The 55,751-nt window shown below is 71.4% G+C and carries 56 protein-coding genes and 1 pseudogene (2 of these 57 only partly in view); 25 read left to right on the top strand and 32 right to left on the bottom strand.

What is annotated here, in order from left to right; genetic code table 11:
* The 6 genes in view from AC5L36_RS03410 to AC5L36_RS03385 are tightly spaced (at most 60 nt apart) and all read right to left on the bottom strand, a layout consistent with a single transcriptional unit that may run on beyond the window.
* Positions 1 to 12, bottom strand: the beginning of a protein-coding gene (locus AC5L36_RS03410; protein ID WP_441220186.1) for a hypothetical protein. 504 nt of this gene lie to the left of the window's left edge; 12 of the gene's 516 nt are visible here — the first part of the coding sequence; the start codon lies at positions 10 to 12; the stop codon falls past the left edge of the window.
* On the bottom strand, positions 9 to 512 hold the full coding sequence (locus tag AC5L36_RS03405; protein WP_441220185.1) for a helix-turn-helix domain-containing protein: 504 nt from the start codon (positions 510 to 512) through the stop codon (positions 9 to 11). Before AC5L36_RS03405 ends, AC5L36_RS03410 begins: the two co-directional genes overlap by 4 nt.
* Before the next feature lie 60 nt (positions 513 to 572).
* Entirely contained in the window at positions 573 to 1,511 is a 939-nt protein-coding gene (locus AC5L36_RS03400; RefSeq protein WP_441220184.1) for an asparaginase, read from the bottom strand.
* Positions 1,508 to 2,350, bottom strand: coding sequence for a beta-keto acid cleavage family enzyme (locus AC5L36_RS03395; RefSeq protein ID WP_441220183.1), 843 nt, complete (start codon positions 2,348 to 2,350; stop codon positions 1,508 to 1,510). The genes AC5L36_RS03400 and AC5L36_RS03395 overlap by 4 nt, the downstream gene beginning before the upstream one ends.
* A 4-nt stretch (positions 2,351 to 2,354) precedes the next feature.
* Entirely contained in the window at positions 2,355 to 3,413 is a 1,059-nt protein-coding gene (gene ygfZ, locus AC5L36_RS03390; RefSeq protein ID WP_441220182.1) for a CAF17-like 4Fe-4S cluster assembly/insertion protein YgfZ, read from the bottom strand.
* Positions 3,410 to 3,832, bottom strand: a complete 423-nt coding sequence (locus AC5L36_RS03385; protein WP_441220181.1) for a Fur family transcriptional regulator — start codon at positions 3,830 to 3,832, stop codon at positions 3,410 to 3,412. The genes ygfZ and AC5L36_RS03385 overlap by 4 nt, the downstream gene beginning before the upstream one ends.
* 17 nt (positions 3,833 to 3,849) lie before the next feature.
* Between AC5L36_RS03385 and AC5L36_RS03380 the strand changes: the two genes are divergently transcribed.
* The gene (locus AC5L36_RS03380; protein WP_441220180.1) at positions 3,850 to 4,608 is read left to right on the top strand and encodes an aminotransferase class IV; all 759 of its coding nucleotides are present in this window, start codon (positions 3,850 to 3,852) and stop codon (positions 4,606 to 4,608) included.
* 13 nt (positions 4,609 to 4,621) lie between these two features.
* On the opposite strand, the gene AC5L36_RS03375 is transcribed toward AC5L36_RS03380, so the two are convergent.
* Positions 4,622 to 5,215, bottom strand: a complete 594-nt coding sequence (locus tag AC5L36_RS03375) for a heme-binding beta-barrel domain-containing protein (RefSeq protein ID WP_441220227.1) — start codon at positions 5,213 to 5,215, stop codon at positions 4,622 to 4,624.
* The gene (mtfM, locus tag AC5L36_RS03370; protein WP_269476287.1) at positions 5,209 to 5,313 is read right to left on the bottom strand and encodes a small membrane protein MtfM; all 105 of its coding nucleotides are present in this window, start codon (positions 5,311 to 5,313) and stop codon (positions 5,209 to 5,211) included. The genes AC5L36_RS03375 and mtfM overlap by 7 nt, the downstream gene beginning before the upstream one ends.
* 25 nt (positions 5,314 to 5,338) lie before the next feature.
* On the opposite strand from mtfM, the gene AC5L36_RS03365 reads away from it, so the two are divergent.
* Positions 5,339 to 5,701, top strand: coding sequence for a DsrE family protein (locus tag AC5L36_RS03365; protein WP_441220179.1), 363 nt, complete (start codon positions 5,339 to 5,341; stop codon positions 5,699 to 5,701).
* Here AC5L36_RS03365 and AC5L36_RS03360 read toward each other — a convergent pair.
* A complete protein-coding gene (locus tag AC5L36_RS03360; protein ID WP_441220178.1) occupies positions 5,698 to 6,570 on the bottom strand; it encodes a hypothetical protein in 873 nt (290 codons plus the stop codon). The two genes, AC5L36_RS03365 and AC5L36_RS03360, sit on opposite strands and share 4 nt — an antisense overlap.
* Before the next feature lie 58 nt (positions 6,571 to 6,628).
* Positions 6,629 to 7,114: a winged helix-turn-helix domain-containing protein gene (locus tag AC5L36_RS03355; RefSeq protein WP_441220177.1), complete on the bottom strand. Its 486-nt coding sequence runs from the start codon at positions 7,112 to 7,114 to the stop codon at positions 6,629 to 6,631.
* 190 nt (positions 7,115 to 7,304) lie between these two features.
* Here AC5L36_RS03355 and AC5L36_RS03350 point away from each other — a divergent pair, with 190 nt between their 5' ends.
* From AC5L36_RS03350 to AC5L36_RS03340, 3 genes are all read left to right on the top strand, one after another.
* On the top strand, positions 7,305 to 11,651 hold the full coding sequence (locus tag AC5L36_RS03350; RefSeq protein ID WP_441220176.1) for a S8 family serine peptidase: 4,347 nt from the start codon (positions 7,305 to 7,307) through the stop codon (positions 11,649 to 11,651).
* Between the two features lie 89 nt (positions 11,652 to 11,740).
* Positions 11,741 to 12,589 (top strand): inositol monophosphatase family protein, encoded by an 849-nt coding sequence (locus tag AC5L36_RS03345; RefSeq protein ID WP_441220175.1) that lies wholly within the window; start codon positions 11,741 to 11,743, stop codon positions 12,587 to 12,589.
* Complete coding sequence (locus AC5L36_RS03340) at positions 12,568 to 13,854, top strand: hypothetical protein (RefSeq protein ID WP_441220174.1); 1,287 nt, start codon at positions 12,568 to 12,570, stop codon at positions 13,852 to 13,854. The genes AC5L36_RS03345 and AC5L36_RS03340 overlap by 22 nt, the downstream gene beginning before the upstream one ends.
* A gap of 91 nt (positions 13,855 to 13,945) precedes the next feature.
* On the opposite strand, the gene AC5L36_RS03335 is transcribed toward AC5L36_RS03340, so the two are convergent.
* The 5 genes from AC5L36_RS03335 to AC5L36_RS03315 form a co-directional block, all read right to left on the bottom strand.
* A complete protein-coding gene (locus AC5L36_RS03335) occupies positions 13,946 to 14,278 on the bottom strand; it encodes a DUF1416 domain-containing protein (RefSeq protein WP_441220173.1) in 333 nt (110 codons plus the stop codon).
* A 2-nt stretch (positions 14,279 to 14,280) separates the two neighbouring features.
* The gene (locus AC5L36_RS03330) at positions 14,281 to 15,129 is read right to left on the bottom strand and encodes a sulfurtransferase (protein WP_441220172.1); all 849 of its coding nucleotides are present in this window, start codon (positions 15,127 to 15,129) and stop codon (positions 14,281 to 14,283) included.
* A 158-nt stretch (positions 15,130 to 15,287) separates the two neighbouring features.
* Positions 15,288 to 15,365 (bottom strand): Ms5788A family Cys-rich leader peptide, encoded by a 78-nt coding sequence (locus tag AC5L36_RS03325; RefSeq protein WP_334619740.1) that lies wholly within the window; start codon positions 15,363 to 15,365, stop codon positions 15,288 to 15,290.
* Positions 15,366 to 15,432: 67 nt separating this feature from the next.
* Positions 15,433 to 16,221 (bottom strand): LmeA family phospholipid-binding protein, encoded by a 789-nt coding sequence (locus AC5L36_RS03320; protein WP_441220171.1) that lies wholly within the window; start codon positions 16,219 to 16,221, stop codon positions 15,433 to 15,435.
* 41 nt (positions 16,222 to 16,262) lie between these two features.
* On the bottom strand, positions 16,263 to 17,174 hold the full coding sequence (locus tag AC5L36_RS03315; protein ID WP_441220170.1) for a hypothetical protein: 912 nt from the start codon (positions 17,172 to 17,174) through the stop codon (positions 16,263 to 16,265).
* Between the two features lie 259 nt (positions 17,175 to 17,433).
* Between AC5L36_RS03315 and AC5L36_RS03310 the strand changes: the two genes are divergently transcribed.
* From AC5L36_RS03310 to pstB, 7 genes are all read left to right on the top strand, one after another.
* Positions 17,434 to 18,147, top strand: a complete 714-nt coding sequence (locus AC5L36_RS03310; protein ID WP_173057698.1) for a winged helix-turn-helix transcriptional regulator — start codon at positions 17,434 to 17,436, stop codon at positions 18,145 to 18,147.
* Positions 18,148 to 18,321: 174 nt separating this feature from the next.
* Positions 18,322 to 19,221, top strand: a complete 900-nt coding sequence (locus tag AC5L36_RS03305; RefSeq protein ID WP_441220226.1) for a polysaccharide deacetylase family protein — start codon at positions 18,322 to 18,324, stop codon at positions 19,219 to 19,221.
* A 20-nt stretch (positions 19,222 to 19,241) separates the two neighbouring features.
* Complete coding sequence (gene mshD / locus AC5L36_RS03300) at positions 19,242 to 20,204, top strand: mycothiol synthase (protein ID WP_441220169.1); 963 nt, start codon at positions 19,242 to 19,244, stop codon at positions 20,202 to 20,204.
* Positions 20,205 to 20,429: 225 nt separating this feature from the next.
* A complete protein-coding gene (gene pstS / locus AC5L36_RS03295; protein WP_441220168.1) occupies positions 20,430 to 21,515 on the top strand; it encodes a phosphate ABC transporter substrate-binding protein PstS in 1,086 nt (361 codons plus the stop codon).
* A 149-nt stretch (positions 21,516 to 21,664) separates the two neighbouring features.
* Positions 21,665 to 22,552, top strand: a complete 888-nt coding sequence (gene pstC, locus AC5L36_RS03290) for a phosphate ABC transporter permease subunit PstC (protein ID WP_441220167.1) — start codon at positions 21,665 to 21,667, stop codon at positions 22,550 to 22,552.
* A complete protein-coding gene (pstA, locus tag AC5L36_RS03285; RefSeq protein ID WP_441220166.1) occupies positions 22,552 to 23,466 on the top strand; it encodes a phosphate ABC transporter permease PstA in 915 nt (304 codons plus the stop codon). The genes pstC and pstA overlap by 1 nt, the downstream gene beginning before the upstream one ends.
* A gap of 2 nt (positions 23,467 to 23,468) precedes the next feature.
* Entirely contained in the window at positions 23,469 to 24,362 is an 894-nt protein-coding gene (pstB, locus tag AC5L36_RS03280) for a phosphate ABC transporter ATP-binding protein PstB (protein ID WP_441220165.1), read from the top strand.
* A 54-nt stretch (positions 24,363 to 24,416) separates the two neighbouring features.
* Here the strand turns inward: pstB and AC5L36_RS03275 are convergent, their stop codons facing one another.
* Entirely contained in the window at positions 24,417 to 25,229 is an 813-nt protein-coding gene (locus AC5L36_RS03275) for an NUDIX hydrolase (RefSeq protein ID WP_441220164.1), read from the bottom strand.
* 31 nt (positions 25,230 to 25,260) lie between these two features.
* On the opposite strand from AC5L36_RS03275, the gene AC5L36_RS03270 reads away from it, so the two are divergent.
* A complete protein-coding gene (locus AC5L36_RS03270; RefSeq protein WP_441220163.1) occupies positions 25,261 to 26,235 on the top strand; it encodes a Gfo/Idh/MocA family protein in 975 nt (324 codons plus the stop codon).
* Positions 26,236 to 26,732: 497 nt separating this feature from the next.
* Here the strand turns inward: AC5L36_RS03270 and AC5L36_RS03265 are convergent, their stop codons facing one another.
* Genes AC5L36_RS03265 through AC5L36_RS03255 form a run of 3 tightly spaced genes read right to left on the bottom strand, consistent with a single transcriptional unit; the run spans position 26,733 to position 29,239 of the window.
* Positions 26,733 to 27,734: an inorganic phosphate transporter gene (locus AC5L36_RS03265; RefSeq protein WP_441220162.1), complete on the bottom strand. Its 1,002-nt coding sequence runs from the start codon at positions 27,732 to 27,734 to the stop codon at positions 26,733 to 26,735.
* A 3-nt stretch (positions 27,735 to 27,737) separates the two neighbouring features.
* Complete coding sequence (locus AC5L36_RS03260) at positions 27,738 to 28,364, bottom strand: DUF47 domain-containing protein (RefSeq protein ID WP_441220161.1); 627 nt, start codon at positions 28,362 to 28,364, stop codon at positions 27,738 to 27,740.
* Positions 28,361 to 29,239 (bottom strand): PPK2 family polyphosphate kinase, encoded by an 879-nt coding sequence (locus tag AC5L36_RS03255; RefSeq protein ID WP_441220160.1) that lies wholly within the window; start codon positions 29,237 to 29,239, stop codon positions 28,361 to 28,363. The genes AC5L36_RS03260 and AC5L36_RS03255 overlap by 4 nt, the downstream gene beginning before the upstream one ends.
* A 179-nt stretch (positions 29,240 to 29,418) precedes the next feature.
* Between AC5L36_RS03255 and sigJ the strand changes: the two genes are divergently transcribed.
* Entirely contained in the window at positions 29,419 to 30,369 is a 951-nt protein-coding gene (gene sigJ, locus AC5L36_RS03250; RefSeq protein WP_441220159.1) for an RNA polymerase sigma factor SigJ, read from the top strand.
* Positions 30,370 to 30,516: 147 nt separating this feature from the next.
* Here sigJ and AC5L36_RS03245 read toward each other — a convergent pair whose 3' ends face one another.
* Positions 30,517 to 31,020, bottom strand: coding sequence for a DUF402 domain-containing protein (locus AC5L36_RS03245; protein ID WP_441220158.1), 504 nt, complete (start codon positions 31,018 to 31,020; stop codon positions 30,517 to 30,519).
* Positions 31,021 to 31,167: 147 nt separating this feature from the next.
* Here AC5L36_RS03245 and AC5L36_RS03240 point away from each other — a divergent pair, with 147 nt between their 5' ends.
* Complete coding sequence (locus AC5L36_RS03240; protein ID WP_441220157.1) at positions 31,168 to 31,881, top strand: hypothetical protein; 714 nt, start codon at positions 31,168 to 31,170, stop codon at positions 31,879 to 31,881.
* 260 nt (positions 31,882 to 32,141) lie between these two features.
* Positions 32,142 to 34,031, top strand: a complete 1,890-nt coding sequence (locus AC5L36_RS03235) for an ATP-dependent DNA helicase (RefSeq protein ID WP_441220225.1) — start codon at positions 32,142 to 32,144, stop codon at positions 34,029 to 34,031.
* Positions 34,032 to 34,035: 4 nt separating this feature from the next.
* On the opposite strand, the gene AC5L36_RS03230 is transcribed toward AC5L36_RS03235, so the two are convergent.
* Entirely contained in the window at positions 34,036 to 35,334 is a 1,299-nt protein-coding gene (locus tag AC5L36_RS03230; RefSeq protein WP_441220156.1) for an AI-2E family transporter, read from the bottom strand.
* Positions 35,335 to 35,424: 90 nt separating this feature from the next.
* On the opposite strand from AC5L36_RS03230, the gene AC5L36_RS03225 reads away from it, so the two are divergent.
* Positions 35,425 to 35,763 (top strand): GroES family chaperonin, encoded by a 339-nt coding sequence (locus AC5L36_RS03225; RefSeq protein ID WP_441220155.1) that lies wholly within the window; start codon positions 35,425 to 35,427, stop codon positions 35,761 to 35,763.
* On the opposite strand, the pseudogene AC5L36_RS03220 reads toward AC5L36_RS03225, so the two are convergent.
* Positions 35,754 to 37,103 (bottom strand): annotated as a pseudogene (locus AC5L36_RS03220) (PrsW family intramembrane metalloprotease); the annotation flags it as partial. The gene AC5L36_RS03225 and the pseudogene AC5L36_RS03220 sit on opposite strands and share 10 nt — an antisense overlap.
* Positions 37,104 to 37,136: 33 nt before the next feature.
* Entirely contained in the window at positions 37,137 to 38,267 is a 1,131-nt protein-coding gene (locus AC5L36_RS03215; RefSeq protein WP_441220154.1) for an FUSC family protein, read from the bottom strand.
* A 102-nt stretch (positions 38,268 to 38,369) separates the two neighbouring features.
* Between AC5L36_RS03215 and AC5L36_RS03210 the strand changes: the two genes are divergently transcribed.
* Positions 38,370 to 38,993 carry an HD domain-containing protein gene (locus AC5L36_RS03210; protein WP_441220153.1) on the top strand — a complete coding sequence of 208 codons (624 nt, stop codon included), beginning with the start codon at positions 38,370 to 38,372 and terminating at the stop codon, positions 38,991 to 38,993.
* On the opposite strand, the gene AC5L36_RS03205 is transcribed toward AC5L36_RS03210, so the two are convergent.
* Positions 38,976 to 39,245 carry a DUF4031 domain-containing protein gene (locus AC5L36_RS03205; RefSeq protein ID WP_441220152.1) on the bottom strand — a complete coding sequence of 90 codons (270 nt, stop codon included), beginning with the start codon at positions 39,243 to 39,245 and terminating at the stop codon, positions 38,976 to 38,978. The genes AC5L36_RS03210 and AC5L36_RS03205 overlap by 18 nt on opposite strands.
* Positions 39,246 to 39,281: 36 nt before the next feature.
* Between AC5L36_RS03205 and AC5L36_RS03200 the strand changes: the two genes are divergently transcribed.
* Complete coding sequence (locus AC5L36_RS03200) at positions 39,282 to 40,676, top strand: FAD-binding oxidoreductase (protein ID WP_441220151.1); 1,395 nt, start codon at positions 39,282 to 39,284, stop codon at positions 40,674 to 40,676.
* Positions 40,677 to 41,075: 399 nt separating this feature from the next.
* On the opposite strand, the gene AC5L36_RS03195 is transcribed toward AC5L36_RS03200, so the two are convergent.
* Both AC5L36_RS03195 and AC5L36_RS03190 read right to left on the bottom strand, forming a co-directional pair.
* On the bottom strand, positions 41,076 to 41,585 hold the full coding sequence (locus AC5L36_RS03195) for a hypothetical protein (protein ID WP_494907381.1): 510 nt from the start codon (positions 41,583 to 41,585) through the stop codon (positions 41,076 to 41,078).
* A gap of 30 nt (positions 41,586 to 41,615) precedes the next feature.
* Positions 41,616 to 43,397: a glycerol-3-phosphate dehydrogenase/oxidase gene (locus AC5L36_RS03190; RefSeq protein WP_441220149.1), complete on the bottom strand. Its 1,782-nt coding sequence runs from the start codon at positions 43,395 to 43,397 to the stop codon at positions 41,616 to 41,618.
* Between the two features lie 33 nt (positions 43,398 to 43,430).
* Here AC5L36_RS03190 and AC5L36_RS03185 point away from each other — a divergent pair, with 33 nt between their 5' ends.
* Positions 43,431 to 45,776 carry a S8 family serine peptidase gene (locus AC5L36_RS03185; protein WP_441220148.1) on the top strand — a complete coding sequence of 782 codons (2,346 nt, stop codon included), beginning with the start codon at positions 43,431 to 43,433 and terminating at the stop codon, positions 45,774 to 45,776.
* A 22-nt stretch (positions 45,777 to 45,798) separates the two neighbouring features.
* On the top strand, positions 45,799 to 46,689 hold the full coding sequence (locus AC5L36_RS03180) for a GNAT family N-acetyltransferase (RefSeq protein ID WP_441220147.1): 891 nt from the start codon (positions 45,799 to 45,801) through the stop codon (positions 46,687 to 46,689).
* On the opposite strand, the gene AC5L36_RS03175 is transcribed toward AC5L36_RS03180, so the two are convergent.
* The gene (locus AC5L36_RS03175; protein WP_441220146.1) at positions 46,684 to 47,295 is read right to left on the bottom strand and encodes a dihydrofolate reductase family protein; all 612 of its coding nucleotides are present in this window, start codon (positions 47,293 to 47,295) and stop codon (positions 46,684 to 46,686) included. The two genes, AC5L36_RS03180 and AC5L36_RS03175, sit on opposite strands and share 6 nt — an antisense overlap.
* 414 nt (positions 47,296 to 47,709) lie before the next feature.
* Between AC5L36_RS03175 and AC5L36_RS03170 the strand changes: the two genes are divergently transcribed.
* Entirely contained in the window at positions 47,710 to 48,027 is a 318-nt protein-coding gene (locus tag AC5L36_RS03170) for a hypothetical protein (RefSeq protein WP_441220145.1), read from the top strand.
* Positions 48,028 to 48,166: 139 nt separating this feature from the next.
* On the opposite strand, the gene groL is transcribed toward AC5L36_RS03170, so the two are convergent.
* Both groL and AC5L36_RS03160 read right to left on the bottom strand, forming a co-directional pair.
* Positions 48,167 to 49,789: a chaperonin GroEL gene (groL, locus tag AC5L36_RS03165; RefSeq protein ID WP_441220144.1), complete on the bottom strand. Its 1,623-nt coding sequence runs from the start codon at positions 49,787 to 49,789 to the stop codon at positions 48,167 to 48,169.
* Positions 49,790 to 50,114: 325 nt separating this feature from the next.
* The gene (locus AC5L36_RS03160; protein ID WP_033342363.1) at positions 50,115 to 50,318 is read right to left on the bottom strand and encodes a cold-shock protein; all 204 of its coding nucleotides are present in this window, start codon (positions 50,316 to 50,318) and stop codon (positions 50,115 to 50,117) included.
* 339 nt (positions 50,319 to 50,657) lie between these two features.
* Between AC5L36_RS03160 and AC5L36_RS03155 the strand changes: the two genes are divergently transcribed.
* Positions 50,658 to 51,410, top strand: a complete 753-nt coding sequence (locus tag AC5L36_RS03155) for a serine hydrolase (protein ID WP_441220143.1) — start codon at positions 50,658 to 50,660, stop codon at positions 51,408 to 51,410.
* Between the two features lie 9 nt (positions 51,411 to 51,419).
* The gene (locus AC5L36_RS03150) at positions 51,420 to 51,914 is read left to right on the top strand and encodes a GNAT family N-acetyltransferase (protein WP_441220142.1); all 495 of its coding nucleotides are present in this window, start codon (positions 51,420 to 51,422) and stop codon (positions 51,912 to 51,914) included.
* Here AC5L36_RS03150 and paaN read toward each other — a convergent pair.
* Positions 51,911 to 53,587: a phenylacetic acid degradation protein PaaN gene (paaN, locus tag AC5L36_RS03145; protein WP_441220141.1), complete on the bottom strand. Its 1,677-nt coding sequence runs from the start codon at positions 53,585 to 53,587 to the stop codon at positions 51,911 to 51,913. The two genes, AC5L36_RS03150 and paaN, sit on opposite strands and share 4 nt — an antisense overlap.
* A 58-nt stretch (positions 53,588 to 53,645) precedes the next feature.
* On the opposite strand from paaN, the gene AC5L36_RS03140 reads away from it, so the two are divergent.
* The gene (locus AC5L36_RS03140; RefSeq protein WP_441220140.1) at positions 53,646 to 54,125 is read left to right on the top strand and encodes a hypothetical protein; all 480 of its coding nucleotides are present in this window, start codon (positions 53,646 to 53,648) and stop codon (positions 54,123 to 54,125) included.
* Here the strand turns inward: AC5L36_RS03140 and AC5L36_RS03135 are convergent.
* Positions 54,064 to 55,083: a GNAT family N-acetyltransferase gene (locus tag AC5L36_RS03135; RefSeq protein ID WP_441220139.1), complete on the bottom strand. Its 1,020-nt coding sequence runs from the start codon at positions 55,081 to 55,083 to the stop codon at positions 54,064 to 54,066. The two genes, AC5L36_RS03140 and AC5L36_RS03135, sit on opposite strands and share 62 nt — an antisense overlap.
* Before the next feature lie 304 nt (positions 55,084 to 55,387).
* A protein-coding gene (thrC, locus tag AC5L36_RS03130; RefSeq protein WP_441220138.1) for a threonine synthase crosses the window boundary here: on the bottom strand, positions 55,388 to 55,751 show its end. 941 nt of this gene lie beyond the right edge of the window; 364 of the gene's 1,305 nt are visible here — the last part of the coding sequence; its start codon lies beyond the right edge, outside the window; its stop codon occupies positions 55,388 to 55,390.

Here is a 55,751-nt window from a genome sequence, read left to right as displayed (position 1 = left end):
CTGCTCGGTCATTGGTTCTCCTCCTCGGCCGCGGGTGCGACCGTCTTCTTGACCGCCTTCTTCACGGTCTTCTTCGCGGGCTGGGGGGTGGTGGTCTGCGAATCCGCCTCGTCCGGGTCGACGGAATCGGCGTCGGTGGCCGGGGCCTCCGCGGCGATGCGGGCGTTTTCCCGGCGGAACGTCTCGTAGATCTGGCTCAGCGACTGCTTTTGGGAAACCGTCAGGTCCGGGTCGGCCGCGATCGCGGCGAGCACGCCCTGCCCCTCTTTGGCGTCCAGCGCGTCGAGCAGCCCGGCCCGTAGGTACATCACCGGGGTCGAGACGCGCAGCGCGCTGGCCAGCTGCTGGAGCACCTCGGCGCTCGGCTTGCGCAGGCCGCGCTCGACCTGGCTCAGGTACGGATTGCTGACCCCGGCCTGGTCGGCCAGCTGCCGCAGCGAAATCTTGGCATTGCGCCGCAGGTCACGGATGAACCCGCCGATGTCGCGGGGCAGATCCTTCGGGGTGGCCATGCACTCGACCGTACGCCGGGGCGCTTGCTCTTGCAAGCAAACTGCTAACTGTGGGCTAACTCACCAGACGGCTTGGACGGCCCCCACGATCTCGCCGCCGCCTAGAATCGGCACTTCAGCCAGCTCTGACGCGTCCACTCCCAGCCTTCGCAGCGCCGAGACGACCACCGGCATACGCGCCCGCATCTGGCCGTCTTCGATCTTCAGGGCCACCGCACCCACGTCCGGGACCGCGACGGCCATCACGCCCTCGGCGCCGCCCTTCGACAGCAGCCCCGGCACGGCCCGCATGATCAGCGTGTCTTCGGCACCCGAACCGGCGACCACCTCGGGGTAGGCCCGCATCGCGTCGGCGACGGTGCGCTCGACCGAGCCGGGCGCACCCGACACCAGGCGCAGGAACGCCGAGGCGAGCCCGGCCAGCGACGCCGCGAGCACCGGCGCTCCGCACCCGTCGACGCCAACCGCCGCGGCCGGCTCGCCGGTGAACTCCTCCACCGCCGCCCGCAGCCGTACCTGGAGCGGGTGTTCGGGCAGCCAGTACTCCTCCAGCGACCAGCCGGACGCAAGGCAGGTGAGGAGCATGCCGGCGTGCTTGCCGGAGCAGTTCATCTGCACGCGGGAGGGCCCGCCGCCGGCCCGCAGCACCGCCTCGGCGGTCGCCTTGTGGAGCGGCAGGTCGGGCGGGCAGCGCAGCGCGCTCTCGTCAAGCCCAGCGCTGCGCAGCAGGGCACGTACCCGGGCCACGTGATGGTCTTCGCCGAAGTGGCTGGCGCAGACCAGCGCGAGATCGGCCGGGTCGACCAGGCGCAGCCCGGAGCGGAGCATGCCGATGGCCTGGAGCGGCTTGTTGGACGAGCGCGGAAACATCGGCGACTTCACGTCACCGGCCGAGTCGATCACCGCGCCGCTCGCGTCGAGCACCACCACCGAGCCGCGGTGCAGACCCTCCACGAATCCAGATCGGACGACCTCGGCCAGCGGGACCCCGCCGGTCATGGTGCCTCCGGCGCGGGCACGCCGAGGAGGGCGCGAGCCTGCGTGGGGGTCAGCGGCGGGCGCTGTGCCAGCTGGGCGAACCCGACCGCGCGGGCCACGAGCTGCATGTTGGACTCGACGGGGCTGCCCTTCGCGTACGTGATCGTGTCTTCCATGCCGACCCGCAGGTGCCCGCCGGCGGACAGCGACGCCAGCATGACGGGGATCGTCGAGCGCCCGATGCCGGTGGCGGAGAACGTCGTGCCCTCGGGCAGGTCGCGCATCGCCTGCCGGCACGCGACGAGCGCCTCGGTCGTGCCGGGCATCCCGCCGGGCACGCCCATCACCAGGTCGACGTGCACGTGCTCGCCGGCCGGCAGCCCGTGCTTGTCGAGCAGCCGCTGGAGCGCGGTGAGGTGGCCGAGGTCGAAGATCTCGTACTCCGGCACGATGCCCCGCTCGCGCATGCGGGTGTGCAGCTCGACGACGAACTCCCAGCGGTTCATGAAGACGTCGTCGCCGAAGTTGACGGTGCCCATCGTGCACGAGGCCATGTCCGGGCCGGCGTCGAGCACGGCGAGCCGGTCGGCCTCCGGGTCGGTCACGGCACCGCCCGACGACAGCTGCACGATCAGGTCGGTGGCGCCACGCAGCGCCGCGACGGTGGCCCGCAGCCGCCCGAGGTCGAGCGTCGGGCGCGCCTCGTCGTCGCGGATGTGCACGTGGATCACGCTGGCGCCGAGCGCCTCGCACTCTTTGGCCGTGACGACAAGCTCTTCCGGCGTCACCGGCAGGGCCGGCACGTCCGCCTTCGACGACTCCGCGCCGGTGGGCGCGACCGTGATCAACGTACCCGTCATCCGGTCAGCCTAAATCTATCGCGGCGACCGACTCACCGATCCGCAGGACAGCGTCGTCGGGCAGGTTTCGCTTTAACACCGCGAGGGCGACCATGCCCAGCTCGTAGTGGCGCAGCGCGGTGCCGACAAAACCGACAGCGCGCCCCTCCTCGCTGGTCACTGCCGTGCCCGGCGCCGGCGGCAGGTCGGTGGCCACGCCGTCGAGATGGAGGAGTACGAGCCGGCGCGGCGGCCGCCCCAGGTTGTGCACCCGGGCGACCGTCTCCTGTCCCCGGTAGCAGCCCTTGTCGAGGTGTACCGCGGGCGCGATCAGGTCGATCTCCGCCGGGATCGTGCGGTGGTCGGTCTCCAGGCCCAGCCGGGGTACCCGGGCCGCGACGCGCATCGCCTCGTAGGCCCACAGCCCGGCGAGCGGGACGCCCAGCCGCTCGACGACGTCGCCGACCGACTCGCGCGGCACGAGCAGGTCGATGCCCAGGTGGCCACGGCGGGCGAGCCCACCCTCCGGCAGGACTTTCACGTCGTACACCGTCGTGGGTGTCGCCGGCACGGAGCCGGCGGCGAACTTGGCGCCTGGCACCGCGCGGACCTCCGGCTCCTTGAGGTCGGGGACGACCTCGGCGGCGCGCGGGCCGACGAGCGTGAGCACGGCCAGCTCGCCGGTGGCGTCGCGCGGCTCGACCCGGGTGAGGAAGCGCATCTTCTCCAGGAACGTGAGCAGCTCGGCCGCCGCGCCCGGCTCGGTGTCGAGCCAGGTGGTGGTGCCGTCTTCGGCGACCTGGGCGTGGTGCTCGACGTGCCCGTGTGGGGAGAGCACGAGCAGCTCGGTGCCCTGGCCGGCCCGGAGGTCGGCGAGGTGCTGGGTGGTGATGCTGTGCAGCCAGCTGGCCCGCTCCGGGCCGGGCACGGCCACCACGCCCCGGTGCGAACGGTCGACCAGGCCCACGTCAGTGGCGAGCGTGCGCTGCTCCCGCATCGGGTCGCCGTAGTGCGCCGCCACACCGGCGTCTCGCGACTCCGGCTCCAGCGCCTCGACAGCCACCGCACCGTCCCGGTCGATCATTTCGCTCCCCCACATTCCTCGCAGGTGCCGAACAGCGCCACGTGACCGATGTCGAGCTGGAACCCGCGCTCCTTGGCCAGCCCGCCGGCCAGCGGCGCGAGCACCTCCGGCTCGATCTCGCTCACCGCACCGCAGCCCCGGCACACCAGGTGGGCATGCTGGTCCTCACCCACCGGGTGGTACGTCGGTGACCCGTGCGACAGGTGCGTATGGGTAACCAGCCCGAGGTCCTCGAGTAATTCCAAGGTGCGGTAGATGGTGGTGATATTCACGCCGGCGGCCACCCCGCGCACCGCCGTGTGCAGCTGCTCGGGCGTGGCGTGGCCCAGCTCGTGTACGGCCTCCAGCACCAGCTGCCGCTGGGCGGTCAGCCGCAGTCCACGGGCCCGCAGGATATCCGGGAGGGACGTTTCCGACACCGCCCGATAATAGTTCGGTGCGGGCTTCGATCGTCGCGGTGCTTGGTCGGGGGGTGGTGCCCACCGGCACCCCGGTCATGCGCGCCGACGACCCAGGGGTGCTCGGCGAGGGGCTCTTCGAGACGATGCTCGTCCGCGACGGGCGCCCGTGGCTGCTCGACGAGCACCTGGCCCGCCTCGCCGCCGTGGCACCCTCGCTCGGGCTCGCGGTGCCCACGAGCCTGAGCGACTTCGTGCTGGACGCGTGCGCCGAGTGGCCGGCCGACGTCGAAGGCGCGCTCCGGCTCGTGTGCACGCCGATGACCGCGTTCTGCACGATCGCGCCGGTGCCGCCCCGCGTGCTCTCGCTGCGGGTGCGCACGCTGCCGGCGGCGTCCGGGCTGCCGGTCAAGTCGCTGTCGTACGGCCCGAGCCTCGCCGCCCGCCGCTGGGCCGCGTCGCACGGGGTGGATGATGCGCTGTGGGTCTCCCCGGACGGATACGCGCTGGAGGGCCCGACCGCCAGCCTCGTGTGGCTGGACGGCGACGCCCTGTGCACGGTGCCGCCGTCGGCCGGCGTCCTCCCGGGGGTGACCGCCGCGTGGCTGCTCGCTCAGGCCGCGTCGCAGGGCTGGCGCCCCGAACACCGGATGATCAAGCCGGCCGAGCTGCTCACGGTCGACGGCGTGTGGCTGGCCTCGTCGGTACGCGGCCTCGCGGAGGTGTGCGCTCTCGACGGTAACGACCTGCCGGGGTCCACCCACACCGAACGCCTCCGCGCGCTTCTCGGCTCCTGACTGCGGGTTGGTGCTAGCCGCCCACGCGGATGAGGCGGGCGGACAGGTGTGGGGAGAGGCCGTGGCCGACGGCGGCCATGTCCTGGGCGTAGAGCAGCGCGCCCTCGACGATGCCGTAGAGCCGGTGGCCGGCCGTGACCTCCTTGGCCGTCGACGTACGCAGCACCGCGTCGGTCGCCATCTCCAGCTGGGTGCCGTTGACCCGGCCCAGGTACAGCTCCATGATCCCGGTGGGGTTGGTGAGCAGGGCCTCGACCTCGTCGGTCGCGCGGCCGTCCTGCATCACCGGGCGCAGCCAGCCGACCTCGCGCATCGCCGGGCGCACCGGCTGGCTCTGCCCGTCGAGGATCCACGCCCGTGACTCGTAGTGCAGGAACGGCCGGCCGTCGTGGCTGATCCGGATCTCCTGCGCGTAGTCGAAGTCTTCGATCGTGGGGAAGCCGCCCTTGCCGCGCCCGCGCCACTCCCCGATGTACGGCAGCAGGGCCAGCAGCGCGTGGTGGAGGTCGGGCCCCTTGCGAAGGTCGTACGTGTCTTCGAACGGGTAGGGGTCGACCGGCGGCGCGTTGAGCCAGGGCGGGGGTCCGAGCGGGTTGTCAGTCACCAGCGTCCTCTTGATATGCGCACGGCCAGATAGACCAGGCCACCGGCGAGCAGGCCAAAGCCCGCGACCAGCAGGCTGACGAACCCGATCTCGGTAACCATGACCGAGCAATCTTATGCTTTCCGCATGGCTCGTTCCCTCGTCGTCAAGGTAACCGCAGGGTCGGACGCGCCGGAGCGGTGCGCCCAGGCCTTTACGGTGGCCGCTACCGCCGTGGCCAGCGGCGTCGACGTGTCGCTGTGGCTGACCGGCGAGTCGGCGTGGTTCGCGCTGCCCGGGCGCGCCGCGGAGTTCTCGCTGCCACACTCGGCACCGCTGCCGGATCTGCTCGACGCCGTGCTGGCCGGCGGCCGGGTCACGCTGTGCACCCAGTGCGCCGCCCGCCGCGAGATCACCGAGGCCGACCTGCTCAAGGGTGTACGGATCGCCGGCGCCGCCGTGTTCGTGGAGGAAGCGCTGGCCGACGGCGCACAGGCGCTGGTGTATTAGCAGGGCGTGGTGAGCGTGGCGTCGAGCGCGCTGTCCTCGCCGGCGACGACAGCGACCATCGCCTCGTCGCTGCGGTAGGCGTACCGCTCGGCCGTGTCCACGAGGGCGGGGCCGGCCTGGGCCGAGCCGAAGAGCGGCACCAGCACGTCGCGCAGCGGCTTGCCGGCGCCGGTGCGGGAGCCGGCCGCGGCGACGGTGCGGACCGTGCCGCCGGCCGGGCAGGGCGCTTCGGCCACGGTGACCTCGTCGAGCGTGCCGCCCAGCGCCACCAGCATCCGGTCGGCGATGCGGCGGTCTTCGTCGCCGGGTGCCGGCGCCTGCGCGCCGAGCGACGCGGTCGGGCGGCAGCCGGTGCCGACGGTGAGGATCACGACGCCGGGAGCGGTGGCGCCGCCCCGCACCGAGACGAACTCGCCCGCGTCCGCGCGCAGCGTGTCGTGCTCCTTGCCGTGGTGGACCCCCGCTTGGTACGAGCGCGGGAGCCGCTCCGCGATCCGGTCGAGCAGGGCCGGCGCGTCGGTCTCGCCGGTGTAGACGGTGACGTCCCGCTCCAGCGTCTCCCCCGAGCGGAACGGGGTGATGCGGCAGCCGCCCGTCACCTCGTACCCGGAGATGGAGAGCACCGCGTCGGAGCCGGCGGCGACGGCCAGCTCGCCCACCGCGCGGTCGACGAGCGGTCTCGCCTCGCCGATGGTCCGCTGGTCGCGAACGGTCGGCGGGTCGTTTCGCACCGAGACGTAGGCCAGAACGCCGAGCGCCGCCGCCCAGGCCACCACGATCCCCACCAGCCAGCGCCCGCGGCGGCGCGGCGGGGTGCGCGGGGCGGGGCGGCTCCGTCCAGACGCCGCCGCGCCAACTCGCTCGCTCACCCGGTCATGGTGCCAGGCGGCGGCCAGCCGGCGGCTGCGGGGCCGAAGGCGGGCGGTCTCAGACGGCGGCCAGCCGGTAGCCCACCCCGCGGACCGTCTCCACCGACGGGCCGTCCGGGGCGGCACGCAGCTTGCGGCGCAGTCGCTTTACCGCCGAGTGGAGGATCGAGGTGTCGCCCAGGTAGGCGCCGCCCCACACGGTGTCGAACAGCCGCTCGTACGTCCACACGCCCACCGGCGGGCTGGCCAGCCGGGCCAGCAGCTCCCGCTCGAGCCGGGTCAGCGCCAGCGGCTTTTCCCGCCAGGTGACCAGATGGCCGGTGGTGTCGACGACGAGCTCGCCGAAACGCACCGGACCGTTGGTTGGCACGCCCGCCGGCAACGTGACCGCCGGAACCCCGGCCGGAAAGAGCATCGCCCGCAGCTCGGAAAGATCGGCGCAGAGCACGACCGCCCCGCAGTCGTCCAGCCGCCGCACCACCCGCTCCCGGACCGCGACGTCCGACGACACGCAGACGACGAACGGCACCTCTCCGCTGGCCACCGCATCCCCTCCCCAGGCCCACAGTGTCGCGTGAAGGACAGCCAACGCCGCAGAATTGACGAAGTCAACTGGATGTCGCCGAAACGTCGCAATCCGCAGGCAATTAAGGGCCAGTTGACAGGCTTCTGACCGACAACTGCCCGCCGGAATCCATTGATCACCGCCACTGCGCCGCAACAGCATGGCTGCAATGCGAGCACGGGGAGGGGCCATGTCGCGGTTACTGGTGCTGGGCTTGGTGACGACGCTGGCGGTGACATCGGGACCGGCGGTCGCGACCGCGGCGGCGCCCGGTGCGGAGGTCAGCAAGGAGGTCGTCGCCACCCTGGAGGCGAAAGGCACGGCCAGCTTCATGGTCTACCTCCGCGAAAAGGCCGACCTCGGCCCCATCGCCAAGCAACGCGGGTCGACCAAGGCCACGCAGGTGTACGGGAAGCTGACCGGCACCGCCGAGCGCACCCAGAGCGGCATCCGGGACCTGCTCGACTCCCGCAAGGCCGGCTACCGCCCGTTCTGGATCGCGAACGCGCTCCGGGTCACCGCCGACCGCTCCACATTGGACGCGCTCGCCGCGCGCGGTGAGGTGGAGCGGATCGAGCCGGTACGCGTACTCCCGCTGCTGGCACCCACCCGGGCGGCCGAGCCGATCGCACCGGCGGCGACCGAGTGGAACGTCGGCGCGGTCGGCGCGCCACGGGTGTGGAGCGAGTACGGCGTGCGCGGCGAGGGCATCGTCGTGGCGACCATCGACGGCGGCGCGCAGTTCGACCACCCGGCGCTGGTCAACCAGTACCGCGGCAACCTCGGCAACGGCTCCTTCGACCACAACTACAACTGGTACGACCCGGCCGAGGTGTGCGCCAACCCGCTCGTGCCGTGCGACGACGATGACGGCCACGGCACGCACGTGGCGGGCACCGCGGTCGGTGACGACGGCGGCGCCAACCAGATCGGCGTGGCGCCCGGCGCCAAGTGGATCGCCGCCAAGGGCTGCGACCCGCGCGGCTGCCCGACCGACGCGCTGCTGGCCGCCGGCGAGTGGGTGCTCGCGCCGACCGACCTCAACGGCGCCAACCCGCGTCCCGACCTGCACGCCGACGTGGTCAACAACTCGTGGGGCGGCGAGCAGGACGACCCGTTCTTCAACCAGATCCTCGCCGCCTGGACCGCGGCCGGCATTTTCCCCTCGTTCGCGATCGGCAACGACGGCCCGGCCTGCGGCACCGCCAACTCGCCCGGCGACGAGCCGCTCGCCTACGGGGTTGGCGGCCACGACGTCGACAACGCGATCTACACCAGCTCCGGCCGCGGTGCGTCCGCTGTGGACGGTGGAATCAAGCCGGACATCAGCGCGCCCGCGGTCAACGTGCGCTCCAGCCTGCCGGGCGGCCAGTACGGCGCGTTCAACGGCACCTCGATGGCGGCGCCGCACGTGACCGGCACGGTCGCGCTCATCTGGTCGGCCGCGCCGAGCCTGCGTGGCGACGTGGCCGCCACCCGCGACCTGCTCGACCGCACCGCGATCGACGTCGACTCGACAGGGTGCGGCGGCACCGCGGCGAACAACAACAACTTCGGCGAGGGCCGGCTCGACGCGTACCAGGCGGTCACCGCCGCGCCCCGCGGCGCGGTCGGGCGGATCGCCGGGCTGGTGACCACCGGCGGCGCGCCGCTGGCCGGCGCCACCGTGAGCGCCGCCGGGCGCAGCACCACCACCGGCCCGGACGGGCGCTACGCGCTGACCGTGGCGGCCGGCGAGCAGGAGGTCACCGCCTCGAAGTACGGCTACCAGGCGCAGACCGCCACCGTGACCGTGCCCGAGGGCGGCGCCGCGGCGCATGACTTCGCCCTCGTCACCGCACCGCTGGTCACCGTGAGCGGGCGGGTCACCGACGGGTCCGGCCACGGCTGGCCGCTCGCCGCCACCGTCGAGGTGGCCGGGCGACCGGGCGGTCCGGTGCGGACCGACCCGGTGACCGGGCGCTACTCGCTCGAGGTCCCGGGCGGTGCCACGTACCGGTTCACGGTCACCACGCGGTACACCGGATATCGCGTCGTGACCCGGGACGTGGCGGTCGGCGACGCGGACCAGACCGTCGACTTCGCCGTGATCGTCGAACCGGGCTGCACAGCGGCCGGCTACGCGCCGGTGCTCCGGGATCCGATCCTCAGCGAGTCCTTCGACGGCACCACCGCGCCGCCGGGCTGGTCCGTCGTCAACCGCACGGCGAGCGGCGGGTGGGTCTTCCAGGACGTGCGCAACCGCGGCAACCTGACCGGCGGCTCAGGCGGCTTCGCCATCGTCGACAGCGACGCGCTCGGCAGCGGCAACAGCCAGGACACCGACCTCGTCACACCGCCGCTGGACTTCTCCGCGATCGCCTCGCCGTTCCTGCGGTTCAACAGCGACTGGCGCGCGGTCGAGACCACCGACTCCGCCGACATCGACGTCTCCAGCGACGGCGGGGCGACCTGGACGAACGTGTGGCACCAGACCGCCAACCGCCGCGGGCCCCGCGTCGAGGAGGTGCCGCTCTACCCGGCCGGCGGCTTCGCGAACGTGCTCGTGCGGTTCCGCTTCCGCGGCACGTTCGCCTGGTGGTGGGAGGTGGACAACGTCCAGGTCCACAACCGCGCCTGCACGCCGATCCCGGGGGGCCTGGTGGTCGGCGACGCCACCGACGGCAACACCGGCGCGCCACTGCCCGGTGTCAAGGTGTCCAGTGTGGACGCTCCGGGCGACGCCGGCACCTCCGCCGCGGACGGCTTCTACTGGCTCTTCTCCTCGCTGGCCGGCGCGCAGCAGTTCACCGCCACCAAGTCGGATTACCAGAACCAGACGAAGCTCGTGCAGGTCGTCGCGGACTCCGCGACCAGGGCCGACTTCGCGCTCGCCGCGGGGCGCCTCGCGCTGTCGGCCACCTCCATCGAGGCGACCCAGGGGTACGGCAGCACGCGCAACGCCAACGTGCGGATCACCAACACCGGCAACGCACCGGCCACTGTGGACCTTCTGGAGATGGGCGGCGGCTTCGACCTCTTCGGGCGGCAGGGCGCCCCGCTCGCCGAACGGACGGTGCCCGGCGGCGCCCGGCGGGAGCGCGTGAGCGACGGCAAGGTGCCGCTCGGCGACGGCACGATGCGGGCGGCCCCGCTGGTCGAGGACGCCTGGAACACGGTGGCCGGCTACCCGGTCGACGTCTTCGACAACTCCGCCGCCGTGCTGGACGGCAAGGTGTACTCGGTCGGCGGCGGCGCACCCGGCACCGAGCGCCTCGCCTTCCGGTACGACCCGGCCGCGAACACCTGGACCCGCCTGCCCGACCTGCCGGTGGCCCGCAGCAGTCCCGCCGTGGCCGCGGTGGGCGGCAAGGTCTACGTGCTCGGCGGCTGGGAGGGCCCGGGCGAACCGGTCACCTCGGTCGACGTCTTCGATCCGGCCGTCGGCGTGTGGCGCACCGTGCCCGGCGCGGTAAACCCGGCACCCCGTGCCGCGCAGGCCGTCGCCGTGGCGGGCGGCCGCGTGTACCTGGTCGGCGGCTGCGTCGACGGCAACTGCACCGACTCCGCCGACCTGGTGGTGTTCAACCCGGCCACCGGCACGTTCGCGACCCGGCAGCCCTATCCGCACCTGTCGTCGTACATGTCCTGCGGCGGCATCCGCGGCAAGATCTACTGCGCCGGCGGCTCGACCAGCCAGGCACACCGCGACGCGCACGTGTACGACCCGGCCACCAACGCCTGGACCCGCCTGCCGGACATGCCGTTCGCCCTCTGGGGTTCGCAGTACTCCGCGGCGAGCGGGACACTCGTCATCGCCGGCGGCATCATCAACGGGCTGACCACGATCACCAACCGGGTCGTCGCGTTCGACCCCGCGGCCAACGCCTGGCGGGAGCTGCCCAACACCCGCTTCAGCCGGTACCGGGGCGCGGGCGCCTGCGGCGTGTACGCCATCGGCGGCGCACCGACACCCTTCGTCGGCTCCTCGGAGACCGAACACCTCCGCGGCCTCGACCTCTGCGACGAGCTCGGCGACGTGCCGTGGCTGACAGCCGAGCCGACGGCATTCACGCTCGCGCCGGGCGCCTCCCGCATGGTCCGCGTGTCACTGACGGCCACAGCCGCCGCCGGGATCGCACAGCCCGGCACGTACACGGCACGGCTGGGCATCCGCTCGGACACGCCGTACCAGGTGCCGCAGATCCCAGTCCGCACGACGGTGACGCCGCCGGCGAGCTGGGGCAAGGTCCAGGGCACCGTCCTCGGCACGACGTGCGGCGGCAACCAGGTCGGCGTACCCGTGACGATCCGCGTCAACCCGGTCGCCGACCCGTCCGCCGGCTACACGGTCCTGGCCGACTCGTCCGGCCACTACGCGTACTGGGTGCCACAGGGGCGGTACGACGTGGTGGTCGCGAAGGACGGCTGGCTGCCGGAGAGCCAACGCGTCCGCGTCCAGGCCGGCTTCACCCAGACCGCCGACTTCGCCCTCGCCCCGTCCGAACCCTGCCCACCCCCACCCAGCGGCCACTGACCTCATCCGATCGGGCGCTCGCCGGCTGGCTTGGCGAGCGCCCTGGGCATGGGACACTTCCGGGTGGCTCATGTCAGAGAGGGCTCGCGATGGAACTCGGCAGTTTGTGGGACACCCTCGAAGTCGATCTCCTCGAAGCCTTCCGCCATTACCGAGCACGCCTAGACACCCTCGATGTAGGCAAAAAGCCGGACGACACACTGCTCACCGAGGCCGACGTCGCGGTCGAAAAACTGATCGTCCAGCGAATTCGCGAGGTTGATCGCAATGCCGTTGTCGTCGCCGAGGAGGACAAACGGACGACCATACGCGGCGATGTGCTCGCGTCGCCCGAGCTGATCTGGGTCATCGATCCGATCGACGGCACGGCAGAGTTCGTCCGACACGATCGAGTCGAATTTTGCTCGGTTGTGTGCCTTCTCCGCGACCGTAAGCCTGTCGCGGCCTTTGTATTCGCGCCCGAACTGGGCAAGGGCCGGCAGCCGATCACCGTCACGACCGATGTCGCCACACCGGCCATATCGGTCAACCGTGTTCCGGCCGGACCTCGTACTGATCACCGGAAGTCGGCGTCGGTGACACGCAGCTCCGGGGTTACCCCTCGACCGTTCGAAGAGCCGATGCTCCAAGCGGGCTACCGACTCAAGACAAGGACCACCTCGCAAACCCTCGACATGGTCCGCACCGCCGTGGACCTCACTGAGGTGACCGACGGGCAGTTGTTTCCTTTCGACGTCTTTCACCGCAGACGCCAGAAGGTGTGGGACGGGTTGGCGGGCCTGTGCATGGGAGCGGCCGCCGGACTGTTGGCGGTGGACGCCAAAGGGCACAATCGAACTCCGGTGGACATCGAAACACTCAGTCAACCCGAGCCGACCTTCGATGCGACCACCATGGGGACGCCCGAGGAGGTCCGGTGGTTCCTGGGGATCACGTAACTCATCCGCTGAGTGGGAGCAGCGTCCTCGTCGACGTAACCTCACTCATCGGCGCCGAGGAATACATCGTGTCCCAAAACAGGCGGACACGGCCGCAGGATCCATTCGCTCGCCAATGCTTCGTCGAGATCGTGCAATCGCTCATATTCGTGCCGCAGGTCCACGTCGTTCACCCCACGCTGCCGGCGCCCACACCCGACGATTTCGGGGAGCAGCCGCAGCTTCTACGCGAGTTGATCCAGGCCGATCTCGTAAGCCCACTCGTCCTTCAGCCCGATGGGTGGGCGAGCGCCACCACCGCTCAAGCGCGGGCTCTGGACGACCTGACGACGACTCTCGGCACGACGAGCGTCATTCAGTTCGTCGACCAGGCTCTCGCCTGCGACAGCGCTCGCCCAGGCCGCGATTCGTTGTCTGCGAGGCTGGTCGATTGGGCTCGCTTCCAGCAAGCCAACGTGCGGGTGACCGGGCACCACAACGTCCGTATCGACAGCCACGACGGCATCGAGTCGGACGAGTTCGGCGACTGGGCCCGCTCGGCCGCGGTCGTGCTGCACCGCGCGCTGGCGCCGGTAGCGCCACCTGGTGAGGGCAAGTACCTGATGGCCACTCTGGCGCGGGGCCTCAAGTACCAGGCACGTGCGGACGCGGCGGCGATGTGCTACCAGCCGCATCCGATGCGACGGGACTTCCTGCTGACCTTCGACCTCAACCGGCAAGGTGCCGAAGACGTCCTCGTCCTGGACGTCATCAAGACCATTCGCGGCATTCCTGGTTCCATCGCCGAAGCCGCCGGTCACGCCGCGGCGCTCCGGCTGCGGCTGATGGAGTTCGAGCTGCCCCTGCTTGGCGGCCGGCTCTGGTCGGACGCGGAGACGGGCAAGGTGACCGACGGCGCGTGGATTCGTCACGTCGCCGACCGGATCAAGCGGTACCGAGCGGAGGCAACCGATCTCCGGGAAGCCATCGCCGCATGCGTCACCGACGAGGACCACCTGCTCCTGGCCCGCGACATCGAGGCGGTGCGGACCCGGCTGCTGGAGACGCTCGGCATTCGCCGCGCCGAGCCGTCACCTCTCGAACGCGACCTCGTGGAGGGGGTGGCGTCGGTCACGCAGACCGCTACCGGCCTGCCGATCGTAAGCGCGCTCTACTTCGGATCCCGAGGCATCGGACGAAGCGTCGTTCGGCGGCTCCGAAGCCGGCCCTTCCAGCAGTTTCTCTACCGGGAGTTCATCCGTGCCTGGAAGCTGTCCGGGTCCTGACGGCGGCGGTCGTGAGTCTGGGCGCTGCCACGAGTGCCAACCGAAAGAGCGGCCCGCACCGGGGTGCGGGCCGCTCTGCTGTCGACGGGGGTCAGGCGACCGTGACGCCGACCTGGTTGATGCCCTGGCTGGCGGTCACCGTGGCGTCGCCGTTGCCGTGGCGGGACAGGGCGCGCAGGGTCCAGGTGCCCGGTGCCGCGAAGAAGCGGAACAGGCCCTCCGGCGAGGTGACGACCTCGGCGGTGAACTCGCCGGTCGAGTCGAGCAGGCGCACGTAGGCACCGGCCACCGCCTCGCCCGAGTCGGCGAGGACGGTGCCCGTGATCACGGTCTCCTTCTCCAGGTCGACGCTGGCCGGGAGTGGAGCCGACTGGTCGGGCGCCGCGCAGCCGGCGGCGGTGTTGGCGGAGGTAACGGCAGTCATCGTCACGCCTTCCCCGGCTCGTCGCCGAGCGCGACCGGCACGCCCACGAGCGAGCCGTACTCGGTCCACGAACCGTCGTAGTTCTTTACGTCCTGGTGGCCGAGCAGCTCCTTCAGCACGAACCAGGTGTGCGAGGAGCGCTCGCCGATGCGGCAGTACGCGATGGTGGCCTTGCCGTCGTCGAGCCCGGCCTCGCCGTAGATCTGGCGCAGGTCGTCGTCGGACTTGAAGGTGCCGTCTTCGTTGGCGGCCTTGCTCCACGGCACGCTGAGTGCGGTCGGGATGTGGCCGGCCCGCTGCGCCTGCTCCTGCGGCAGATGGGCGGGGGCGAGGAGGCGACCGGCGTACTCGTCGGGAGAGCGGACGTCGACGAGGTTCTTCGTGCCGATCGCGGAGACCACCTCGTCGCGGAAGGCGCGGATGGAGACGTCGGGCTCCTGCGCCGTGTACTGGGTGGCGGGGCGGCTCACCGGGTCTTTGGTGAGCGTGCGGGCGTCGAGCTCCCACTTCTTGCGGCCGCCGTCGAGCAGCTTGACGTCGCGGTGGCCGTAGAGCTTGAAGTACCAGTACGCGTAGGCCGCGAACCAGTTGTTGTTGCCGCCGTACAGGATCACGGTGTCGTCGTTGCCGATGCCGCGCTCGGACAGCAGCGCCTCGAACTGCTGCTTGTTGACGAAGTCTCGGCGCACCGGGTCTTGCAGGTCGGTCTTCCAGTCGAGCTTGATGGCGCCCGGGATGTGGCCCGCGTCATACGCGGCCGTGTCTTCGTCGACCTCGACGAAGACCACACCGGCTGCTTCCAGGTTCTTTTCGGCCCAGTCGGCTGATACGAGTGCAGTGTCGCGACTCATCGAATGAACTCCTCTTGAGGATTGATTCGAGGTCGGCGCGCGGGCGCTCAATCTTCGCCGTAGCGCGCGACCCATGGGTTGGGACGGATCACGGGTACGTGCGACGGCGCCACTGCCGGGCGTAATGGATCAGAGGGTACGCAGAACCGGCCCCGCCGTCAGATGACGGGGCGACACAGGCAGGCGGCCACGCGGCACAGGTCGACCGCGCGCCGTTTGGTGAGGAGCGTCCCCATGGGGAGGGAGCTTACCAGCCGTTCTTCGAGTCGTGACAGAACCGACTCACCATCCGGGATGAGGTAGTTACCACTGGTTGAGTGCGACGTTGAGCGCCTGGGCGTCCACGGCGAGCCCATCCGGGCGTGCCTCGACGCCCTTGACGTCCAATTTGAACGGCAGCTCGGGCAGCGCCATGCTGATCGAGATCTGCTGGGCGTACTGGTTGAGGACCGCATCCGCGCCGGGCAGCTGGGGCAGCCCGTCGGCGGTCAGGTCGCGGAACCGGATCTGCACCCGCCCGTTCGTCACGCTCAGCTCGGCGGTGCCGCTGACCGTGACGCGCTGACCCACGACGTCGAGCGGGGCGGTGACGCGAAGCTGGCCGTCGCGCTCGGACAGCCGCAGGCCGGGCTGGTCCATCAGGGCGACGACGCTCGCGTACGCGATGGTGGCGGTGCCGTTGACGGTCTGCGCGACAACGTCGCCCTGGCCGTTGCGGATCGTCTCGAGCGGCGCGGAGACGTCGCGGGCGTCGACGTCGAGCCGAGGCACCCGCACGCCCTCGCCCTCGATGTTGCCCTCCAGGTCGCGGAGGCCGATCGTGATCGACTCGTACTTGCCCGAGAGCACCTGGGTGAGGAACGGGAACCCGCCGACCCCGACGTCCGGCGGAGACGACTTGACGTCCTGCGCGACGAGTTCCTTGGCGATCTCGTCGCTGATCGCGCGCTCGGCCACGCTCGCGGCCACCCGGTCGGCGACGACGAGCAGCCCGCCGAGCACCACCAGCAGCACGATGAAGACGATCAGCAGGCGCCGGCCCCAGCGCCGCCGGGGGCGCGCCGGTGCCGGTTCATAGGTGTACGTCGTCACGGCGGCCGTTATACCCCGCTCTCCTGGATGCGAGTCGTGCCTCAGGTCAGGAACAAGACGCACATGGCGTACGCGGCGGGCGCGGCGAGCGCGAACCCGCCGAGCGGCCCCTGCATGTGCCGGGCGATCCACATGGTCGGCGGCTCGCCGGCCATCTGCCGCCCCGCCTCCGCGTAGCCGACCGCGAGGTCGGCGAGCGCGCCGAGGCTGGCGGCCACAAGACCCGCGATGGCGGCGCTCGTGGGCGTGAAGCCGACCACGTAGCTGCCGATCACGGCGGCGACCAGCGTGCCGGCCATGGCGCCGAAGACCACGCCGGCGGCGCCGCGGGGCACCTGTGGGGCGAGCCGTGGCCAGGCGAGCACCGCGTCGGTAAGCCGCGCCACGATCAGCGACACACCGGTCGCGGTCAGGCACACGAAGATCGTCTGGGTGCCGAGCGGCTCGCGGCCCAGCACGATCAGCGACGCGAACGCCACCACGCCGAGCACGATGAGCAGCGTGGAGCCGAGCGAGTCTTTCGCCCGGGCCCGGTCGACGGCGCGGATCAGCTGGCTCACCACGGCGGCCACGAAGCCACCGATCGACACGTACACGAGTGGGACGACCGTCGCGCTCTGCGGCAACACGGCGCCCATGTCGGCGAGGAGCGCCGCCACCCCGCAGACCCCGGCCACGGCGGGCAGCGCCGGGGGGCGGATGGCCATCGTCCAGGCCAAGATGAAGAGGAGCTGCACCCCGAAGATCACGATCGCGTACGGGACGCGGGCACTGCCCGGGCCGGCCGTCTGCGCACCGAAGACCAGCCCGATGGCCAGCAGCGCGGCGAACCCGGCGATGGCTACCGAGAGGCTCGGCCGGACCGGGACGACCTCGACCTCCTCCACCTCGTCCTCGTCGCCCGCGGCGGTGGCCACGGCGCGCGGGGCGGTGTCGGAGGCGGAGGGGAACACGCCCCCGATACTAGGGCCCTGGCGCGCATCCGGCCGACCGGCGAAACAGAGATCGATGCTGGCCAATCTATGGCCGATCACACAAATGAACGGCCGGACACCGGAGTGTTTACAGCTGACCATCGGTTAAGCTCTTCCGAAGTCAACAGCACCCGCCCGTCAGCGACGCCGGGACCGACACAGAGTCACACCGGTAAGCCGGTCGTCCGGATTACCGCCGGTCACCGCGCGGCCCAGCGCCGCGAGGACGGAGGTCAGAGTGGAAATCCTGTTGCTGGTGACAGCCCGCGCCGGTGAGCCGTCAGCCGTGCTTCCCGCGCTCGACCTGCTCCCTCACTCGGTGCGCACCGCGCCGCGCGACGTGCGCACCCTGGTCTCCGGCCCAAGCCCTGACGCGGTCATGGTCGACGCCCGTTCCGAGCTGGCCGAGGCCCGCGCGACCTGCCGCATGCTCCACGCCACCGGCCTGGGCGTGCCGCTGGTCGCCGTGGTCACCGAGGCTGGCCTGATCGCGCTCAACGCCGACTGGGGCGTCGACGACGTGATCCTGGCCAGCGCCGGTCCCGCCGAGGTCGAGGCCCGCCTCCGCCTGGCGGTCGGTCGCCTCACCAACGCGACCTCCGGCGCCGGCGGCCTGATCCGGGCCGGCGAGCTGAGCATCGACCCGGACACCTACGCGGCCAAGCTCAAGGGCCGCCCGCTCGACTTGACCTACAAGGAGTTCGAGCTGCTGAAGTTCCTGGCCCAGCACCCGGGCCGGGTGTTCACCCGCGACCAGCTGCTGCGCGAGGTCTGGGGCTACGACTACTTCGGCGGCACCCGCACGGTCGACGTGCACGTGCGGCGGCTGCGGGCCAAGCTCGGCTCGGAGTACGAGTCGATGATCGGCACGGTCCGCCAGGTCGGCTACAAGTTCGTCGTGCCGCCGAGCCGCCCGCTGCCCGACAGCGAGCCGGCTCCGCTGCCCGTCTGACACCCGGCTACCCCGAAGCGCCATCCAGCGAAGGCTGGGTGGCGCTTCCTTATATGTAATGCATTTGGGCGTTTTTGGCCTTAAGTTTCTTAAGAGCGATTTATCCTCAAGGTCGTGCCTGTTACCCAGGAGGCCACCGAGGCCGGTGAGACCGACGAGCGCACCGGTACCGCTCTGTCCAACGTGCGCACGGTGGCGATCGTCGCGGGTGTGATAGCCGCGATCGTGGCGAGCGCCTACCTGGTGGGGCACCATCTCGCGCCCGACACCGCCCGGGAGCGCACGGCGCGCACCGTCGCGCCGGCCACCGGCGCGGCCCGACCCGTCGCCGCCGCGCCGAAGCCGCCCATCGCACCGGCCCCGCCGATGGCCGCGCAGCCGATCACCGGGCCCGGCCGCCCGCCGCTGCCCGCCGAGCGGGGCGGTCCGTTCGGCAGCCGCCGCACCACGGGTACGACCGGGGTGGCGCTGACCTTCGACGACGGTCCCGACCCGTCGCAGACCCCGCAGGCGCTCGCGATGCTGCGACGGTACGGCGTGAAGGCGACGTTCTGCCTGGTCGGCGTCAACGTCAGGGCGTTTCCCGGGCTGGTGCGGCAGATCGCCGCCGACGGCCACACCCTGTGCAACCACTCGTGGGAGCACGACGTGCGGCTCGGCGTGCGCACCAGGGCCGGCATCCGCACCGATCTCCTACGCACCAACCAGGCGATCCGCGACGCCGCGCCCGGTGCCCGGGTGTCCTACTACCGCCAGCCCGGCGGTGCGTGGACGGCGTCGATCGTGGCGGTATCCCGCGAGCTGGGCATGACGCCGCTGCACTGGACGGTGGACCCGCAGGACTGGCGCAAGCCCGGCGCGGGCAGCATCGCCAGCACGGTCAACTCCGGCACGACCCGCGGGGCGATCGTCCTGCTGCACGACGCGGGTGGCGACCGCCACGGCACGATCTCGGCGCTCCGCTCGATCCTGCCCAACCTGGGCCGCCGCTTTCAGCTCTGCGCGCTCCCGCCCGGCATCGACCCGCCCCGCATGCACGGCCGGGAGTGGCCGCTCAAGCTCGGCCAGATCTGAACCTGGCATACCGTGACGTGGTGACCTCCGTACATCCCGTCGCGGCCCGGACCGATCAGCTGACCGCGGAGGAGGTGCGGGAGGTGCTCGCTCTCGCCCAGGCCGCCGGCGACACGGACGGGGCGTACCCCCTCTCCGAGCACGTGGTGCTCCACCTGCGGCACGGCGGCGACGTACCGGCCGTTCACCTGCTGGCGCGGGACCACGACGGCGCGCTCGCCGGATATGCCCACCTGGACACCACCGACAAGGTCGAGGGCGCGTCCGCGGAGCTGGCGGTGCACCCGCTGCGCCGGCGGCACGGGCTCGGGCGGGCGCTCGTGCGGGCGGCGATGGACGTCACCGACAAGACCGACCCGCGCGGGCGGCTGCGTCTGTGGGCGCACGGCGACCACCCCTCGGCCGGCGCGCTCGCGCTCAGCCTCGGGTTCGTACGCGCCCGCGTGCTGCTGCAAATGCGCCGCTCGCTCTACGCACCGCTGCTGGAGCCGAGGCTGCCCGAGGGAGTGGCGCTGCGCCCGTTCCGGCCGGGCCAGGACGACGAGGCATGGGTGACGCTCAACGCGCGCGCCTTCGCCGACCACCCCGACCAGGGCCGCTGGACACTGCGTGACCTGCGGCTACGGATGGCGGAGCCGTGGTTCGACGCGGACGGCTTCCTGCTCGCGGTGGCCGGAGACGGCCGGCTGCTCGGCTTTCACTGGACCAAGGTGCACGGCGCCCGGGGGCACCAGCACGAGCCGATCGGCGAGGTGTACGTGCTCGGGGTCGACCCGGACGCGCACGGCACCGGCCTCGGTTCCGCGCTGACCGTGGCCGGCCTGCGCTACCTGCGTGGCCGAGGGCTGGATCAGGCGATGCTCTACGTCGATGAGTCGAACGTCCGGGCGGTGGCGCTGTACACCCGGTCGGGGTTCGCCCGTTGGTCTACGGATGTGAGTTACCGACGGGTTGTTCACCCGGTCACAGCAACGTCAACGTAACGTCGCGTAGCGATAACGGGCGACCGCCAATATCGGATATTCCCGGCACAAGCACCCTGGTTCACGGAACGGACAACTCCCCCTCAGCATTGCGCAATCTTGCCTGGTAGACGTGTTCACTCCTCGTTCATCCACGCCGTGGAAGCCGGCTACCTGCTGCTTTTAGCGTCGCCAGTGTTCGGCCCGTTCATGGCCGGACGCTCCCAACAGAGAGGCTTACCTGAGGTGAACCGCAACGTGCTCTCGCGGCGTGCCCTCGTCGGCGTCGCGATCGCCGCGCTCGCACTTGCCGGCTGCGGTGGCGGAGACGACGACAACGGCACCGACACCGGGACCGGCAATTCCGGCTCTGGCGCGGGCAACTATGAAAGCCTGTCCGGCGACATCAAGGGCGGTGGCGCCAGCTTCCCGAACGCTTTCTACACGGAGGCGATCGCCGAGTTCAAGACCGTGGCGTCGAAGGTGACTGTCACCTACAACTCCGTCGGCTCGGGTCAGGGCAAGAAGGACTTCGGCGCCAACCTCGTGGACTGGGCCGGCACCGACAGCACGGTCAAGGACACGGACGGCGTCGCCGCCGACTCCTTCCTGTACGTGCCGACCGTGGCCGCGCCGATTACGGTCTCCTACAACCTCTCGGGCGTGGACAAGCTTCAGCTCAGCCCGGACACGCTCGCGAAGATCTTCCAGACGGACATCAAGAAGTGGAACGACGCGGCGATCGCCGCCGACAACCCGGGCGTCAACCTGCCCGACAAGGCGATCACGGTCGCGCACCGCGCCGACGGCTCGGGTACGACCAACAACTTCACCAAGTACCTGAAGGCCGCCGCGCCGAGCTGGAAGCTGGACAGCGGTGACACGGTCAACTGGCCGTCCACCACCCAGGGCGCGCAGAAGAACACGGGTGTCGCGCAGATCATCAAGCAGAGCGACGGCGCGATCGGCTACGTCGACTTCAGCGACGCCAAGGAGAGCGGCCTCAAGTTCGCCGCGATCAAGAACAAGGACGGCCAGTTCGTCGCGGCCAGCCTCGACGGCGCCACGGCCGCCCTGGAAGGCGCGACGGTCAAGGACGACCTCACGTACGACCCGCTGAACGCGGCCGGCGCGACGAGCTACCCGATCACCGCCCCGACCTACATCCTCGTCCGCACCTCGTACCCGGACGCGGCGAAGAAGGACGCGGTTAAGGGCTTCGTCACCTACATCCTCAACGAGGGTCAGACGCTCGCCCCCGAGGTGGATTACGCCCCGCTGCCCGCGGCGCTCAAGACGAAGGCGCTCGCCCAGCTCGACAAGATCCAGTGAATCGATGACAGAGCCCAGGGGCGGGGTCCGACGATCCCGCCCCTGGCGGCGTCCCAGCCACCGGAGTTAGGACCGTGACGACTCAGACACCCGATCCGCCCAGCCCTCTCGCGAGCCGGGGCGGCGGCCCGAGGGCCGACCGCTCCTTCATGGCGTTGACCATCGGGGCGGGCCTGCTGGTGCTCGCCGTGCTCGCTCTCATCCTCATCACGACCACTCGCGAGGCGTGGCCGGCGCTGAGCAAGATGGGCCTCGACTTCATCACCAGCAAGACCTGGGACCCGCCGGCCGGGGTCTTCGGCGCGCTCGCGTTCATCTTCGGCACGGCGGTCGTCTCCCTCATCGCGCTGATCTTCGCGGTGCCGGTCTCCCTCGGCATCGCACTCTTCCTCACCGAGTTGGCCCCGCGCCGGCTGCGCGGCCCTGCGGTCACAGTGATCGACCTGCTCGCGGCCGTGCCGTCGGTGGTCTTCGGCCTGTGGGGTGTCCTCGTCGTCGCCCCCAAGCTCGTGCCGATCTACCAGTGGTTCCACGACGTGCTGGGCTGGATCCCGCTCTTCGGCGAGCCGGTCGGCAGCGGCCGGAGCTTCATGACCGCCGGGCTCATCCTGGCCATCATGATCACGCCGATCATCACGTCGATCTCCCGCGAGGTGTTCAGCACCGTGCCGCGGGCCGACAAGGACGCGGCGCTCGCCCTCGGCGCCACCCGCTGGGAGATGATCCGCGGCGCGGTCTTCCCGCACAGCTTCGGCGGCCTGGTCGGCGCCGTCATCCTCGGCCTCGGCCGGGCCATGGGCGAGACCATCGCGGTCGCCCTGATCATCGGTAGCTCGACCCAGATCACCGCGAACGTTTTCGCCAGCGGCAACGCGTTGCCGGCGGTGATCGTCGACCAGATCGGCGAATCGACGGGCGACTTCACCGCCGCCCTGATCGGCCTCGGCGTCGTACTGTTCGTGATGACGGTGATCATCAACACCGTGGCGCAGGCCATCGTCCGCCGTGCCGAGATCCGGATGAAGGGAGCGGCGTGATGACGACCACGGCTGAGCGTGTCAGTCGGCCAGGTGCCGGCGCGCCCGACCTGACCCGCCGTTCCCTCTCCGCCCGGCGCCGGATCACCAACCAGATCGCCACGGGGGCCATCGTGCTCGCCCTGATCGTCGCGGTCGTCCCGCTCGGCCTGGTGATCTACTCGGTGATCGCCAAGGGCGGCGGCGTGATGAGCTGGGAGTTCCTTTCCGAGGACATCTCGCTCTCGACGAGGCGCGCCGGCGGGGGTATGTGGCCGGCGATCGTCGGCACGCTGCTCACCACGGGCATCGCGGCCCTGATGGCGATCCCGCTCGGCGTCCTGGGCGCGATCTACCTCAACGAGTACGGCAAACAGCGGCCGCTCGCCCGGATCATCCGGATGCTGGCCGACATCATGACCGGTGTGCCCTCGATCGTGATGGGTCTGTTCATCTACACGATCTGGGTGCTGACCTTCGACGAGCGGACCGCCTTCGCGGGCGCGCTCGCGCTGGCCTGCCTCATGCTCCCGGTGGTCATCCGCAGCACCGAGGAGATGCTCCGGCTGGTGCCCGACGAGCTGCGCCAGGCCAGCCTGGCGCTGGGCGCCCGGAAGTGGCGCACGACCCTCACGGTCGTGCTGCCGGCCGCGATCTCGGGCATCACCAGCGGCGCGCTGCTGGCGATCGCTCGCGCCGCGGGCGAGACTGCGCCGATCCTCTTCGTCGTCGGCGCCGTCAACGAAACGAACTGGAACCCCTTCAGCGGCGAGAACACGGCACTGACCGCCCAGATCTTCCGCAACGCCAGCGAGCCGTTCGTGCCTCCTCAGGACCGGGCATGGGGCGCCGCGCTGACCCTGATCGTGATCGTGCTGCTCTTCACGATCATTGCCCGCATCATTGCAAACCGCTTCGCTATTAAGGAGCGCTGAACATGACCAGGCCCGACCCCAAGGTGGAGACAGTGACCGCCAGCGACCGCCCCTCTGTCAGCATCGGCGCGCCCAGCAGCGGTTGGGGTGCCGTCGGTGTCGACACGCCGCAGGCAGCCGGCGCTCCCGTCATGGACCTGCGTGACGTCAGCGTCTTCTACGGCAACTACGAGGCCGTCCGCGGCACCACGTTGCCGATTCGCCAAAACCAGATCACCGCCATGATCGGCCCGTCCGGCTGTGGCAAGTCGACCATCCTGCGCTCGCTCAACCGGATGAACGACCTGATCCCCGGCGCCCGCGTGGCCGGCAAGGTCACCTACCACGGCCAGGACCTCTACGCCAAGGATGTCGACCCGATCCAGGTGCGCCGCCGCATCGGCATGGTGTTCCAAAAGCCCAACCCGTTCCCGAAGTCCATCTTCGACAACGTGGCGTACGGGCTGCGGATCAACGGCATCAAGGGCAACCTCAGCGACCAGGTCGAGGAGGCGCTCACCGGCGCCGCCCTGTGGGACGAGGTGAAAGACAAGCTCAAGCAGAGCGGCCTCTCCCTCTCCGGCGGTCAGCAGCAGCGGCTGTGCATCGCCCGCACGATCGCCGTCCGCCCGGACGTGATCCTGATGGACGAGCCCTGCTCCGCGCTCGACCCGATCGCCACCGGCAAGATCGAAGACCTGATGCACGAGCTGACGAAGTCGTACACGATCGTCATCGTCACGCACAACATGCAGCAGGCCGCCCGCGTCAGCCACTACACAGCGTTCTTCACCGCCGAGGTTGACGACAAGCAGGTGCGGCACGGGCGGCTGGTCGAGTTCAGCGAGACCGGCAAGCTCTTCACCAACCCCAGCGACAAGCGCACCGAGGACTACATCACCGGCCGCTTCGGCTGACCCGCTCCACCGGCTTACGGCCGGGCGGCCCGCGGGTCGCCCGGCCGCTTGCTTTTACGTGATCCGCAGCCGCACGGTGCCGTCGGCGGCGATCTCCGCGCGCGGTGTCACGGCCGTCGCCGCGTCCCGCGCGGCCGCCGCCGCCAGCACCGCCGCGCTGTCCGGGTACCCGGCGAGCTCACGCAGCATCACGACGGTAGGCGGCAGCATGGCGATCTGGCCGGCCTCGTAGCGCGCGACCGCGTCCGCCGGCCGTACCCACATCGTGAGGTCGGCCTCGCCCGAGACGTCGCGGGCCAGCTGCCCCTCGGGCAGCGCGGCGACGAAGAAGTAGGTGTCGAAGCGCCGGGGCTCGAACTCCGGCGTGACCCAGCGCGCCCACGCGCCCAGCAGGTCCGAGCGGAGCACGAGCCCACGCCGGGCCAGCAGCTCGCCCAGGCTGGCGTCCCGGCGGACGAGCGCCTGGCGGTCGGCCTCCAGATCGTCACCGCCCGCCCCTTCGGCGAGCAGCACGCCGGACTCCTCGAAGACCTCGCGCACGGCCGCGCACACCACCGCCTGCGCCTCACCCGCGGGGCGCCCGAGACGGTAAGCCCACTGCTCCGGCGGCGGCCCGGCCCAGCCGATATCGGCACCGGCGTCGGCCGGGTCGACCCCGCCACCCGGAAAGGCGTACATCCCCGAGGCGAACGCCATCGAGGCCGCCCGCCGCAGCACGTACGCCTCGAAGCCACCGCCGGCGGGCCGCAACAGCACGACCGTGGCGGCGAGCCGCGGCGGCGGCGCCGGCCCGCTCTCGCCGGCCTCGAACCGCCGCACCTGCGCGACCAACGCCTCCGGCAGCCGCCACCCGTCCACGTCAGTCATCGGCCCCAGTATGCCCGTACGATCGCGAGTCATGAGTGAGCGCACGCGTTGGGGGATCCTGGCCACCGGTGGCATCGCCACCGCCTTCGTACACGACCTGAAGCTCATGCCGGACGCGGAGATCGTGGCCGTCGGGTCTCGGTCGCCCGAGTCGGCGCAGGCGTTCGCCGGCAAGCACGACATCCCGCGGGCGTACGGGTCGTGGCGCGAACTGGCCGACGACCCCGATGTGGAGGTCGTCTACGTGGCCACGCCGCACTCCGCCCACTACGCCGCCACCCGCATCCTGCTGGAGGCCGGGAAGGCGGTGCTGTGCGAAAAGCCGTTCACGCTGGATCTGACCACCACGGTCGAGCTGATCGACCTGGCCCGCGACCGCGGCCTCTTCCTGATGGAGGCCATGTGGATGCGGTGCAACCCGAGCGTGCTGCGGATGGTCGAGCTGATCCGCGACGGCGCGATCGGTGAGGTGATCAGCGTGCACGCGGACTTCGGCGTGGCCGGCCCGTTCGAGCCGACCCACCGGATGCGGGCGCCGGAGCTGGGCGGCGGCGCGCTGCTCGACCTCGGCGTCTACCCGGTCAGCTTCGCCCACCTGATCCTCGGCATGCCCGAGCACGTGCGCGCCTGGGCCAAGATCGGTCCCGAGGGCACAGACGAAAACACCGGGATCATCTTCGGGTACGACTCGGGAGCCCTGGCCGCGCTCACCAGCGGCATGCTCGGCCAGACCGCGCTCGGTGCCACGGTCAGCGGCACCACGGGGCGGATCGTCCTCGACCCGCCGTTCTTCCGGCCGGACCGGTTCACGCTGCACCGGGACGGCGCGGAGCCGGAGGTCGTGGAGGTGCCGCGCGAGGGCCTCGGCTACCGGTACGAGGCCGCGGAGGTGCAGCGCTGCCTCCGCGAAGGGCTGACCGAGAGCCCGCTCGTGCCGCACGCGGCGACGATCCAGGTCATGGAGCTGCTCGACAAGATCCGCGAGCAGATCGGCGTCTCGTACTAAGGACCTTTTGTCGGGGTGGCTAGCCCTGAATTCCTGTGAGGACGGAGATTTGAGCTACCGCGACGTCCGTCGTGGTCCAGACCGCTGCTCCCGCGGCCTCACCCTTCGCGGTTGGTCGCGTCACCCCTTGCGGGGTGACGATTTGCCCACGATGTCTGTTGCCGGATCGGCGCGAGGGCGGACAGCGGAGCTTCGTCGCCGACAGTAACGGCCGCGAGGTGCGGCCGGGGGTGGGCCGCGAGATCCTTCGGGGCTTGGCTCGCGGACCTGGCAGTGGACGGCCGGGGATCTCGGCTCGGTCTGCGAGCCGCCGGCCGGGAGCGGTGCCCGCGGGAGCATACGGTCCGCCGCTGACGCGGACGGGGGAAATCTGCCCTGGGAAAGTGACCCTAGGGCGGCGGCGACCCTGACTCCGAAAGCTCTGGTGCGGTAGGCCACCACCTTCGCCGGTCCGGCGAAAGCCGGCCAACGTTTGTGGGCCAACCGCACCAGGCCGCTCAGAAGAGGGGGCGGACCACCAGATACGCGAGGCTCGCGATCAGGCCGGCGGCGGGGAAGGTCAGCACCCAGCCGCCCACGATCGTGCCCGCCACCTCCCACCGCACCGCGGAGAGGCGTTTGGTCGCACCCACGCCCATGATCGCCGAGGTGATCGTGTGGGTGGTGGAGATGGGTGCGTGCAGCACGAGCGCGTTGAAGTACAGCACGGAGCTGGCCACCGTCTCCGCCGCGAAGCCCTCCGGCGGGCGGAGGTCGACGATCTTGCGGCCGAGCGTGCGGATGATCCGCCAGCCGCCCGCGTACGTGCCGAGCGCCAGCACGGTCGCCGAGGCCCAGAATGTCCACTCCGGGATATGCTCGGGGCTCCCCTGGTATCTGCCGACGTAGAGCGCGAGCACCACGATGCCGATGGTCTTCGCGGCATCCTGCATGCCGTGGCCGACGGACATGAAGGCCGCGGAGACGGTCTGTGCGATACGGAATCCACGGTTGAGCTTGGCCGGATGCCCGTGCCGGAAGATCCACAGGATGGCGAGCATGACCAGGAAGCCCAGCACGAAGCCGACGAGGGGCGACAGGATCATCGGCAGGATCACGTCTTCGACGATCCCGCGCCACAGCACGGTGCCGGAGGCGGCGAGCGTGGCGCCCACCAGCCCGCCGATCAGCGCGTGTGACGACGAGGAGGGCAGGCCGAAGTACCAGGTGATCAGGTTCCACACGATCGCGCCGAGCACGCCGGCGAAGACGATGCCGAGGCTGTCCCGGCCGGTCGGCAGCGCGACGAGGCCGGCACCGACCGTCTTGGCCACGCCGGCGCCGAAGTGTGCGCCCACGAAGTTGCCGACCGCGGCCATCAGCAGGGCCACCCGCGGCGTGAGGGCGCGCGTGGAGACGCTCGTCGCGATCGCGTTGGCCGCGTCGTGAAAACCGTTCGTGTAGTCGAACGCCAGCGCGATGACGATCACCGCGAGGACAGCGACGAGCTCCCCGCTCAACGGCTAAGACTCCTTGACCGCGATGGTCTCGACCGTGTTGGCCACGTGCTCGAACGCGTCGCAGGCCGCCTCCAGCTCGTCGGCGACCTCCTTCATCTTCAGCACGGTCAACGCGTCGTACTCACCTGAGAAGAGCCGCACCAGCAGCATCCGGTACGCGCGGTCGCCGTTGTTTTCCAGCCGGTTGCATTCGATCCAGTAGTCCTCCAGGGCCTTCATCGTCTTCAGCCGGGGCATCGCGTCGGCGGTCAGTTTGGCCTGCTCGTCGAGCACCGCGATCAGCTCGTGCATCTCGCGGGGCAGCGAGGGGAGTTTGGTGAGCCCGTAGAGGTAGAGCAGGCTTCCGACCGCCTCCAGGTGGTCCATCACGTCGTCGAGCTGCGAGCCGAGCCGGTAGATGTCTTCGCGGTCGAACGGCGTGATGAACGAGGAGTTGATTTTCTGGTACAGCTCGTGCGTGATCTGGTCGCTGTCGTGCTCGACCTCGGTGAGCCGCTCGCTGACCGACTGCACGTCGACGCCGGGGAGCGCGAGCTCGTTGAGCAACTCGGTGCCGCGGACCAGATTCTGCGCAGCCTTGGTGAAAAGCTCGTAGAAGGCGCCCTCCGTGGGCCGGAAGGAGAACCTCACGAGGCCATCGCCGGCGCGCGGTCCGCTTCCAGCCGCCGACGCTCCGCGTCGAGGTCGAAGTCAGCTTCGGGGTACGACAAACGCATATCCTTCAACGCCTCCAGCACGATGTTCGCGACTGCCCAGTCGCGGTACCACTTGCGGTCGGCCGGCACGACGTACCACGGGGCATGGTCTGTCGAGCAGCGGCTAAGCGCATCGTTGTAGGCCGCCTGATAGTCCGTCCACCGGGACCTGGCGTCTACATCGGCCGGATTGTACTTCCAGTGCTTGGTCGGGTCGGTCAACCGTTCCAGAAGGCGTTCGCGCTGCTCGCTGTATGAGATGTGGAGCATGACCTTGACGAGCGTGAATCCCTCGTTGGCCAGCTCGCGCTCGAAGCCGTTGATCTGCCAGTACCGCGACCGCCACACCCGCTCCGGCACGAGCGAGGCGACCCGCGCGACGAGCACGTCTTCGTAGTGCGAACGGTTGAAGACACCCACCAGCCCGGCGGGCGGCAGGGCGCGCCGGATCCGCCACAGGAAGTCGTGCTTGAGCTCTTCCTCGGTCGGCGGCCCGAAGCCGACGATGTGCAGGCCGAGCGGGTTCATCGCGCCGGCGACCTTCTTGATGGTGCCGTCCTTGCCGCCACAGTCCATCGCCTGGAGCACCAGCAGCAGCCGGCGGCGGTCGCCGGCGGCCTTCGCGGCCGCGAACAGCATCTCCTGCTGGCGCGCGAGCTCGACGCCCAGAGACCCGAGCTGCTCGCGAGCCCAACCCTTCGGGTCCTTGCCGGTCACCCTACGGCCGGGCAGACCGGGTGTGGAGCTCGGGTCGATGTCCTTGAGATCAACAGCCGGACCGACGCGCAGCAGCTCAGGTACAGACGTCATCCACCGATCATCGCTTACCCAGGGCGTCTGCGCCGCTTTAGGGTCTATCTGGTGGATCTTGTGGGTGCGAGGCGAGGTCCAGGCGGCGGTCCAGGGATGCCGCTGGCCGTCGCCTGGGCCCGCCGCCGCAGCCCCACAAGATCCACCAGATAGACCCTAAGGTGGGTAACACTGGACGGGTGCGGGATCTCGCCACGGAGTTCGAGGCAGAGCGGAGCCACCTGACGGCGGTGGCCTACCGGATGCTCGGCAGCCGAGCCGAAGCCGAAGACGCCGTGCAGGAGACCTGGCTGCGGTACGCTGACGCGCTCGCCGACCCGGCCGCCCGCGCCCAGATCCGTGACCTGCGCGGCTGGCTCACGACCACGGTCGGCCGCATCTGCCTCGACGTGCTGCGCTCCGCGCGGGTACGCCGCGAGGCGTACCCAGGTCAATGGCTCCCGGAGCCGCTCGTGAGCCGCCTGCCCGACGGCGGCCCGGACCCCGCGGAGCTGGCGGCCCGCTCCGACGAAGTGAGCATCGCGCTTCTCGTGGTGCTCGAACGCCTCACGCCCGAGCAGCGGATCGCTTTCGTGCTGCACGACGTGTTCGCGGTGCCGTTCGACGAGATCGCGAACGCCTTGGGCACGACCGTGGAGGCCGCCCGGCAGCTGGCCTCACGGGCCCGCCGGGCGGTCGCCGACGGCCCACCCAAACACACGGCCGACCTGGCTGAGCAGCGCCGCCTCGTCGCCGCGTTCTTCACCGCCGTGGAGTCCGGCGACGTCGACGCGCTGCTGGCGGTGCTGGCACCCGACGCCGTGATGATCGGCGACGGTGGCGGCGCCTTCCCCGCAGCCGGGCGCCCACTCTCCGGCGCCGCCGAGGTGGCCCGCTTCCTGCTCGGCCTCTTCAAGCAGGCCGGCAAGTTCATGCTGGAGGTCCGGGCGGCTCCGGTCGCGGTCAACGGCGGGTTCGGCATCCAAGTCGAAGGCATCTACAAAGACGGGCGCCCGTTTCGCGGCGTCATGGCGTTCGCGGTGGCAGACGGCCGGATCACCGGCGTCTTCAACCAGATCAGCCCGGAGAAGACCGCCGCCGTGCAGCCGCTGCCCGCCGAGGGCACGGCCTGGCCACCGCCGGGCCTCTAAAGGGCAGATCTGTCCCGGGCCGCGGCCGGCGCGGACCTTTCGGAGGATGCCTGTTCCCGGACCGGCGATCCGGGAAGGCAACAGGGGTCTCGTCGCCGCGAGTAACCGCCGGTGACGCTGCGTCAGGATGACAGGTCCGGGGATCTTCTAGGCGACCAGGGCCAGCCACTTTCGATACGCGGACGCGAACGGCTCGGTGCCGTCGCCGAGCGCGCCGAGGAGCCACCGTGCGGCGCCCTGGGCGTTGTCGGCCACGTCGGCGGGATAGCCGAACCGCTCGCGGTGCTCGGCGAACTCGTCTTCGTCGCGCAGCTCCACCGCGCCGGTCGCGCGCCGCCGCACGACGTCGAGATCCAGGTCGATGATGCGGACCGTGTCGCCGTCCCACTCGGCGGGAGTGGCGATGTCGCAATACACCTCGCTGGTACGCGGCGGCGGGTTGAACATGCCGGTCCACCACGCGTCGTGCGGCACCAGCACCACGAACGGGATCTGCTCCACCGAGGGGCGCCCGTGGTAGACGGAGCGGGTGCCCGCGCTCACGCCGAGCCAGGTGCCCAGGTCGTCTTCGGCCAGCCGGCGCGCGGGATAGTCACGGTGGGCTGTGCCGTCGTACTTGCGGTAGACGACCCGGACCATGTCGCTCGACATGCCCGAACCCTAACCGATGCCCCGATCGGTGGATGGGCACGTCCTCTGTCCGGCCGCTCGGCCACCCATCGAGAAACTTCGTTTTTCGCAATCCGTTGTCGTACAGTATTCGCCGGCGGCGCTTCGAAAAGACGATGAGGCCATGATATGTCCGAGTACGACAGTGCCCGACTCCTCGCCGATCTCGACGCACTACGCGCGCGAGCCGATGCCCTTACCACACGGCTGTCCGCAAAGCACGATCCGCGATTTCGCTACACCGGAGAAGATCGAAACAGTTTGGTGCGTGTGATTGTGGACAGTCATGGGCGTGCCACAGACGTGGTGGTGTCGCGCGATTGGCGGCAGGAAACAGATCCGGCCGGTCTCGCCCGCGCCATCCTGTCCGCGGTGGGAGAAGCGCAGGCCCGGCGCGTGGAAGCCGTGGGGGCGGGCAGCGCGCCTGCGACCGCGGCACTGCTCGACCGCACACCGGCGGCCGGCGGGTCGCTAGCCGGCGTGTCCGGCCCGGACCTGATTCGCGACCTGCTGCCGTTGCTCGACGATGCCGAGCGCCAGCTCGATGAAGCGCGCCACCAACTCGAACACCATTTCACCGAGAAATCACGCCTGACCAGCCCAGGCGGCGAATTGACCATTACCACGCAGGCGGGCCAGGTGACCGAGATCGAATTTGCCGATCGCTGGATCACCGCGGCCGGCAGTGACGAAGTCGCACGCCAGGTGTGCCATCTTTTGCAGGATGCACACGAGCGTGCATGGGCCGGAATCGGTGACCTCTTACCGCGGGAGCTGGGCGAACTAATGTCCTTTGCCGCCGACCCGGAACAAATGCTGCGACGTCTCGGCTTCCACACCTGATCGCCGCGCCACTCCGGGTGATGCCCGCCGTCGCGTTCAGGGCAAGGGCCTGTGGATAACGCGCGCCGCTTGTGGATAAGCGCGGATGCGTCGGTGGGGGCGGGTACGGTCGCACGGTGACCACCGCGACCAACGCACCACCGTCACCCTCCACGGCCCCAAAGCCCCGCTCCGGCGGGCAGGAGCCGACGGCGACGGACTTGTTGGCCGCGGCGGTCGGCGCGGTCCCGGGTGGTACATCGCGGCCTGGCCAGCAGGAGATGGCGCTGGCCATCGAGCGTTCGATCGAGACCGGCGAGCACCTGCTCGTCCAGGCGGGCACCGGCACCGGCAAGTCGCTGGCCTACCTCACGCCCTCCCTGCTCGTCGACGGGCCCGTCGTGGTCTCCACGGCCACGCTCGCCCTCCAGTCCCAGCTCGTCGACCACGACCTGCCGCGCCTGGCCGACGCGGTCGAGCCGGTGCTGCGCCGGCGGCCGACGTTCGCGGTGTTGAAGGGGCGGCACCACTACCTGTGCCTGGCCCGGCTCGACAACTCCGCGGAGGAGGAGCCCGACGACGGCCTCTTCGACGCGCCTGCCCCGGGCGCGACCAAGTGGCTGGGTGAGGCGGGCCGGCTGGGCAAGCAGATCCAGCGGCTGCGCGAGTGGGCGATGAAGACGACCACCGGCGACCGCGACGAGCTCGACCCGGGCGTCGACGACACCGCGTGGCGGCAGGTGTCGATGCCGGCGCGGGAGTGCGTCGGCGCCAACCGCTGTCCGTATGGCGGGGACTGCTTCGCCGAGGCCTCCCGCGCGCGGGCCCGCGAGGCCGACATCGTGGTGACCAACCACAGCCTGCTCGCCGTCGACATGCTGGCCGGGCGCCACATCGTGCCGCCACACAAGCTGCTCGTCGTCGACGAGGCGCACGAGCTGGCCGATCGCGTCTCGTCCGCGGCGCAGGCCGAGCTGACGCCCGACATGGTCGACCGGGCGGCGCGACGCGCCCGCACGTTCATCTCTCCGGAGGCATACGAGGCGCTTGCCGAGGCGGGCGACGCGCTCACGGTCGGGCTCGCCGAGGCGCCGGCCGGGCGCATCACGACCGGGCTGCCGCCGGCGCTGAGCGGTGCGTGCACGCTCCTCGACGCGGCGACCCGCACCGGGCTCGAAGCGATCGGCGACATCAAGTCCGACGACCCCGACCCGGTCCGCAAGCAGCAGGCCAAGGCGGTGCTCGACGAGCTCTCCAAGACCGCGCAGCGCCTGCTGGAGGAGGCGGCCCACGACGTGGCCTGGGTGGAAAAGCCAGACGTCGGCAGCCGCCGCGCGCTGGTGGTCGCGCCACTTTCCGTGGCGGGCACGCTCGCCACCCACCTGTACGACGAACGCACGGTCGTCGCGACCTCGGCCACGCTCACGCTCGGCGGCCAGTTCGAGACCGTGGCGAGGGCGCTGGGGCTGGCGGCGCCCGACGGCAAAGATGGCGACGACGGCGACTGGCACTCGCTCGACGTCGGATCGCCGTTCGACTACCCGCGGCAGGGCATCCTCTACGTGGCTTCACACCTGCCCCGGCCCGCCGCCTCCGGCCTGCCCGACGCCGCCGGTGAGGAGCTGCTCGCGCTGGTCGGCGCGCTCGGCGGCCGCACACTCGGGCTCTTCTCCTCCCGCCGGGCCGCCCAGCAGGCGGCGGAGCTGCTACGGGCCAAGACCGACCTGCCCGTGCTGCTCCAGGGCGAGGAGGCGCTGCCGCTGCTCGTCCGCCGCTTCCGCGAGGAGCGGGCCAGCTGCCTGTTCGGCGTGATGTCGCTGTGGCAGGGCGTCGACGTGCCGGGTGACTCCTGCCAGCTCGTGGTCATCGACCGGCTGCCGTTTCCACGCCCCGACGAGCCGCTGGCCGCGGCGCGCGCGGCGGCGGTCGACGCGAAGGGCGGATCCGGCTTCGCGTCGGTGAGCGTGCCGATCGCGGCGATCCGGCTGGCGCAGGGCGTGGGCCGGCTGATCCGCTCAAACGGCGACAAGGGCGTGGTGGCGGTGCTCGACTCGCGGCTGGAGACGGCCCGCGGCTACGGTCCCTTCCTGCGCAAGTCGCTGCCCCCGTTCTGGTATACGACGAAGCGCGAGGTCGCCCTCGGCGCCCTCAAACGCCTCCGCGAAAGCTAGCGCCCTAGGGCGGCGTCGCCTTCACCACGACCGCCTCGGGGGGCACCTCCGGACGGCGCGGGTTGCTCAGGCGACGGATGGCCGTGTTGAGGACGGCGACCAGCGGCACCGCCACCAGCGCGCCCACGATGCCGGCCAGCACCACGCCGGCGGCGATCGCCACGATTACGGCGAGCGGGTGGATCGCCACCGCGCGGCCCATGATGAGCGGCTGGAGCACGTGGCCTTCGAGCTGCTGCACCGCGATCACCGCGCCGAGCAGGATCAGCGCGCTTACCCAGCCGCGGTCGACGAGCGCGATGAGCACCGCGACCGCGCCGGAGAGGGTGGCACCGACGATCGGGATGAACGCGCCGAGGAAGACGAGCGCGGCCAGCGGCAGCGGGAACGGCACGCCGAGGATCCACACGGCCACGCCCACGCCCACCGCGTCGATGAACGCCACCAGGACCGTCGCCCGCACGTATGCCACCAGCGTCAGCCAGCCGGCCCGGCCCGCGTCGTCGACCTGCCACCGGGCCCGCAGCGGCAGCATCCGCACTATGAAGCGCCAGATGCGCCCACCGTCGCGGAGGAAGAAGAACGTCGAGAAGAGCACCAGGAACATCCCGGTGAGCACCTCGAAGAGCGTGGTCGCGGTGGAGACGCCGGCGCTGGTGAGCGACTCGGTGTTGTCGTCGAGCCACTTTTCCGCGGTGTCGACGTAGCTGTCGATCTGCTTGTCGGACAGGTGCAGCGGCCCGGTCTGAAGCCAGTCCTGGATCTGCCGGATGCCCTGCGTCGCGCTGTCGCTGAGCTGGGGCAGGCCGTCGATGAACTCGGTGATGACCAGCGTCAGCGTGCCGGCGACCGCGGCGAGGCCGCCGATGAGCACGACCGCGGTGGCGAGCGAGCGGGGGAAGCCGAGGCGCAGCAGCCAGCGGACGGCCGGTGACAGCAGCGCGGAGAGCAGGAGCGCGATCACCAGCGGGATGATCACGATGTGGACCCGGCTGATCACCTGGACCAGCGCCCACACGATGATGCCCAGGACGATCAGGCGCCACGACCACGCCGCCGCGATGCGCAGGGAGCGGGGCACCTCGCCGTCGTCGCGGCTCGCCGTCGTCGAGTGCACATCCGGAGGGGTCGTGACGGGCGGCTCCTCCTCACGGAACGCACCGTTGCCGTTACCCGCCTCGGCGGCGCGGCGTGCCTCCTCGCGGCGCGCGCGCACGGTCTCGCGACCCGCCTCGTACGCCCGGCGCAGATTAGCCCGCACCCGCTCGACCCGACTCACGAAACACCCCCTCCGCTGCCACAACGTTCCCTACCGTATCGGGCACGAACCTCTCAGCCCGGTCCATTCGTCCCTGAGTTCTCCCCCACATCGGGAGGCTGTAGCGTTCCGTACGTGACCGCCGATCCCGACCTCGATCCGGGCTTGCCGATCCGGCTGCTGCATGACCGTGTTCTCGTTCGCCAAGAGGGCAACGAGGGCGAGCGCCGGTCGACAGCTGGCATCGTGATACCGGCGACCGCCGTCATGGGACGCCGGCTGTCGTGGGCCACCGCCGTCGGCGTCGGGCCGCACGTGCGCTCGATAGTGGCCGGCGACCGGGTGCTCTTCGACCCCGACGACCGCTCCGAGGTCGAGCTGCACGGCCGGGAGTACGTGCTGTTGCGCGAGCGCGACGTGCACGCCGTGGCCGCCCAGCGGGTCGAGCCCGACGCGACCGGCCTCTACCTGTAAGGCCGGTAGTACCCGTAGTAGGGGGCCGGTGGCGGCGGCGGTGGCGGAGCCAGCACGACAGGGATCGGCACCACCGGCTCGTCCGGCGGCTCGAGTGTGCGGGCCACCCCGTCCGGAAACGTCACCGCGTAGCGGGCGCCATCCCAGCGGGCCACCGGCGCCTGCGGGTCGCGCCCCGCGAACGCCTGGCGGTAGCCGGTGATCGCCTCCAGCAGCTGCCGCTCCTCCGCGAGCGCCCGCTCCACTTCGTCAGGTGCACGGTAGAGCCCCCGGCGCATCCCGTCGCGCAGCAACGCCAGCCGGGTCGCGGCGAACTGGTATCCCCGCATCGCCTTCAGCCCGGCCTCGCCGGCCACCCGCCGCGCCCACCGCCGGGCGGAGTGCCGCCGCCCCAGGCTGCCGAGCGCGGCGACCTCGGGCGGGGAAAGCCAGCCGGCCCGCACGTACTCCGGGAGGGTGCGCTCGGTGAGCCGCCCTTCCCAGCTGCGCAGCCACACCGCGAAGCCGACCATGCCGAAGAACACCGGCACCATCACGCCGATGAACCCGTACAGCAGGATGAGGTTTTCGCCGGTGGCCTGGGCGAGCGTGGGGATCAGGTTCCACGAGCCGTGCAGGATCATCGCGAGCAGCAGGCCGGCGAGCGGGGCGATCCACCGGATGTGCCGCTCGCCGGTGCGGGCGGCGATGCCCAGCCCCACGCCGGTCATCGAGGTGAAGAGCGGGTGGGCGAAGCCGAAGAGCAGGATGCGCCCGATGAACAGGGCGAACACCATCTGCGCGCCGGTCGCCGGGCCGTACTGGTCGGCGCCCGACGCGTAGCCGTGGCCGCCGAGGTAGAGGATGTTTTCCACCATGGCGAAGCCGAGCGCCGACAGGCCACAGTAGACGATGCCGTCGGTGATGCCGGACCACTCGCGCCGGCGCCGCCACAGCAGCAGGAAGGGCCCGAGCGCCTTGCCGGTCTCCTCGATGAACGGGGCGACCAGCACCGCCACCAGCGCGTCCGGGATGCCCCACCGCTCGAAGAGCGCAGCGGCGCTGGAATTGACGGTCAGGGCGGCCAGCGTCGAGGGAAACGCGCCCCAGGCGAAGCAGAAGACGAGGTACTTGGCCGGCTCCGGCTCGTACCGGTCGAGCCACAGGAAGCAGGCGACCAGCGCGGGCACCGGCAGCACGGCCGCCACGAGGCCGACGATCAGCGCGGTGACGCCGATGTTGTAGCCCAGGAAGCCCAGCATCACGATCGCGCAGACCGCGATAAAAAGGATGACCGCACCGACCTGGAGGCCGCGCCGGACCGCCGACCGCCGGGACGGCGGCGCCGCCGCGACGTCACTCATGCCGCCCAGCCTAGCTTTCGCCCCCGAGCGTCAGCGGGGGTCCGCCGGGACGTGCCGGCCGACCGCCCGCCGGACCAGGCGGTTGGCCTCCTTAGCCTCCAGGCCGGTCGCCCGCACCAGGTCGACGGCCGTGGAGCGGACCTGGGCGACGATGACGCTCCCGGAGAAGCCGACCCCCTCCGCGTACGCGACGCCGGCCTCGCTCGCCGCCCGCAGCGCCCGCTCGCGGGCGGCCACCGGCTCGACCGCGTCGGCCAGCTCCCGGCGCAGCCAGGTCACCGCCTCGCCGAGCGCCCGCACGGCCTCGACCAGCGCCGGCGGTAGCTCCTCGCCGTCACGCACGAGCACCAGCGCCCGCCGTAGCAACACCCGGCTGTTGCGCAGCGCCCGCGCGACGTGCTCGGCCGCGTCGATGTACTGGTTGAGCGCACCCCGGGTCCGCCATCGCACCGGTGCCAGCGCCGCGGTCTCGCTCGCCGCCTCGATCGCCTCCTGGAGCGCGCGGAGGTCGCCCTCCGCCGCCCGCAGCCGCGCCAGCGCCGCCTCCACCTGGTCACCGTCGCGCGCCGCCAGCGCGTCGGCGGTCTCCGTCAGGCCGTCCGCGAGTACGTCCAGGGCCGGCCCGGCCGCGCGACCCACCACCGTCAACGGGTTGAGCGGGAGCAGCAGCGCCATCACGCCGAGCCCCACGAGGCCGCCGACGAGGGCGTCGACGAAGCGGTCGTAGGAGATCCCGGTCGTCGGCGGGGTGAGCGTGGCGACCAGCACGGCGGACGAGGCGGCCTGGGTGATCAGCGCGGACCCGCCGCCGGCGAAGATCGCCGTCACGATCGCGAGCGTGACCACGAGCCCGATCTGCCACGGCCCGCTGCCGATGAGGTAGATCAGCACGTCACCGACCGCGATGCCGATGGCCACGCCGAAGACCAGCTCGAACGCGCGCCGCAGCCGCTGGCCCACCGACACGGCCAGCGTGACCACGGCCGCGATCGGCGCGAAGAACGGCGCGCGGTGGCCGATCAGCTCGTGCGCGATCAGCCATGCCAGGCCGGCGGCGATCCCGGTCTGGAGGGCGAGCAGCACGTTCATCCGCACGCGCCGGACGCGGTCACGCAGGTGGGCGCCGGTGCGCCGGGCCAGCCCATCGGTCGCCAGCGCCATGCTTACCCCGCTCCGCCGCTCGGCGCTCGTCCGCCGTCGTGGTCGCGGTCCGTAGCCTCCCGGCTCCCGCTCATGCCGGGAGACTACCGGCATGATCGGCACATGACGCTTGTTGAGCGCTGGGTCGCAGCGGCGCGTGGTGCCGGTGCGACGGCCGGTGACGAGGCCCTGAGCGCGGCCGGCGAGGCCCTGCTCGCCCGCTGGCGGGAGCCGCAGCGGCACTACCACACCGTCGACCACCTCGCCGCGATGCTGTCCATCGTGGACGCCGAGGGCGGCGGCGACCCGGTACGCCTGGCGACCTGGTACCACGACGCCGTGTACGACCCGCGCTCACCGGGCGACGCCAACGAGCGGGAGAGCGCCGCGCTCGCCCGCGCCGAGCTTGCCACGCTGGGCGTACCCGAGCCGGTCGCCGCCGAGGTGGCGCGGCTGGTGCTGCTCACCGCCGGACACGCGGTGACGCCCGGCGACGGCGACGGCGAGCTGCTGTGCGACGCGGACCTGGCGGTGCTGGCCCGCCCGCCGGCCGAGTACGACGCCTACGCCGCCGCGGTGCGCCGGGAGTACGCGCACGTGCCCGACGAACTCTTCCGGGCCGGGCGGGCGGCCGTGCTCACCAGCCTGCTCGACCTGCCGGCGCTCTACCGCCGCCCCGCGCTGGCCGAGCGCTGGGAGGCACCGGCGCGGGCCAACCTTGAGCGCGAGCTACGCGCGCTGGCTTAGGTGCTTCGGGCGGCGCAGGCCGGCGCCACGCAGGAGGCGGACGATCTCCCGGCTGGTGACGAGCCGCGCGCCCAGCCACACCGCCATCGGCACCCGCTCGGCCGGCAGGTCGTAGTGATCGCGGTCGAACCCGCGCCGGGGCGCGCCGAGCATCTCCGCGAACGCGTGCAGCTCCTCGTACGACACGTCGCTGACCAGGTGCGACCACAGCCGCCCCCGCGCTGGCCAGGCGGGCGGGTCGACGTAGAGCATGGGGCCACCGTAACCCGGCGGGATAGCCTCCGAGACATGGCCGACCTGCTCGACGCGCTGCGTGCCGCCCTCCCCGCCGAGGCCGTCCTGACCGACCCCGACCTGCTCATGGGGCACTCGCGCGACGAGGCCGACCTTGTCGCGGCGGGCCTGCCGGCCGTGGTGGTACGCCCGCGCACGACCGAGCAGGTGTCCGCCGTCGTACGGATCGCCGCCGAGCATCGCGTGCCGCTCGTGCCGCAGGGCGCCCGCACCGGCCTGGCCGGCGCCGCCAACGCGGTGGAGGGCGGAATCGTCCTCTCCACCGTTGCCATGGACCGCATCCTCGAGGTCGACCCGGTCAACCGCATCGCGGTGCTCCAGCCCGGCGTGGTCAATGCCGCCCTCGCGGCGGAGGTGGCCCGGCACGGCCTGCGCTACCCGCCCGACCCCGGCTCGTGGGAGTCGTCCACCATCGGCGGCAACGTGGCCACCAACGCGGGCGGCATGTGCTGCGTCAAGTACGGCGTCACCAGCGAGTACGTGCTCGGGCTTGAGGTCGTGCTCGCCTCCGGCGAGGTGCTGCGCACGGGGCGGCGCACCGCCAAGGGCGTGGCCGGCTACGACCTGACCCGCCTCTTCGTCGGCTCGGAGGGCACGCTCGGCGTGATCACCGAGATCACCGTGGGCCTGCGCCCGGCCGCCGAGGAGTCGCTCACGCTCGTGGCCCTCTTCCCGTCCACGGCCGCCGCCGGTGCCGCCGTCGCCGCCATCGCCGCGCAGGGCCTCTCGCCGAGCCTGCTGGAGCTGCTCGACCAGACCCACTTGATCGCGCTGGAGGCGTACCAGCCGATGGGCCTGCGCACCGAGGCGAAGGCGCTGCTGCTGGCCGCCTCGGACACCGGTGGCCGGGCCGCCGCCGACCTCGAACGGATCGCCGCGCTGTGCGAGGAGGCCGGCGCCGACGAGGTGTACGCGGCCACCGACTCGATCGAGGCCGCCCAGCTGTTACAGGCACGCCGGCTGGCACACGCGTCGATGGAGAAGTACGCGGCCGAGATGTTCCCCCAAGGCAACGGCGGCCTGATCATCGACGACGTCGCCGTGCCCCGCTCGGCGCTGTCCACCCTGCTCGACGGCACCGAAAGGATCGCCGCCCAGCGCGGCGTAGCGATCGGCGTGGTAGGCCACGCCGGCGACGGCAACATGCATCCCAACATCGTGGTCGACCGCGCCGACCCGGCGAGCGTGGCACGCTGCCAGCACGCGTTCGACGACATCGTGGAGCTGACGCTCTCGCTCGGCGGCACATGCACCGGCGAACACGGCGTCGGCCTGCTCAAACGGGAGTGGCTGGCCCGCGAGATCGGCCCGGTGGGCGTGCGCGTGCAGCAGGCCATCAAGTCCGCCCTCGACCCCGACGGCCTCCTCAACCCCGGCAAGGTCCTCTAAATCGGACCCCCTTCGGAGCAGGTCTCCCGGGTCCGCGTCAGCTGCGGACCGCCGCTCCCGCCGGAGTACGCGCGGGTCGGCGGCGAGCTGGCGCTCGCCGAGACCCCCGACCCGCGCTGCCAGGTCCGCGCCGCAAGCCCGGCGGGACCTTGTCGGACGGGGTGCCCGCGGGTCGGTGCGGTGGTCGCCGCGCCACTTGGTGACACACCGTCAGGGTGTCGCAGATAGGGGCTTGTCCCGCGGACCTGGCAGTGGACGGCCGGGGATTTCGGCGAGCGCTGCGAGCCGCCGGCCGGGAGCGGTGCCCGCGGGAGCATACGGTCCGCAGCTGACACGGACGTGGGCAAATCTGCCTCGATGCAACGCCACGACGAGCGGCGACCCTGACCCCGAAGCCCTCTAGAACGCGGTGCTGGTGGACAGCAGGTCGACTATGCGCATCGCTGTCGGTGGGGAGCCGGTGCCGCAGTCGGCCCACTGGATCTTGGTCGGTCCGGTTACCAGCGTGTAGGTGAAGCCGTCCGCGCATTCAGCCGGCTCGCTCGCCTCGCGGCCCAGATCGGGGTCGGCGAGGAGCGCCTGGAGGTCGGCGAGTTGGGCTTCGTTGAGCCGGCCGCGCACTGGCGTGCCGCCGCCCGCGCCGACGCGGCTGCGGTAGTACGTCCACCGCCCGTCCGGCTCGACGCTGATGTTCTGGTCGATGCCCACGAAGCCGCCGGTCCGCTCCACGGTCACACCAGCCGCCTTGGCCGTCGGCGAGGGCCCGGCCGTGGTCGGCGGCGCGAGGGAGGACGGCGACGGCGAGGACGATGGCGATGGGGAAGGAGCGGGGCTGGCGGTCGGATCCGCCGTGCAGGCGGCCAGCGCGAGCACCACAAGCACACATAGACGCCCATAGGCCATCCTCATGGGACGGACGGTACGCCCACCCGGTTCCGCTTACGAGGCCAGTGGGCTCCCGCCGCGAACGTCCGGCGCGCCGAGACGGGCCGCGTCCGCCGTGGCGTCGTCGGGCATCTTCTGCGACTGCCGCTCCGCCTCGACGCGGGCCAGGTAGTGCTCCACCTCGCGGGCCTGCGTGTCGGCGTCCCAGCCCAGCACCACACCCATGATCTCGGCCGCGTGCTGGGCCGACTCGGTGCCACGGTGGGGCGTCTCGAACGAGATCCGCGTGCGCCGGGTCAGCACGTCGTCGAGGTGCAGCGCGGCCTCGGCACGGGCGGCGTACGCCACCTCGGCCGCGAGGTACTCCGGCGCACCGGCCAGTGGCGCGGCTAGCGCCGGCTCGGTGTGGATCATCGCGATCAGCTGCGGTGCCAGCGTGCCGTACCGCTCGAGCAGGTGCTCCAGCACCCCGGCCTGGACGCCGTGCCGCCGGGCCAGGTCGAGCCTGTCGCGCCACATCGCCGGGTATCCGTCCGCGCCGAGCAGGGGCAGGTCCGCGGTGCGCGAGGGCACGCGCACGCCGAGCCGCCGCGCCGCCCGGTCGACCACGTCGGCGGCCATCACGCGGTAGGTCGTGTACTTGCCGCCGGCCACCAGCATCAGCCCGAGCATCGGCTCGACGACGGCGTGCTCGCGGGAGAGCTTGGACGTCGAGTCGGCCTCGCCGGACAGCAGCGGGCGGAGCCCGGCGTACACGCCCTCGATGTCCGATGTGGACACTGGCCGGTCGAGGACGGCGTTGACCTGGTCGAGCAGGTACTCGATGTCACGCGCCGACGCGGCCGGGTGGTCGCGGTCGAGCTGCCAGTCGGTGTCGGTGGTGCCGATGATCCAGTGGCCGCCCCACGGCAGCACGAAGAGCACCGAGGTGGGCGTGCGCAGGATCAGCCCCGCGTCGCCGGTGATCGCCGAGCGGGGCACCACCACGTGTACGCCCTTCGAGGCACGCACCCGCAGCCCGGGCCGCACACCCACGTCGCCGAGCATCGCGGAGATGTCGTCGCTCCACACCCCGGTCGCCGCGATCACGGTGCGCGCCCGCACCTCGAACTCGCCCGTGGCCGACTCCAGATCACGTACCCGTACCCCCGTCACCTCCCGCGCCTGCCGCACCATGCCGACGGCACGGGCGCTGGTCACGACGGCCGCGCCGAGGCTGGCCGCGGTACGCGCGAGCGTGACCACCAGGCGGGCGTCGTCGACCTGCCCGTCGTAGTAGCGGACCGCGCCGGCCATCACGTCCGGGCGGAGGCTCGGGAAGACGTGGCGGGCACCGTCGCGGGTCAGATGGCGGTGCAGCGGCATACCCCGCCCGCCGCCGAAAAGCCCCGCGAACACGTCGTACGCCGCGACACCCGCCCCGTAGTACGCCCGGCGCCAGGCACGGGCCGGAAACTCCCGCGGCGAGTGGCCGCCGGGCAGCGGCACGAGGATCGGCACCGGACGCACCAGGTGCGGGGCGAGGCGGGTGGCGAGCAGGCCGCGCTCGGTGAGCGCCTCGTGCACGAGGTGGAGCTCCAGCTGCTCCAGGTAACGCAGGCCGCCGTGGATCAGCTTGCTGGACCGGCTGGAGGTACCCGACGCGAGGTCACGGGCCTCGACCAGCGCGACCTTGAGCCCGCGGGACGCGGCGTCCAGCGCGGCGCCCGCGCCCGTGACGCCGCCGCCGATGACCAGCACATCGAAGCGTTCGGTCCGCAGCCGGTGAACGTCGGCGGCGCGGCGCTCCGGTGAGAGCTCGCTGGCGGCGTACCGGGATACAGCAGGGTCTCGCACCCGTCCACGGTAACCGGCCGTACTGTTTCGCTCATGGCGTATCCCTCCCCGGTGCCAGAAAGGCCCACCAGCCCGTGGGTGGTGGCCGCCGCCGCGGCGATCGGTGTGTGGGCGGTCGTGGTGACCGTCCTGAGCCAGGCGGTGGGTTGGCTGGCCGACCAGGTGCTGCTGGTGACCGGGCTGGACACGCCGACCTGGACCTGGCCGGTCGTCGCGGTCGTCAACGCGGTGCTGGCCGGCACGCCCGCGGTCATCCTGGCGTTCGTACCCCGCTCCCCCGCGATACGCACCGCCGGCCGCGTGTGGCTGATGGGCGCCGCCGCGCTCGCCGGCCTCGGCCTGCTGCGCGCGGTGCCCGAGCCGCGCAACGAGCTCTACCTCGCCCTCTTCACCCTCGCCGCCGCGGGTGCCGCCGCTCTCCTGCACGGCCGCCCCTCGCTGCCCGCTCTCGGCTTCGCCGGCGGGCTCGCCGTCCTGCTCCCCTGGCTGTGGATCGGCGCACTCGGCGGGCTGGCGGAGACGGTGCTCGCGGTGCTCGCGGCCGCGGCGGTCGGCTGGCTCGCCGCCGCGATCCTGAACGCCGGCTTCTGGGAGCGCTACGGCGTCGTGCTCGGCGGCTTGATCGCCGGTGTCGCGCTCCTGCTGCTCGCCGCCGGCGTGGGCCAGGCCGGCGCCCAGCTTGCCGCGATGCTGGTGCTGCCGCCGCTGGGTTTCGCGGCCGCCGCGCTGCGCGGCGCCGGGCCGCTGGTCGCGGTCGCCGCGCTGGGCCCGCTGGCGTTCGCCGATCCGGAGGAAATCACGCTGCTGCTCAGCACCGGGCGGGATCTGCCCGTCTGGGCGGCCATCGCCGCCGCCGTCTCACTCGCCGTCGCACTCGTCATCGGCATCGGGTACGCCCTCGTGCTGGCAAGGTCCGGCCCGAGGAGCGCAGCGACGAGGGCGGACCTTGCCAGCACCCCGGGCACTGCGGGAGCGGAGCGAGCGTCAACCGGCACAACGCTGGCACGCACCCGGCTCGCCGGACGGTGGGTCGGTGCGGGGGCGGTCGTGCTCCTCGCAATCACCGGTGGGGCGATCTACCTGGGCCCGGGGCAGCCCGGCCTGCACGGCGAACGCCTCTTCGTCATCCTCAAGTCGCAGGCCGACCTGACCGGCGTGGCCACCGCGAGCCGCGAGGCGCGCGTCGCCGACGTCTACCGCCGGCTTGTCGAGCATGCCCAGAGCAGCCAGGCCGACCTGCGTAAGACGCTCGACCGCTGGCACCTGGACTACACGCCGTACTACCTCGTCAACGGCATGGAAGTGGACGGCGGGCCGGCCGTCCGCGCGTGGCTGTCCCGGCGCCACGACGTCGACCGGGTGCTGCTCAGCCAGCGGCTGCGCCCCCTGCCCGCCGAGCCCGGCGTGGCGCACGGCGATGAGCCCGCACCCTCCGCCCCGCCGTGGAACATCTCGCTGATCGGCGCCGACCGTGCCGCCACCCAGCTCGGCATCAACGGCTCGGGCGTGGTGGTGGGCACCTCGGACTCCGGTGTGGACGGTCGGCATCCCGCGCTGTCCGGCAACTTCCGGGGCGGCGACGACTCCTGGTACGACCCGTGGAACGGCACCCGCACGCCCACCGACCGGGGCGGCCACGGCACGCACACGCTCGGCTCGGCCGTGGGCCGCACCGTCGGGGTCGCGCCCGGCGCGCAGTGGGTCGGCTGTGTCAACCTCGACCGCAACCTCGGCAACCCGGCCCGCTATCTCGACTGCATGCAGTTCATGCTGGCGCCGTTCCCGTTCGGGGGCAACGCCTTCACCGACGGCCGGCCGGAGCGGGCCCCGCACGTCCTCACAAACTCGTGGGGCTGCCCGCGGATCGAGGGCTGTGACGAGGGCGCGCTGCGCGCGGCGACCGCGGCGTTCGCGGCCGCCGGCGTCTTCTTCGCGGTCGCGGCCGGCAACACCGGCCCGTTCTGCGGCTCGGTCGACGACCCGCCCGCCCCGTACCCGGACGTGGAGACCGTCGGCGCGGTCGACCGGCGCAAGGAGGTCACGCAGTTTTCCAGCCGCGGGCCGACCGGCGCCGACCTCGCCAAGCCGGACGTGGTGGCGCCCGGCGAGGACATCCTGTCGGCGATGCCCGGCGGCGGGTACGCCGAGCTGAGCGGCACCTCGATGGCGACACCGCACGTGGCCGGCGTGGTGGCGCTGATGTGGTCGGCCAACCCGCGGCTGATCGGCGACCTCACCCGTACCCGCGAGATCCTGCGCGACACCGCGGTGCCCGCCACTCCCGGCGACAGCAGTGGCGAGTGCGCCCCGGTCGACGTGACCGGCGCTGGGATGGTCGACGCGTACGCCGCGGTGCAGGCGGCGCGCACGGCGTCCTGACCGCCGGTTAGTGTCGGCGATCGTGGAGTTTTCGATCGCCGCCCTGACCGACGCCGACGTACCCGCCGTGGTCGACCTTTGCCGCGAGGCGCTGGACCTGCCGGAAGACGCCGCGGAGGCGGACCGGATCGTGGCCCGGATACGCGAGCAGCCGGGGATCGGCTTCGTCGCCACCGCGGACGGCGAGCTCGCCGGCGTGGTGCTCGGGTCGAGCTCGCAGCGTGACGACTCGATCGGCCATGTCGACCTGATCGCGGTGCGGCCGGCCGCCCGGCGGCAGGGCATCGGGCGGGCGCTGCTGGTCCGCGCCGAGGGCGCGCTGGCCGGCCGGGGCGCGGTCGAGGTGCTGCTGGCCGGCAACCCGCCGTACTACGCCTGGCCGGGCATCGACGTCCGCTACACGCCGGCGGTGTGCGCCGCCACCGCCCTCGGGTACGAGCAGGACCGCACCGCCTGGAACATGACGGCCGACCTCACCGGCCTCCGCCCCACCGAGGCCGCCGAGGAGCGCCTGGCCGCGAGCGGCGTCACGATCCGGCGCGCGGAGCCGGGCGACGTACCCGCGCTCGTCGACTTCGCCGAAGCCAACTTCAGCGACAGCTGGGCCGGCGAGGTCTCCGACTCGGTCGGGCGGCCGGGCGCCGGCTGCCACATCGCGCTCCGCGAGGCGGAAGTGCTCGGGTTCGCCGCCTACGGCTCGTCGCGGCCGAGCTGGTTTGGCCCGATGGGCACCGCGCCGGCCGCGCAGGGCCTCGGCATCGGCGGCGTGCTGCTCCGCCGATGCCTCCGCGACCTGCGCGACGCCGGCTACGAGCAGGCCCAGATCGGATGGGTGGGCCCGGTGCCCTTCTACGCGTCAGCCGTGGGCGCCCGGATCGAGCGCGTGTTCTTCCTCTACCGCAAGCAGCTATGACTCCGCGGGGAGCTGCGCCCGAGCCTCCTCGTAGCCACCTTCGCGCGCCTGGCCCGGCCCGTAGACGAGGTAGAGCACGCCGGTCGTGAACGTCGCGGACGACAAGAGGTCGAGCGGGATGGGAGCGTCGCCCTCGTCGAAGAGCCGCATGCCCTTGCGCACGGCGATCGGGTGCACCAGCAGGTGCAGCTCGTCGATCAGGCCCGCCGCGAGCAGCTGGCGCACGACCGAGACCGACCCGCTCATGCCGATCGCGCCGTCGCCCGGCTCGTTCTTCAGCGCGGTCACCGCCTCGACAAGGTCGCCCTGGAGCAGCTCCGAGTTGCGCCAGGTGAACTCCAGCGGCTGCCGCGACACCACGATCTTGCGCATGTCGCCGAGCTTCTTGGCGAACAGCGCGTCCTCGTCACCCGCGGTCTCCCGCTCCGGCCACGCACCGGCGAAGCTGTCGTACGTCACCCGGCCGATCAGCAGCGTGTCGGCCGCACCCAGCTGCCCGTCGACCGCCACGCCCATCTCGTCGTTGAAGTACGGGAAGTGCCACTGGTCCGGCGCCTCGACGACACCGTCGAGCGAGATGAAAAGCCCAGCGCTGATCTTCCTCATGACGCATCTCCCCACGTGATAGCCACTCGAACTCATCGGTCCGGCCACCCTATCCACGAGCCGAGCCGTCAAGCGATCTTGGCGGGCCAATCACGCGTAATGGTTGCGGTTTATCGCAACCACGCCGCCGAGTTGAGCTACCGCGATGTCCGTCGTGGTCCACGCCGTTGCTCCCGCGGCCTCACCCGTCCGCCGTTGGTCGCGGTTACCCCCTGATGCCCGCGCGGCCATCGGGAGCAGCGGTCTGGACCACGGCGGACATCGCGGTAGCTCAGGTCTGTGTCTTGGGTTGGATCCGCCTTACGGCCCGGACCGGCCGTCGAAAACGGGCATCGGGCGCATCCGGATCGATAGTCTCGTTTCTCCGCGAGCCTCCCTACCGGCCCATAACGTTGCCCGTGGAAGGAGGAGATCATGGCCAAGGAAAAGCGACCGAAGGACGATCTCCAAACCGTGGCGAAGTCCCGTATGGCCCAGACGCCGGCCGAGACGGCTGGGGGCAGGCTCGACCAGAGCCTCCCACCGGGCGCGGCCCGACCAGACCGGTCGGACCGCCCGGAGCGGCCGGACATGGCGACCAGGCGGGACGCGAATTCGCCACAGCCCAACCAGCACAACCAGCCGCGAACCGGACAGCCCCGCGAGATGAGCGGGCCTCAGGCGTCCACTGAGGACATGCCGCCGAAGCCGATGTCGCGGGCGGATAAGCAGCGCAACCAGCCACGTCGCTGACGCCGGTAAAGCCGGCCGCGGCGCACGGCCGCCGCGCAAGCGACGCGAGCGCTGACCAAATAGCGAAGGGGCGAGCCGGGTTAACCGGCTCGCCCCTCCATTTAGGACAGGTTGACCCTCACCTGAGCACAGGTAGGGATCAGAAGTCCATGTCACCGCCGCCGGGCGCACCCGCCGGGGCCTTCTCCTTCTCCGGCTTGTCCGCCACCACAGCCTCGGTGGTGAGGAACAGGGCCGCGATCGACGCCGCGTTCTGAAGCGCCGAACGGGTCACCTTGGCCGGGTCGATGATGCCCGCCGCCAGCAGGTCGACGTACTCACCGGTGGCCGCGTTGAGGCCGTGGTTGGTGTCCAGGTTGCGCACCTTCTCCACCACGACGCCACCCTCGAGGCCGGCGTTGACGGCGATCTGGCGCAGCGGCGCGTCGAGCGCGATCTTCACGATCGTGGCGCCGGTGGCCTCGTCGCCGACCAGGTCGAGCTTGTCGAAGGCGCTCTTGCCGGCCTGCACCAGCGCGACGCCGCCACCCGGGACGATGCCCTCTTCGACGGCGGCCTTGGCGTTGCGGACCGCGTCTTCGATGCGGTGCTTGCGCTCCTTGAGCTCGACCTCGGTGGCCGCGCCGACCTTGATGACCGCGACACCGCCGGCCAGCTTGGCCAGGCGCTCCTGGAGCTTTTCGCGGTCGTAGTCGGAGTCGCTCTTTTCGATCTCGGCGCGGATCTGGTTGACCCGGCCCTGGATCTGGTCGGCGTCACCGGCACCGTCGACGATCGTGGTCTCGTCCTTGGTCACCACGACCTTGCGGGCGCGGCCCAGCAGGTCGAGCGAGGCGGCGTCGAGCTTGAGCCCGACCTCCTCGCTGATGACCTGACCGCCGGTGAGGATGCCGATGTCGGTCAGCATCGCCTTGCGGCGGTCGCCGAAGCCGGGCGCCTTCACGGCGACGGACTTGAACGTGCCGCGCACCTTGTTGACGACCAGGGTGGCCAGCGCCTCGCCCTCGACGTCCTCGGCGATGATCGCGAGCGGCTTGCCCGACTGCATGACCTTCTCGAGGATCGGCAGCAGGTCCTTCACCGACGAGATCTTGCTGTTGACGATCAGGATGTAGGGGTCGTCGAGGACGGCCTCCATCCGCTCGGCGTCGGTCCAGAAGTACGGCGAGATGTAGCCCTTGTCGAAGCGCATGCCCTCGGTGAGCTCGAGCTCGAGGCCGAAGGTGTTGCTCTCCTCGACGGTGATGACGCCTTCCTTGCCGACCTTGTCCATCGCCTCGGCGATGATCTCGCCAACGGTGGCGTCACCGGCCGAGATCGACGCGGTGGAGGCGATCTGCTCCTTGGTCTCGACGTCCTTGGCGAGCTTCGCCAGCTCCTCCGCGACGTTGGCGACGGCCGCCTCGATGCCCCGCTTGAGGGCCATCGGGTTGGCGCCGGCAGCCACGTTGCGCAGGCCCTCGCGGACCAGCGCCTGGGCCAGGACGGTCGCCGTCGTCGTGCCGTCACCGGCCACGTCGTCGGTCTTCTTCGCGACCTCCTTGACCAGCTCCGCGCCGATCTTCTCGTAGGGGTCCTCGAGCTCGATCTCCTTGGCGATGCTCACACCATCGTTGGTGATGGTGGGCGCGCCCCACTTCTTCTCGAGCACGACGTTGCGGCCCTTCGGGCCCAGCGTCACCTTTACGGCGTCGGCGAGGGTGTTCATGCCCCGCTCAAGGCCGCGGCGCGCCTCCTCGTCGAACGCGATAATCTTGGCCATACGGCGTTGTCCTCCAGCTGGACATCCACGGCACTCCGGGCCTCAGGCTCGAAGCGCGCAGCGACCTTCCGTCGGCCGGGCCGGATAGCCCGCGACGACCGGCCACGTGCCGCGTCACCATCTGAGGTGCGCACGACCGCGGCCCCACCGCCCCGACCATTTGGCACTCACATGCCGCGAGTGCCAACAACCTGTTTAGCACTCTCCCCTAGGGAGTGCAAGCGCGTCCGGTGAACGGGCGATGAGGGCTGGGAAAAGCCGCACTAGAAAAGCTGGGAGGCGGGGCCGGATACCGGTGCCCCGCCTCAACGCGTTACTGGGCGGCTCAGGCGATGACCCGAACCTTCTCGGCCTGTGGCCCCTTCTGGCCCTGAGCGATCTCGAACTCCACGCGCTGGCCGTCGTCCAACGCCTTGTATCCGTCCATCTCGATCGCCGAGAAGTGGACGAAGACGTCCTGACCGCCGTCTACCGCGATGAAGCCGTAGCCCTTTTCGCTGTTGAACCACTTGACGGTGCCCTGTGCCACGGTGCACTTCCCTCACTTCGATGGTGCTGGGTTCGACAACCCCCGGCCGAACTGTCTGCTTGGCCGGGGCCGCCGATCCGTGGTCCGGGGTGGTCCGTCGAACACAGCGGCCGAAATCGCACGCTACACGAGGACCCCCGCCCGCGCACTACCCCAAAACGGACACCCGGGTCGTCACCCGGCATCCTGCCGCCCCTACCAGCACTCCTGCCTCGTTGAACTCACGTGGTTTCACACAGGCCAAACGGGCGGGGAAAGCACCGCGCACGGCTCGGTCAAGGGTGGCTCGCGGCGGCGTACGTAGCAGCCGCGCTGACCACCGTCGCCCTGGTCGCGACGGTGAGCACCAGCGAGGGTGCGGCGGTGCCCCGCTGGGTCTCCGGAGCGGACCGGGCGGCGGTGCCTTCGCCGGCGCCACCGCCACCGCGGGTCCACGTCGAACACGCCGGCTTCCTCTCCTGGGCATTGCTCGACCGCGGCACCGGCAGGATCAGCGGCTCGGCCAACCTCGCCGCACCCAGCGACACGATGTCGATGGTCAAGGCCTGGATCGCGGCCGACTACCTGCGGATGGCAGCGGACGGGGAGATCAGCGAGGCGCGGCTGCGCCAGCTCACCATCATGATCCGGGACAGCGACAACGCGGCCGCGGAGGCGCTGTTCGAGGCGGTCGGGCGCCGGGCCTCGATCGAGCGGCTGATCGCGAGTTGCGGGCTCACCGAGAGCAGCGCGTACGGCGAGTGGTGGAGCAAGACCACGATCTCCGCGCGGGACACCGTACGGCTCGGCGCCTGCATCGCGGACGGGCGGGCGGCGGGTCCACGGTGGACGGACTGGTTGCTGGACCAGATGCGCCAGGTACGCGGCGCCGGCGACTTCGGCGTGCGGCTCACCCTCCCCGACCCCGGCCGCGTGGCGATCAAGAACGGCTGGCTCCTGCGCGACGAGGACAAGCTGTGGCACATCAGCTGCCTCGCGATCACCGGCGAGTGGGTGCTCGGCGTACTGGTCCGCTACCCGGGCACGCTCGGCTTCGACTACGGCACCGCGCTTTGCGAGGAGGTCGGCCGCCAGGCCGTTGCCGCCGTTTAGGGTGGCCTGGTGACTGTGCGGCGGGTGCGAATCGAGGACGCGGGCCGGATGCGCGCACTCCGCCTGGAGATGCTCGCCGACACCCCGCTCGCCTTCCTGGAGACGCTCGCCGAGGCGGCGGCGCTCCCGCACCGCGAGTTCACCGAGCGGGTCGCCCGTGCCGCGTTCGGCGACTTCTGCGCCCAGTTCATCGCGGAGGTGGACGGGCGCTTCGTCGGGCACGCCGGCGGGATCGCCTCGCCCGACGACCCCAAGCTCACGATCATCTTCGCCGTGTACATCACGCCCGCCCACCGCGGCAGCGGCGTCCTGCGTGACCTCGTCGACGGCGTGGCCGCCTGGTCGCGCGGCGCCGGCCGCCCCGACCTGCTGCTGGAGGTCGTGGTCGGCAACGACCGGGCCGTGCGGGCCTACGAGCGGCTCGGCTTCGTCGACACCGGCATCCGCGTCGTCCACCCGGTGATCCCGGTGCTCACCGAGCTACAGATGCGCCGCCCCGCCTAGGCGGTGTGGCGGCGCGACTGGACGATGCGGAAGCGACTGGCCACGTACGCGCCGTCGGTCAGTGCCGCGTTCGCCGCCGGGTTGGCGCCGCTCGCGTGGAAGTCGGAGAACGCCGCCGACTGGTTGACGAAGACGCCACCGGTCAGGTTGCAGGAGAGGTGGACGCCCACGTCGAGCGCGGCCGCCTCGGCGTCGTCGAGCACCTTCTCGTCGGTCGAGTACACGGAGGCGGTCAGCGCGCCCCGCTCGCCCACGGTCGACCGGAAGATCTCCAGGCTCTGCGCCGTCGAGTCGGTCGTGATCACGAACGAGATGGGCCCGAACCACTCCCTGCCGTAGGTCTCCTCGGCGTCCGCGGGCAGCTTCAGGATCACGGGGGTACGGACGACCGCGCCCTCGAACGCCGGATGGTCGACGACCCGCGACTCCAGCACCGGCTCGCCGATCGACTTGACCTCGTCGAGCCGGTCGAGCACGCCGTCGTTGACGATCGCGCCGGTCAGCTCGACCGCGCGGGCCGGGTCGCCGGTCAGCTTGCCCACCGCGCCAGCGATGCCGGCCGCCACCTCGTCGAACGACTTGTGCCCCTGGTCGGTGCCGATGCCGCCGGCCGGCACCAGGACGTTTTGCGGCGTGGTGCACATCTGTCCGCTGTAGAGGGTCAGCGAGAAGCCGATATTGCGGCACATGCCGGCGAAGTCGTCGGTGGAGTCGACCACGATCGTGTTGACGCCGGCCTTTTCCGTGTACACGGCGGCCTGGCGCGCGTTTTCCTCCAGCCACTCGCCGTACGCGGTGGAGCCGGTGTAGTCGATGATCTTGACCTCGGGCCGCAGCGCCAGCGTGGACGCGAGCGCCTCGCCGGGCGCCTCGGGGGCGAGCAGCACCACATTCGGGTCGAAGCCCGCCTCGGCAAGCACCTCGCGGGCGTACCGCACGGTCACGGCGAGCGGGAGCACCGCCCGGGGGTGCGGCTTGACGATCACCGGGTTGCCGGTGGCGAGGGAGGCGAACAGCCCCGGGTACGAGTTCCAAGTCGGGAACGTGTTGCAACCGATGACGAGACCGATGCCGCGCGGCACCACGTGAAACCGCTTGGTCATCCGCAGCGGGTCGCCCTTGCCTGCCGGCTTCTCCCACGCGGCCTCGCCGGGGTGGCGGGTCATCTCCGCGTACGAGTACGCCAGCGCCTCCAGCGCGCGGTCGAGCGCGTGCGCCCCGCCCGCCTGGAACGCCATCACGAACGCCTGCCCGCTGGTGAACTGCACGGCGTTGGCGAGCTCGAAGACGTGCGCGTGCAGCCGGGCCAGGATCTCCAGGCAGACGCCGACGCGGACCTGCGGGCCGGCGTCGCGCCAGGCCGGCAGCGCGGCGGTCGCCGCGGCGACCAGCGCGCCGGCGTCGGCGTGCGGGTAGGTCACCGCGAGCTCGACGCCGAACGGGCTCGCCTCGGTCGCGATCCAGCCGTCGGTGCCGGGCTGGTCGAGCGGGAAGCGATTGTTGTGGTACGCCCGGAAGGCGGCTTCGCCGTCGGCGGCGGCCGTCTCGCCGTACACGCGGGGGCTGGGCGACTCGGGGTAGGCCGACCAGTAACCGCGCTCGGAGATCGCGGTGAGCGCACGCGAGAGGGTGTCGGCGTGCTTGTCGTACAGATGGCGTGGGGTGTCCGTCATGCCGCCATCATGCCCCACTCCAAGTGAGATGCTGGTGACTATGCCGAGGTGGCCTACGGTGCGTGCCACGCTGACGTGGGTTAACGGCACGACGCTCGCCGCCGTGGTGCTGTCCGCCGCCACGCGCACCCGCCTCGCGCGCGGACCGGGCGGCGTCTTGGTGGCCGGCGGCTACCGCCTGCGCCTGCCGAAGCAGTCGTGCTTCACCGTCGGCACGGTGGTCTTCACCAAGCGCCCGGCCGACTGGCTGCTCGACCCGGACCGGGCGGAGCTGCTCGCCCACGAGACCCGCCACGTCGCCCAGTACGCGGTGCTCGGCCCCTTCTTCTTCCCGCTCTACGCCGCCGCCTCCGCGTACTCGTACCTGATGACCGGCGGATACGGCTGCCGCAACTTCTTCGAAAAGCACGCGGGGCTGGCGGCCGGTGGCTACCACCAGCTCCCACTGCGTCCCTGGGCCTCGCGGGCCGGCGCCGCTATAGGTCGTGCTGCCAGTTCTGCCAGCCGTCGACGGGGCGGAAGCCCATCGCCTCGTTGATCGAGATCATGTGGTCGTTGACCGCCGCGTTCCACGTGTCGATCGCCCGCAGCCCCGGCTCGTGCACCCGGGCGTAGCGGAAGTTTTCCAGCTTGACGACCGTGCCGAGGCGGTGGCCCCGGTGGGCCGGCTCCACGATGGTGATCTGTTGAAACGCGTGCCAGTCGACCGTGCCGGGCAGGTCGATCGTGGTGAACGCCACCACCTTGCCGCTCTCGTCGTGGCGCACCGCCGAGTGGTAACGGCGTCGACCGCGGGCCATGACGACCGCGTCCATCGCGCGGAGGCGGTCGGCGTCGATCTTCTCGACCTCCCACTCGAGCTCACCCATCGGCGCGTCGGCGGTCAGCCGCCCGTCGAGGTACGCGATGTCGTCGATGATCTCCTCGGGCGTGGCGCCCCGCCACTGGATGAGCGAATAGCCAGCCGCGCGCTCCCAGGCGGCGGCGAGCTGCCGGTCGAGATCGGCCTCGTCGACCTTGGTGACGTCGAGGCGCCGGCGCACGTCGCTCAGCGCGCCCTTGGCGCCCATCGCGGTGGCGAACCCGCCGCCCGCCTCATCGCGCGCCACGCCGCCGGGCAGCGTCTCGACGGACATGCCCATCAGCCGCTTGCGGCCCAGCCCCCGGACCACGTCCTTGGCGTACTCGTACAGCGCGCGTCCCACGCCACGCCGCCGATACTCGGGATGCACCATGAGGTCGACCTCGGCGTTGTCGAGGTTGTCGAGCTGCGGCAGCTCGATCACCACGTAACCGGCGGCGACACCGTCGATCGTGGCCAGTGCCCGCTCGTGCGCGTTGCCGGGCCACGGGTGGCGCAGCTCGGCTAGGAAGCGCTGCCGCCCCACAGGCGGGAAGTCCGGCACATCCGCGGCCAGCGCGGCCTCGGTGATCTGGTAGGCCTGCTCGACGGCTTTCTCGTCGGCCGGATCTAGGGGCTTGACGGCGATGTCCATGCCACCGAGGGTGCCTCGCCAGGAGGCTCGTCGCGACCGATTTTGCGGGGAGATTTGGTCGGGAGGGACGGTCGCACAGCGCCTCCGGCGCTGGGACGTTAGAGCTAAAGCCTACGGCGACCGCCCTCCCGCACGGAGCATCCTGCGTCGTCCAGATGGCGCCGTCAAGTCCCCGGAGCGGTGTTTTCTCGACGGACGGCAAATTCACGACTACGGAATGCAACTCCCATCCCGGTAAAACTTTTCCTACCTGCGGCTCCCTCCGTGGTCGCGCTCCCACGGGCCGTGACCGGGAATCGCATGATCAGGAGTCGAGGAGGCCGGCGTCCCGGGCACCGCGGAGCGAGGGCTTGATCCGGTACGTCGGACCGACCTGCTCCGCCACCGCATCGATGGTCTTGAGCCCTTCGCCGGTGTTGAAGACGACCGTCTCGGCGTCCGGGTCGAGCTTGCCCGACTCGACGAGCTTTTTGAGCACGGCCACGGTCACGCCACCAGCCGTCTCGGCGAACACGCCGGTGGTACGGGCGAGCAGCTGGATCGCGTCGCGGATCTCGTCGTCGCTCGCGTAGTCCATCCAGCCGCCGGTGCGGCGCACGGCCTCCAGCGCGTACAGCCCGGCGGCCGGGTCGCCGATGTTGAGTGACTTGGCGATGCCGACCGGCTTG

The sequence above is a fragment of the Phytohabitans sp. LZ39 genome (genome assembly GCF_059359075.1).
The sequence above is the reverse complement of the archived record's forward strand: the minus strand, read 5'-3'. Positions and strand labels throughout refer to the sequence as shown.

What these genes read in the sequence shown, in the direction of transcription:
- AC5L36_RS03405 (WP_441220185.1), bottom strand. Translation starts at nt 512, where the DNA reads ATGGCCACCCCGAAGGATCTGCCCCGCGACATCGGCGGGTTCATCCGT.
- AC5L36_RS03400 (WP_441220184.1), bottom strand. Translation starts at nt 1,511, where the DNA reads ATGACCGGCGGGGTCCCGCTGGCCGAGGTCGTCCGATCTGGATTCGTG.
- AC5L36_RS03395 (WP_441220183.1), bottom strand. Translation starts at nt 2,350, where the DNA reads ATGACGGGTACGTTGATCACGGTCGCGCCCACCGGCGCGGAGTCGTCG.
- ygfZ (WP_441220182.1), bottom strand. Translation starts at nt 3,413, where the DNA reads ATGATCGACCGGGACGGTGCGGTGGCTGTCGAGGCGCTGGAGCCGGAG.
- mtfM (WP_269476287.1), bottom strand. Translation starts at nt 5,313, where the DNA reads ATGGTTACCGAGATCGGGTTCGTCAGCCTGCTGGTCGCGGGCTTTGGC.
- AC5L36_RS03365 (WP_441220179.1), top strand. Translation starts at nt 5,339, where the DNA reads ATGGCTCGTTCCCTCGTCGTCAAGGTAACCGCAGGGTCGGACGCGCCG.
- AC5L36_RS03350 (WP_441220176.1), top strand. Translation starts at nt 7,305, where the DNA reads ATGCGAGCACGGGGAGGGGCCATGTCGCGGTTACTGGTGCTGGGCTTG.
- AC5L36_RS03345 (WP_441220175.1), top strand. Translation starts at nt 11,741, where the DNA reads ATGGAACTCGGCAGTTTGTGGGACACCCTCGAAGTCGATCTCCTCGAA.
- AC5L36_RS03335 (WP_441220173.1), bottom strand. Translation starts at nt 14,278, where the DNA reads ATGACTGCCGTTACCTCCGCCAACACCGCCGCCGGCTGCGCGGCGCCC.
- AC5L36_RS03330 (WP_441220172.1), bottom strand. Translation starts at nt 15,129, where the DNA reads ATGAGTCGCGACACTGCACTCGTATCAGCCGACTGGGCCGAAAAGAAC.
- AC5L36_RS03325 (WP_334619740.1), bottom strand. Translation starts at nt 15,365, where the DNA reads ATGGGGACGCTCCTCACCAAACGGCGCGCGGTCGACCTGTGCCGCGTG.
- pstC (WP_441220167.1), top strand. Translation starts at nt 21,665, where the DNA reads ATGGCGTTGACCATCGGGGCGGGCCTGCTGGTGCTCGCCGTGCTCGCT.
- pstA (WP_441220166.1), top strand. Translation starts at nt 22,552, where the DNA reads ATGACGACCACGGCTGAGCGTGTCAGTCGGCCAGGTGCCGGCGCGCCC.
- pstB (WP_441220165.1), top strand. Translation starts at nt 23,469, where the DNA reads ATGACCAGGCCCGACCCCAAGGTGGAGACAGTGACCGCCAGCGACCGC.
- AC5L36_RS03275 (WP_441220164.1), bottom strand. Translation starts at nt 25,229, where the DNA reads ATGACTGACGTGGACGGGTGGCGGCTGCCGGAGGCGTTGGTCGCGCAG.
- AC5L36_RS03270 (WP_441220163.1), top strand. Translation starts at nt 25,261, where the DNA reads ATGAGTGAGCGCACGCGTTGGGGGATCCTGGCCACCGGTGGCATCGCC.
- AC5L36_RS03255 (WP_441220160.1), bottom strand. Translation starts at nt 29,239, where the DNA reads ATGACGTCTGTACCTGAGCTGCTGCGCGTCGGTCCGGCTGTTGATCTC.
- AC5L36_RS03245 (WP_441220158.1), bottom strand. Translation starts at nt 31,020, where the DNA reads ATGTCGAGCGACATGGTCCGGGTCGTCTACCGCAAGTACGACGGCACA.
- AC5L36_RS03240 (WP_441220157.1), top strand. Translation starts at nt 31,168, where the DNA reads ATGTCCGAGTACGACAGTGCCCGACTCCTCGCCGATCTCGACGCACTA.
- AC5L36_RS03235 (WP_441220225.1), top strand. Translation starts at nt 32,142, where the DNA reads ATGGCGCTGGCCATCGAGCGTTCGATCGAGACCGGCGAGCACCTGCTC.
- AC5L36_RS03215 (WP_441220154.1), bottom strand. Translation starts at nt 38,267, where the DNA reads ATGGCGCTGGCGACCGATGGGCTGGCCCGGCGCACCGGCGCCCACCTG.
- AC5L36_RS03210 (WP_441220153.1), top strand. Translation starts at nt 38,370, where the DNA reads ATGACGCTTGTTGAGCGCTGGGTCGCAGCGGCGCGTGGTGCCGGTGCG.
- AC5L36_RS03205 (WP_441220152.1), bottom strand. Translation starts at nt 39,245, where the DNA reads ATGCTCTACGTCGACCCGCCCGCCTGGCCAGCGCGGGGGCGGCTGTGG.
- AC5L36_RS03200 (WP_441220151.1), top strand. Translation starts at nt 39,282, where the DNA reads ATGGCCGACCTGCTCGACGCGCTGCGTGCCGCCCTCCCCGCCGAGGCC.
- AC5L36_RS03195 (WP_494907381.1), bottom strand. Translation starts at nt 41,585, where the DNA reads ATGAGGATGGCCTATGGGCGTCTATGTGTGCTTGTGGTGCTCGCGCTG.
- AC5L36_RS03185 (WP_441220148.1), top strand. Translation starts at nt 43,431, where the DNA reads ATGGCGTATCCCTCCCCGGTGCCAGAAAGGCCCACCAGCCCGTGGGTG.
- AC5L36_RS03175 (WP_441220146.1), bottom strand. Translation starts at nt 47,295, where the DNA reads ATGAGGAAGATCAGCGCTGGGCTTTTCATCTCGCTCGACGGTGTCGTC.
- AC5L36_RS03170 (WP_441220145.1), top strand. Translation starts at nt 47,710, where the DNA reads ATGGCCAAGGAAAAGCGACCGAAGGACGATCTCCAAACCGTGGCGAAG.
- groL (WP_441220144.1), bottom strand. Translation starts at nt 49,789, where the DNA reads ATGGCCAAGATTATCGCGTTCGACGAGGAGGCGCGCCGCGGCCTTGAG.
- paaN (WP_441220141.1), bottom strand. Translation starts at nt 53,587, where the DNA reads ATGACGGACACCCCACGCCATCTGTACGACAAGCACGCCGACACCCTC.
- AC5L36_RS03135 (WP_441220139.1), bottom strand. Translation starts at nt 55,083, where the DNA reads ATGGACATCGCCGTCAAGCCCCTAGATCCGGCCGACGAGAAAGCCGTC.